The organism is Curtobacterium sp. PhB115 (assembly GCF_003752025.1).
In the GTDB taxonomy this organism is placed as follows: Bacteria; Actinomycetota; Actinomycetes; order Actinomycetales; family Microbacteriaceae; genus Curtobacterium.
On the sequence record NZ_RJKR01000005.1, the window covers coordinates 340,824 to 398,494 of the forward strand.

The window sequence follows — 57,671 nt, forward strand, 5'->3', positions numbered from 1 at the left end:
TGCTGCTCCACCATCCGGTCCACGTCGGTCACGAGGTCGGCGGGGTGCGCCTTCGCCCGGACCTCGCCGACCGGGTGCTCGCGGGTGAAGGCGATGACCTCGTGCGCGATCCGGTGTGCGAGGGCCTCTGCCCGCGATGTGGTCTCGGCCTCGGTCGGTTCGCGCTCGGGCCAGCCGTCGCGTTCGGCCGCGGCGATCGTGGCACGGATGGACGCGACGTCGTTCGTGGTGATGGAGTCGACGCCGAGCCGCGTGGCCCACCGGGCGGGTTCGGCGTCGTCGACGGTGCGGACGGCGACCAGGAGTCCGAGCCCGTGCGCGGCGGTCACGGTGCGCGGGGTGAGGAAGGCGACGTCGAGGTGCAGCGTCGAGGGGGTGAGTGCCTGGAGGTCAGCGACCACGGGTGCGCCGAGCGACTCCCACGTGAGCCAGACGTCGGCGTCGGGCAGCGCGGTCCGCACGACGGTCAGCGCGTCGGCCGGACCGCACCACGCGACCGCCGTCGAACCCCGGAACGCCGCGACGGTGCGCACGGCGACGTCCGCGTCCTCTGGGTCGACGACGTGGAGCACGAGTGCGGCCCGGCACCCGTCCAGGCGTTCGAGCACGGCGTCGAGGCGCGGGATCCGGTCGAGCCCGTTGCCGAGCCGCGCGACGTCGCACCACGGCACCTCCGCCACGCGCCGTGCGTCGCCCCACATCCGGCCGAGGGTCGGGTCGTGCAGCAGGACGGCGACCCCGTCGGCCGTCCGTCGCACGTCGACCTCGACGGCGTCGGCACCGAGCGCCTCGGCGACCGCGATGGCGGGCAGGGTGTTCTCGCGCCGGACTCGCGGCGCACCACGGTGGGCGACGAGGCGTGGCGGACGCACGCCGTGCCTCCCGGCCGTCTCCGGCACCGACGTCTGCGTGACCGGTGCGTGGGGGCTGAGCGTCATCGGCCCATCGTCGTCGACCCCGGCAAACCCCCGGTGTCGCTCTCGTGAACGGCGTGCGCGTGTGCGCGCCGTGCGCTTGTGCGCGCCGCGCTCTTGTGCGCGCCGCGCTCTCGCAGTGTGCGAGGTTCCGCGCGCCGTGCGACCCTCGCGCCCTCGCACCGTGCACGGAACCGCGCACGGTCGCCAGCGCACCCTCGCACGGTGCGACGTCAGTGGCGCATCGGGACGTGTGCTCGGCGGAGCTTGCCCCGGAACGCGCTCTCGTTCCACAGGTCGCTCCACCCGAACCGCACGACGGTCCGGACCTCGTCGAAGGAACGGAGGCGGTCCTCGCGGAGCTTCTCCGCGATCACGGCGTCCTCGGCGGACCCACCGTGGCGGAGCGCGGGATCGCGGTACTTCACCTCGCCGTCGAACTCGATCGCGACCCCGACCCCCGGCAGCCAGAGGTCGACGACGATGTCGGGGTGGCCGGCCTGCCGGAACCGGCGCTGCAGGACGGGCTCCGGCGCGCCGTACTCGTCGAGTCGCAGGCGCGCGAGTGACTCACCGACCGAGTCGGCAGCTGCGTCCGCGAACTCCAGCGAGCGCAGCGCTCGCCGTCGACCACGGACCGACCGGCGACCGATGCCGTCGCGCACCGTCTCGACGTCGAGCCCCGACCGGAGCAGGCGGTCGAGTGCGACCACGGCGTCGAGGAACGGCAGCGTCATCGCGAGGTCGACGGCGGTCCGCTCGAGGTCGGTCACACGGAGTCCGTCGCTGCGGAACCGCACCGTGCCGCGCATGGCGGGATCGAGGTCCGCGTGCACGACGAAGGTCGCGTTCGTGGTCCGGGCGTCCTCGCCGAGTCGGAGGAGGTGCACGCGACGAGGCCACGCGTGCACGAACGGGACACCGAGCACGGCCGCCGCGGACAGGTGCGAGACGACGAACCGCGGCCGGATCCGGTCGACGAGCGAGCGAACGAGGACGTGGTGGCGCTGTTCGGGCCGGAGGCGGTCCCAGGCCTCGGCGGGCACGTACCGTCCGTGTGCGATGCGGCGGAGTTCGCCGGTCCGGGCTCGTGCCCGGAGCGCGCGGGCCTCGTCGGTGCGCTGGTCGTTGACCACGGACCAGGGGCAGTCCGGGACGGCGGGGGACGGTGGGAGCTCTGTCATGGGTCGAGGGTCGCCGAGTCGTCGCACCGTGCGACGCGCCGCACACGAACTGTGGAGAACGGCGATCCGTCCACAGCTCAGCAACGGGCGTGCATGCCGTGGGACGAGTGCGAGGGAGAATGGAGCGTGACCGAACGCACCTGGGGCTGGCTCGCAGCCGTCATCGACGTCCTGCTCATCGTCCTGTTCGCCCTCATCGGGCGCTCCTCGCACGGTGAGTCGAACTCCGCCCTGGCGCTGTGGACGACCGCGTACCCGTTCCTCGCCGGCTGGGCCATCGCCTACGTCACCAGCGGTGCGTGGGCACGGCCCCTGCGGTTCTGGCCGACCGGGACCGTCGTGTGGATCCTGACCGTGTTCGTCGGACTCGCGATCCGGGTGGCGACGGGTCAGGGCGACGTCGACGGCAACCCGCTGCCGATCTCGTTCGTCATCGTCGCGACGATCGTGCTCGGGGTGTTCCTGCTCGGGTGGCGCGGGATCGCCCGGCTCGTGCTGCGCGCGGCGTCCCGGCGGAAGCAGCAGGAGACGACGCAGGCGCGCTGACACCGGTCGCCGCCCTGACACCGGTCGCACGTCCCCGGTCGCCGGACCGCCTCAGAAGAGGCCGGCGCGCGGCGCTTCCGGTCCGTCGAACCCGCGGAACATGTCCGACACCAGGGCATCGATCTGCGGTTCGACGAGCCGTTCGACGGCTTCCGCGATGCGGGGTCGGTGGTCGATGAGCGCGAGGCACACCGCCGTGCCGGTGGACTGCGCGCACTCGTCCGACAGCGCGATCTCGTGTCGGAGTGCCGACTTCGCCTCGTCCGACAGCGGTTCGCGCGGCGCTTGCTCCCGGGCGCCGGTGCCGGTCAGCTCGCCGAGGGTGAACAGGAAGGGCTCACCGGGCGAGGGCTCCGGATCGACGTCGAGGCCTTGGAACTCCGGCTGGAGTCCCTCGGCGGGCTGGTACCCCGCGTGCTGCTTCCGCGCCGCCGCCCGTTCGAGCTCCCGTTGCAGCAGCGGCAGGTTCTTCGCCGTGTAGTCGTCGACGGCGTCCTCGATGATGGTCGAGATCCGGCCGATCAGCGCGTGCTGGACGGCGTGCGGCACGTCCGGCCCGAAGCCCGCGGCGGACGCGACGGGCGACCCGGTGCACTTGCGGCAGATGCGCGTGCGGGGTCGAGCCGTGCCGATCTGCCACCGCGGCAACCAGCGGAGCCAGACGTCGACCGCGCTGCGCACGCGTCCGTCGATGCCGTCCATGGGTCCAGGGTATGCGCCACGCCCGGGATCGCCCCGGATTTCCGGGTCGGGGCGGACGTCGGGCGAACGCGGCGTCGCACGGTGCGAGGGCGCCGGCCTCGCGGCGTCGCACGGTGCGAGGGCACCGGCCTCGTGGCGTCGCACGGTGCGAGGGCACCGGCCGGACCGTGCGAGGTTCCGACCACGGTGCGAGGCTCCGAGGGTGGCACGGTGCGCGGAACCTCGCACACTGCGGTCGCGCTCCGCCCCACGCCCCGCGCGCGCCACACCCCGCGGCACCCGCGGGACCGTGCGAGGTCCGGACCACGGTGCGAGGCCCCGAGGGTGGCACGGTGCGCGGAACCTCGCACACTGCGGACCCGCGCGCCCGGCGCCCGCGCGCCGCCCCCGCGCTACCCGCGCGGCTCGGTCACGAAGTCGATGAGCTCCTCGACGCGACCGAGCAGCTGGGGCTCCAGGTCGGCGAAGGTCCGCACCTGCCCGAGGATCCGCTGCCACGCCCGGGCGATGTCGGCCTGCTCCTGGTGCGGCCACCCGAGCGCCTGGCAGATGCCCTTCTTCCACTCGATCGACCGCGGGATCGTGGGCCACGCCCGCAGTCCGACCCGAGCGGGCTTCACCGACTGCCAGACGTCGACGAACGGGTGCCCGACGACGAGCACGTGCGCGCCCCACTTCCCCCGCATCACGGCGTCGGCGAAGCGGGACTCCTTCGACCCGGGCACGAGGTGGTCGACGAGCACGCCGACGCGACGGTCGCGCGTCGGCTGGAACTCGTCGAGCACCGCGGCCAGGTTGTCGACGCCGGAGAGTTCCTCGACGACGACACCCTCGACGCGGAGGTCGGCTCCCCAGACCTTCTCGACGAGCTCGGCGTCGTGCTTGCCCTCGACCATGATCCGGCTCGGCAGGGCCACCCGGGCACGCTGCGACTCCACGGCGAACGATCCGGACGCGGTGCGGAGGCGACCGCCGTCGGACGCCTGCCGCACGGCGGGCGCGGCCCCGGGCCTCCAGTCAGCGTGGACGGAACCGACGGAACCGACGGAACCCGGCCGACCAGCAGCACCAGCAGCACCAGCAGCACCAGCACCAGCACCACCCCCACCCGACCGCCCGACCGGCGTCGACGGCCGTCCCAGCGTCACGAGCTCACCCTCGAGCAGGAACTGCCCCGTGAAGGGGAAGGAGCGCGTGCGGCCCTTCCAGTCCTCGAGCGCGATGTTGCCCGCCTCGAGTCCGACGACGGCACCCGCCCACCCGGAGTCCGGGTCCTCGAGCACCATGTCGCGTTCGAGCGGCACCTGCCGCACCTTCTTCACCCCGCGGGAGCGCCAGTCCCCCGAGAGCACGTCCCCGCCGTACCGGTCGTCGTCCACCCGCACGAGGGTACTGTCGTCGACGGCCCGGACGACGTCGACCGGCCGTGCACCCCACCATCCCGACGGAAGGCCACCTCCTTTGCGCGCTGCGATCATCCACGCCCCCAACGACATCCGAGTCGAGGACCGCGACCGGCCCGGCCTGATCACGCCGAAGGACGTCGTCGTCAAGGTCGTCGCCGCGTGCGTGTGCGGCTCGGACCTGTGGCCGTACCGCGGCGTCACGAAGACCCGGGAGCCGCACCCGATCGGGCACGAGCTCGTCGGCGAGGTCGTCGAGGTCGGCGACGCGGTCACCGACCTGCACGTCGGTGACTTCGTCATCTCCCCCTTCACGATGAACGAGGGCACGTGCCAGGCCTGCCGGCACGGCATGACGACCGGCTGCGACCACCTGTCCGGCTTCGGCGGCGACGACGCCTACGGCGACCCGGTCGGCGGCGCGCAGGCGGAGTACGTCCGGATCCCGGACGCGTCGGCGACCCTCGTCGCGGTTCCCGGCCCGGTCGACCCAGCGCTCGTCCCCTCACTGCTCACCCTGTCCGACGTGTTCTCCACAGGGCACCACGCGGCGGTGTCGGCTGCGGTCGGTCCGCGGAAGACGGTCGTCGTGGTCGGCGACGGTGCGGTCGGTCTGTCCGCGGTGCTCGCGTCGAAGCGGCTCGGCGCGGAGCGCATCATCGCGATGAGCCGGCACGCCGACCGGCAGGCACTGGCGCGGGAGTTCGGGGCGACGGACATCGTCGAGGCCCGTGGCGCAGCGGGTGTCGCGGCGATCAAGGAGCTGCTCGGCGGCGACCTGGCGGACTGCGCGGTCGAGGCCGTCGGCACCGAGGAGAGCATGGACCAGGCGCTGCACTCGGTGCGCCCTGGTGGCAACCTCGGCTTCGTCGGGGTCCCGCACGGGGTGCCGACGATCGGCACGCGCTACCTCTTCGACACCAACATCGCGGTCGCGGGCGGCATGGCACCGGCGCGCAAGTACATCCCGGAGCTGCTGCCGGACGTGCTCTCGGGTGCGATCGAGCCGGGTCGGGTGTTCGACCTCGAGCTGCCGCTCGACGAGACCGCCGAGGCGTACCGGGCGATGGACGAGCGCCGGGCCATCAAGGTGCTGCTGCGCCCGTAGCGGCGCGCGGGGTGCGTGACGCACCGACAGGCGGACGGGAGGCCCGTGGCGACGCCGCCACGGGCCTCCCGTCCGTCGTGGGGTCGCGTCTGCATGCCGGGCACGCGCCGCGCGCTTGCGTTTCGCGCAGCAGAACGCGTGTTTCGAATCGGTAAACAAACCTTTCAGTAAAGAAGGTTGTCCGTTACTGTCCTCGACATGAGCACACGCGGACGCACCCCCGGCCAGCCCGGCCTGCTGCGCGTCCTGAACGACCGGGCCGCCCTCGAGCTGCTGCTCGACGACGGTGCACTCACCCGCAACGAGCTCGCCCAGCGCACCGGGCTGAGCAAGCCGACCGCCGCCGAGATCATCCGACGGCTCGAGTCCGCCGACCTCATCCGACCGGCCGGCACGGACACGCAGTCCGGCCGTCGTGGCCCGAGCGCCGTCGTGTACGAAGCCATCACCGACCGCGACCTCGCCGTCGCGGTCGACGTCCAGCTCGTCGATGTCCGCTCCACCGTGGTCGACGCCGCCGGCCGCACCTTCCCGGTCGCCACGCACCGCATGTCCGACGCCGAGGTCCGCGCTCCCGGTGCCGACATCGTCGCCGCCGCGATCTCCCGGGCGGCAGCAGCGGCCGACGTCGACCCCGAACTCGTCACCGCCGTCGCGGTCGGCGTCCAGGCGAGTGTCGACCACGCGACCGACACCCTGATCTTCACCGACGGCCTGCCCGGCTGGCCCCGCGAGCAGGTCAGCGCGAGCCTCTCCGCCGAACTCGGCGTGCACGTCGTCATCGAGAACGACGCGAACCTCGCCGCCATCGCCGAACGGAACATGGGCGCCGGCCGTGCCCCCGGTTCCTTCGCGCTCCTCTGGATGGCGGAGGGCCTCGGCATGGCCCTCGACCTCGGCGGCCACCTGCACACCGGGGCCTCCGGCGCCGCGGGTGAGATCGGCTACCTCAGCGTGCCCGCCGACGCACGCTCCATCGACCCGACGGCCACGATCATCGCGGACCTCATCTCCGAGCCCGCGATCACCGCACTGGCCGCCGAGCACGGGATCACGGCACCGGACGGCACCGCAGCCGACTGGCGCCAGGTGCTCCCGCAACTGCCCGGCCTGCCCGAGCAGCACCCCTTCACCGTCGCCCTCGGCGAGCGCGTGGGGCACAACGTGCTCCCCGTCCTCGCGGTGGCCGATCCCGAGACGGTCGTGCTGCACGGCCCGACCGGGATCGCCGGCGGACCCGCCCTGGCCGCCGCCGTGACCGCCTGGCTCCGGACCCGCTCGCGCTGGTCCACCGCCGTGGTGGCACCCGGCGTCCCCGACACCCCCGTCCTGCACGGTGCGCGCCACGTCCTCATCGACGTCGTCCGCACCGCGCTCGCGGGCCGACTCGAGCGCATCAGTGACGATGCCCCCGCGCCGGACCCCGCCGAGCGCCCCTGAACCGTTCCACCCGCACCACTCGAGGCACCATCACCCAGCCCTGTCACAGGGCTCTTCGTCGCGCCCGGGAACGGGCGGCGCCCGGCAACGGGTTCCGCCCGCGATCGGGCAGTGGCGGAGCGAGATCAGAGAGCGAGTCCCGCATGTCACTCCCCAGTCCGAAGTTCCGGCGGATCATCACCGCCACCGCCGTCGCCGCGGCCGGCGCCCTGGTCGTCGCCGGCTGCAGTTCCGGCAGCAGCGCCGACGCGATCGACGACAGCGCCCCGAAGGAGCTCAAGGGCACCGTGTCCCTGTGGCACTTCTTCACCGGCCGTGAAGCCGGCGTCGTGAAGACCGCCGTCGCGGGCTTCGAGAAGGCCAACCCCGGCGTCACCGTCGACATCCACGCCGGGCAGGACGACGAGAAGCTGCAGAAGGCGATCTCCTCCGGGCAGAACATCGACGTCGGGCTGTCGTACTCGACGGCGATCGTCGGCAGCTTCTGTTCGTCGGGGGCCTTCCGCGACCTGTCGCCGTACATCAAGCGGGACAAGGTCGACCTGTCGGACATCCCGAAGGCCGTGCAGTCGTACACGCAGTACAAGGGCACGCGGTGCACCCTGCCGGCCCTCGCCGACGTGAGTGCGCTGATGTACAACAAGGCCGCGTTCGCGAAGGCCGGCATCACCTCGGCGCCGAAGACCCTGGACGAGCTCGAGGCCGACGCGCTGAAGCTCACGACCTACAACCCGGACGGCTCCATCAAGCAGCTCGGCTTCAACCCGCTCATCGACTTCTACGAGAACTCGCCCGAGCACTGGGCGCCGATGATCGACGGATCCTGGCTCGACAAGGACGGCAACAGCGTGATCGGCACGTCCGACGCGTGGAAGAAGCTCATCACCTGGCAGAAGGACTTCGTCGACGAGATCGGCTACGACAAGCTCAAGGCGTTCACGTCCGGCCTCGGCCAGGAGTTCGCCGCCGACAACGCGTTCCAGACCGGTCAGGTCGCGATGCAGATCGACGGTGAGTACCGCACCGCCTTCATCAGGGACCAGAAGCCGGACCTGGAGTACGGCACGGCGCCGACCCCGGTGATGGACGGCCTCGGCAACTACGGCTCGACGTACATCGCGGGCAACGTCGCGGGCATCGCGAAGGGCTCGAAGAACCCGGAGCTCTCGTGGGCGCTCCTGAAGTACCTGTCCACGAACACCGACGCGCAGGTCACGATGGGCAACGGGCTGAAGAACATCCCGACGCTCACCTCGGCGCTGGACTCCTCGAAGCTCGAGGTCGACGAGAACTACAAGACCTTCGTCGACGTCGCGGGCAACGAGGACACGATGACCTCGCCCGGCACCGCCGACGGCGCCGCCTACATCGGCACCTTCACGAAGTTCTGGCAGGCGTACCAGGAGAAGGGCGGCGACCTCGACGCCAAGCTGAAGAAGCTCGACTCGGACATCGACAACGCCAACCAGCTGGCTGGTCCGTGATGAGCGTCACCACCAAGACGACCGGCCGGGAGGCGCGGCTCGCCCGCGCCGCCCGGCCCGCGGGCCCGACGGGGTCCGGTCCGGTGCCCCCGTCGGCTCCCCGACGTCGGCCCCGGTCCGCCGAGTCCCGTCGCCGGCTCGTCGCGCTGACGATGCTCGCTCCGGCGCTCCTCGGGCTCGTGGTGTTCTTCGCCTACCCGCTCGTCGCGTCGATCTTCTACTCGTTCACCCGCTACAACCAGCTGCAGGAGCCCGAGTTCGTCGGCCTGCTGAACTACAAGTTCCTGTTCACGCAGGACCCGCAGATCGGCCCCGCGGTCGTCAACACCCTGTGGTTCGTCGTGATCCTGGTACCCGTGCGGATCGTCTGCGGGCTCCTCGTCGCCGGGCTGCTCAGCCGGGCGAAGACCGCGACGGGGTTCTGGCGGACGCTGTTCTACCTGCCCGCCCTGGTGCCGCCGGTCGCGAGCGTGGTGGCGTTCGTGTTCCTGTTCAACCCGGGGACCGGCCCCGTGAACCAGATCCTGCGGGTCTTCGGGATCGACGGGCCGCTGTGGTTCAACGACCCGGCGTGGTCCAAGCCGTCGCTCGTGATCATGGGCGTCTGGGTGATGGGCGACATCATGATCATCTTCCTCGCCTCGCTGCTCGACGTGCCCCGCGACCTGTACGAGGCCGCCTCCCTCGACGGCGCCAACGGCGTCCAGCAGGTTCGTCACATCACCCTGCCGACGATCGCCCCGGTGATCGGCTTCGCCGCGGTGACGGGGGTGATCGCCGCCCTGCAGTACTTCACCGAGGCGGCTGTCGCCTCCGGTGTCGCGAGCGGCAAGGCGACGATCGGTGGCGGGACCGCCGCCCAGCTCGGCTACCCGGGCACCTCACTGCTCACGTACACCGAGCTGCTCTACCAGCACGGGTTCGCGAACTTCCAGTTCGGCTACGCCTCCGCGATGGCCGTCGTCCTGTTCGTGATCACCGCGGTGGTGCTCGTCTTCACGATGCGCCGGATCAGTGTGTTCCGGCCGGAGGAGTCCTGATGACCGCTGTGTCCCAGTCCCCGCTCACCCGGGCACCCCGGGGTTCCGCTCCCCGCACCGGCAGGCCGCGTGGTCGCACCCTCGTGTGGATCGCCGAGCACGCCGCACTCGTCGCGCTCGGGGTCCTGACCCTCGCGCCGATCGTGTTCGTGATCCTGACCTCGCTGATGTCGAGCAACCAGGCCCTGACCGCCTCGATCGTCCCGCGGCCGTTCGACTTCGCGAACTACGGCCGGGTGTTCACCGAGCTGCCCCTGGCGCGGTGGTTCGGCAACTCCGCCTTGTACGCCGTGCTCGCGACCGCGTTCATGCTCCTCAGCTCGGTGCCGGCGGCGTACGCCCTCGCCCAGATCAAGTTCAAGGGCGCGAACCTGATCTTCACCGTGATCATCGTCGCGATGCTCCTGCCCCCGCAGGTCACCGCGGTGCCGGTCTACGTGATGTGGTCGCACCTGCACCTGACCGGCACGCTGTGGCCGCTGATCCTGCCGAACCTGCTCGGGGACGCCTTCAGCATCTTCCTGCTCCGGCAGTTCTTCATGACCATCCCGAAGGAGTACGGCGACGCCGCCCGCATGGACGGCTGCAGCGAGTGGGGCGTGCTCTGGCGGGTCGTCGTCCCGATGGCCCGACCGGGCATCGCGTCGGCGGCGATCTTCATGTTCTTCCACTCGTGGAACGACTACTACGGCCCGCTCCTGTACGCGTCCGAGAACCAGGCCGCCTGGCCGGTGGCGTACGGCCTCGCCACGTTCCGCGGGCAGCACGGCACCGACTGGTCGATGACGATGGCGATGACCGTCGTCGTCATGGTCCCCGTCGTCATCATCTTCTTCTTCGCACAGAAGGCATTCGTCGAGGGCATCGCGCTCACCGGCGTGAAGGGATAGCAGCACCAGTGAAACTCACAGTCGTCGGTGGCGGATCCACCTACACCCCCGAACTCGTGGACGGCTTCGCCCGGCTCCGCGACCAGCTCCCCATCGACGAGCTCTGGCTCGTCGACCCCGACCCGGTGCGCCGTGAACTCGTCGGCGGCGTCGCCAAGCGGATGTTCGCGCACGCCGGACACCCCGGCACCGTCCACGTCACCGACGACGTCGTCGCCGGGGTCACCGACGCCGACGCGGTCATGTTCCAGCTCCGCATCGGCGGGCAGGCCGCGCGGCAGCAGGACGAGACCTGGCCGCACGAGGCCTGCTGCATCGGACAGGAGACCACGGGGCCCGGCGGCTTCGCGAAGGCGCTCCGCACGGTGCCGGTGGTCCTGGAGTACGCCGAACTCGTCCGGAAGCACGCCAAGCCGGACGCCTGGATCGTGGACTTCACCAACCCGGTCGGCATCGTCACCCGCGCCCTGCTCGAAGCCGGCCACCGCGCCGTCGGGCTCTGCAACGTCGCGATCGGGTTCCAGCGCCGATTCGCGAAGGAGTTCGGCGTCGCCCCCGACCACGTCCGGCTCGACCACGTCGGCCTGAACCACCTGACGTGGGAGCGCGGCGTGCACGTCACCGGCGCGGACGGTGTGGAGCGGGACGTGCTGTCCGGGCTGCTGGCCGAGTCCGACGGGTCCCTCGACCGCGTCGCCGAGAGCGTGCACATGCACCCGGACCTGCTCCGGCTGCAGCACGCGATCCCGTCGTACTACCTGCGCTACTTCTACTCGCACGACATCGTGCTCCAGGAGCAGCTGCACGAGCCGACGCGGGCCGAGGCCGTGATGGAGACCGAACGCGCTCTGCTCGCGAAGTACGCCGACGAGTCCGTCGTGACGAAGCCCGTCGAGCTGGAGCAGCGCGGCGGTGCGTACTACTCCGAGGCCGCGATCGACGTGCTCTCGTCGATCCTCGGGGACCGGGGCGACGTGCAGGTCCTCAACGTCCGGAACGACGGCACGTTCCCGTTCCTGCCGGACGACCACGTCATCGAGGTCCCCGCACGCGTCACCCGTCAGGCGATCACGCCGCTGCCGGTGTCCCCGCTCGACCCGGACATGGTCGGCCTCGTGTCGCACGTCGCCGGGTACGAGCGGCTCGCGCTCGACGCCGCGGTGCACGGCGGACGCGACCGGGTGCTCCGGGCGATGTGGGCGCACCCGCTCGTGGGGCAGGTCGACAAGGCCGAGAAGCTCACCGACCTGCTCCTGGCCGCGAACGCGGAACACATCCCGTGGGCGCGATCGGAGCAGGCGACGTGGGCGCGCTGAGCCGGACCGGCGAGGCGGAGCCGGCGCGTGTCTCCCGTCCGCCCGCACCGGTCGCACCGGACGCGACCGACGTCGTGCTCGCCGTCGACGGCGGCGGCAGCAAGACCGACGTCGTCGCGATCGCGCTCGACGGCACCATCGTCGGGCACGCGCGCGGTCCCGGGTCGAACCCGCAGACGCGGGGATGGGACCTCGCCGGCCCGATCCTCGACGACGTCCGTGCCCGGGTGGTGGGCGAGCTGGGCGACCGGCGCATCCGGACGACGCACGTGTACCTCGCCGGACTCGACCTGCACGACGAGCTCGTGGCGGCGGAGTCGGCCCTCGCACACTGGGAGGCCGACGGCGGCGCGCCGCACGTCCTGGACAACGACCTGTTCGCGTTGCTGCGGGCGGGGACCCTGTCGCCGGACGCCGCCGCTGTGGTGTGCGGCACCGGGATCAACGCCCTCGCCGTCCGTGCCGACGGCACCACGGCCCGGTTCCCCGCCATCGGGGACATCTCCGGCGACTGGGGTGGCGGCGCGTGGCTCGGCAACCGCGCGCTCTGGCACGCTGCCCGAGCCGACGACGGTCGTGGGCCGGAGACCGCGTTGACGGCGGCCGTCCCCGCCGCGGTGGGGCTGCACAGCGTCCGCGAGGTCACCGAGGCCATCCACTTCGGCCGACTCGACCCGGGTGTCGTGAACCGGCTCTGCCCCGTGCTGTTCGAGGTCGCCGGAGCCGGTGACCGGGTGGCCAGGAGCGTGGTGGAGCGGCAGGCGGAGGAGATCGTGCTGCTCGCGGCCGTCGCGCTCGAACGGCTCGGGCTCGGTCGGTCGAGCGCCGAGGCGGTGCCCGTCGTGCTCGGCGGGGGTGTCCTCGCCGCCCGGCACCCGTTGCTCGTGGACGGTGTCGTCGCGGGGCTCGCTGCCCGGGTACCCGGGGCGGTCCCGACGTGGGTGACCGATCCCCCGGTGCTCGGTGCGGGTCTGGCGGCACTCGAGTCGGTCGGCGCCGACGACGACGCGCTCGACCGCTACCGCGAGGCCGTGCGCTCCCGCGCCTTCGCGAGCACGACGGCGCTGATCCGCTGAGGCGCGGGCGGCCCGGCGCGGCCCGGCCGCCCGCGCCGCGCACATTTCGCGCTGAGCGACACTTCACGCGGCGATGAGCCCGTGAAGTGTCGCTCAGCGCGAAACCCGGCGGCGCCCCGCGCCGGCCCGCGGCCTACGCCCGCGCCAGCATCCCGAGCATGTCGACCACGCGGTTCGAGAAGCCCCACTCGTTGTCGTACCAGGCGACGACCTTCACGTGCCGGCCCTCGTCCACGCGGGTCAGCAGCGAGTCGAACACGCTCGACTCCGGCCGCCCGGTGATGTCCGTCGAGACCAGCGGGTCCGCCGTGTACGCCAGCACCCCGGCGAGCGGCCCTGCGGCAGCCGCACGGTAGGCCTCGTTCACCTCGTCGACCGTCACCGAGCGCGACACGACGGTGTTCAGCTCGACGATCGACCCGACGGGCACGGGCACCCGGATGGCGTCGCCGGACAGCTTGCCGTCCAGTCGCGGCAGCACGAGCCCGATGGCCTTCGCCGCTCCGGTCGTCGTCGGCACGATGTTGACGCCGGCGGCCCGGGCGCGGCGGAGGTCCCGGTGCGGCCCGTCCTGCAGGTTCTGCTCCTGCGTGTACGCGTGCACGGTGGTCATGAACCCGTGCTCGATCCCGGCCAGGTCGTCCAGCACGGACGCCAGCGGTGCGAGCGCGTTGGTGGTGCAGGACGCGTTCGAGACGACGGTGTGCACGGCGGGGTCGAACGTGTCGGAGTTCACGCCGTAGGCGATGGTGGCGTCCGCGCCGGTCGCCGGTGCGCTGATCAGGACACGGCGTGCCCCGGCGGACAGGTGTCCGGCGGCTGCGTCGCGGGCGGTGAAGCGACCGGTGGACTCGAGCACGACCTCCACGCCGAGTTCGGCCCACGGCAGATCCGCCGGCGAGGTCGACGCGAGGACGCGGACCCGCTGTCCGTCGATGACGAGCGTGTCCCCGTCCACCTCGACGGTTCCGTCGAAGGGGCCGAGCGCGGAGTCGTACCGGAACAGGTGCGCGAGGGTGTCGGGTGCGGTGAGGTCGTTGACGGCGACGACCTCGAGGTCGTCTCCACCGCGTGCGAGGAGTGCGCGGAGCGTGTTCCGGCCGATGCGGCCGAAACCGTTGATGGCGATGCGGGTCATGTGGACTTCCTTTCGTTCCGGAGTCCATGCTCATCGGCCTGGAGGCGCGGCTCCAGTGGCAGGGAAGCCAGCGTCCGGAAGGATCTCGCCATCTCCGTCGCCGGGTCGCGTCAGTCCTGGAACGTCCGTCGGTACTCGGTCGGCGACGTCCCGAGGATCCGCCGGAAGTGCGACCTCAGGTTCGCGTCCGAACCGAGCCCCGCCCGTTCCGCCACCTGGTCGATCCCGAGGTCCGACCGCTCGAGCAGCTCCCGCGCCAGGTCCACGCGGGCGCGAAGCACCCACTGCATCGGCGTGTACCCGGTGTCCTCGACGAACCGCCGCGAGAAGGTGCGGGGCGAGACCGTGGCGTTCCGCGCCAGGGCCTCCAACGTGAGCGGCTCGGCCAGGTGCCGGAGCGCCCACTCCCGCGTGCCGGCGAACACGTCGCCGAGCGGCTCGGGGACACTCCTCGGCACGTACTGCGCCTGCCCACCGCTCCGGTACGGCGCGCTGACGAGCCGTCGGGCGACGTGGTTCGACAGCGCGACGCCGTGGTCCTGCCGGACGATGTGCAGGCAGAGGTCGATGCCGCTCGCAGCCCCGGCGCTCGTCAGGACGGACCCGGCGTCGACGAACAGCACGTCCTCGTCGACGTCCACCGCGGGGTACCGGTCCCGGAGCGCGCGCGTGTAGTGCCAGTGCGTCGTCGCCCGACGGCCGTCGAGCAGCCCCGCCGCCGCGAGCGCGAACGCTCCGGTGGAGATGGCCGCGATCCGGACGCCGCGCTCGTGCGCCCGGGCGAGGGCCGCGACGACGTCGGCCGGCGGCGCCGAGTCCGCCGGGCGCCGGTAGCCGGGGACGAACACGGTCTCCGCCCAGTCGAGCGCTTCGAGCCCGTGGTCGACCGCGTACGCCAACCCGTCCCCGCCGGTGATCCGACCGGCCCGGGGGCCGCACACCCGCACCTCGTACGGCATGCTCGGCCGGTTCGAGAACACCTGCGCCGGGATCCCGACGTCGAGCGGCTTCGCGCCGTCGAGCACCAGGACCGCGACGCGGTGCAGCGGTGGCGGAGGCATGCCACCGACGCTAGCCGAGCGTGCCGGACCGGTGCACGTTCCGCGCTGACCGACAGTCTTCGCGGCGATGAGCTCGTGAGGTGTCGCCCAGCGCGTGATCCGGCCGGCCGGCGCCTCGGGCACCCGCGGTCAGGCGTCGTGGATCGCGAGCACCCGGTGCGGCGCAGCGCGTTCCGCCCGCCACCCGTCCGGCAGCGTGTCCCGCAGTTCCGCCAGGGTGAAGGACCGGCGGATCGACCGCAGCCCGTCGACCCGGACGAAGGTGCCCGCGGCCACGAGGGGCGATGCCAGCGCGTACGCCCGGTAGGCCTCCGGCGACCGACGGATGTCCGAGTGCAGGCTGCGTCCGGACGCCAGCGCCTCGGAGTCGGCGAGGAACCCGCTCCGTTCCTGGTCCCCGAGGTGGTGCAGCACGTGGTTCGAGACGACGACGTCGAACCGCTCCCCCGCCGCGACCAGGTCCCCGCTCGACCGCTGCCGGAACGTGACGCCGTGCGGAGCCCTGCGGTTCGCCGCCTGGATGGCCCGCGCGTCCGGATCGACCCCGACGACCTCGACGTCGAAGCCGTCGCTCGCCGCCCACCGCGCGATGGCCCGGGCGAGGTCGCCGCCCCCGCACCCGAGGTCGAGCACCCGTCCGCGACCGTTCACCGGCAGGGCCGGCACGACGTGCGTCCGCCAGACGGCGCGCCACCCGCTGACGAGCGCGTTCACGAGGGCGAAGCGCCGGAACGTCCGCGCCAGCGCGCGCGGGTCGCAGTCGGGGTCGTCCATGAGTTCGGTCAGGTCGAGCGCGCGGGTGCGCAGGTCGACGGCCGGGAGGCCCGGTTCGGCTCCGTCCCGTCGGCTCACGCCTGCACCGCGGTCAGTCGCGCACTCTCGACGGTCAGCCCGGGGCCGAAGGCGAGCGCCACGACGGCGGCTCCGTCCGGGACACCGGCGTCGAGCGCCTCGCGGAGCACGAACAGCACCGTCGCGCTCGACATGTTGCCGTGCTCGCGCAGGACCGTGCGGCTCGCGGTCATCGCCTGGTCGGGCAGGTCGAGCGCCTGCTGGGTCCGGTCGAGGATCGCCCGGCCGCCGGGGTGCACGGCCCACACCGGCACGTCGGCCGCTGGTCCGTCGAGGAGCGGTGCGACGGCTTCGGCGACCGTGGCGCCGACGAGCTTCGGGACCGCGGTGCTGAGGACCATCTCGAACCCCTCGTCGCCGATGTTCCACGCCATCTCCGAGGCCCCTTCGGGCACGACGGTGGTCGCGAACGCGTCGATCCGCAGACCGGGACCGTCCGCGGTGACGACCACGCCGGCGGCACCGTCCCCGAACACGCTGTTGGCGACGATCTGGTCCGGGTCGTCGCTCGCCCGGACGTGCAATGTGCAGAGCTCCGCGCAGACGACGAGGACCACGGCGGCGGGGTCGGCCTCGGCGAAGGCGGCGGCGATGCGCAGCGCCGGGAACGCGGCGCAGCAGCCCATGAAGCCGACGTGCTGCCGGAACACGGTGCGGGCCAGTCCGAGTTCGCGGACGATGTCGAGGTCCGGCCCGGGTTGCGTGAACCCGGTGCACGACACCGTGACGACGTGGGTGACGTCCGCTGGACCGACCCGGGCACGGTCGAGCGCGTCCCGGGCGGCCTCGACGAAGAGCGCCGGGGCGAGCTCGCGGTAGCGGTCGTTGCGGGTGCCGGTTGACGGCGAGTGCAGTGCGCCGTCGTCGTCGCGGAACAGGCCACCCGGGCGCGAACGGTCGAGCTCGTCCAGCACCGTGTGGCGGTGCTCCACGGCCGAGGCGTCGAAGGCTGCGGGGACGAGCCTCCGGCCGAGGCGGCCGAGTTCCGCCTGTGCCGAGAAGAGGTCCCGCACCGCTCCCTGTTCGAGTGTCGTCGTGGGGACGGCGGTCCCGATGGCGCGGATCGTTGCGGTCACGGTTCATCCTGTCACCAGGTCGCTCACGCGTCCCCAGGATAGACGGGAGGAACGGGGCGGACCCGCCCCGTGCCTCCAGTCCGAGCCCTGGTCCGGTCTAGGACTGCTGCGCGCGCTCCAGGACCAGCTCGCGGACGCGAGCGGCGTCGGCCTGGCCCTTCATCGCCTTCATGACGGCGCCGATGATGGCGCCGGCGGCCTGGACCTTGCCGTCCTGGATCTTCGCGAGCACGTCGGGCTGCGCGGCCAGTGCCTCGTCGACCGCGGCTGTGAGCGCCGAGTCGTCCGAAACGACCTTGAGGCCACGGGTCTCGACGACCTGCGCGGGCGAACCCTCGCCGGCGATGACGCCCTCGAGCACCTGGCGGGCCAGGCGGTCGGTCAGGTCACCGGACTCGACGAGCGCGATGACCTCGGCCACGTGCTGCGGCGACACGAGGTCACCGGGGGCGGCGTCCTGCGCGTTGGCGACGCGGCTGATCTCGCCGGTCCACCACTTGCGCGCGGCCTGCGGTGCCGCACCGGCGGCGACGGTGCCCTCGACCTCGTCGAGCAGACCGCCGTTCACGACGTCCTGGAACTCGAGGTCCGCGAAGCCCCAGTCGCCCTTCAGCCGACGGCGACGCGCGACCGGGGCCTCCGGCAACGAGGCACGGAGCTCCTCGATCACGGCGGGGTCCGGCACGACGGGCAGCAGGTCGGGCTCGGGGAAGTAGCGGTAGTCGTCGGCGTCCGACTTCGGACGGCCGGCCGAGGTGCGACCGGTGTCCTCGTGCCAGTGGCGGGTCTCCTGCGTGATCGTCCCACCGGCGGCGAGGATCGCGGCCTGGCGCTGGATCTCGTACCGGATGGCACGCTCGACGGCGCGGAACGAGTTCACGTTCTTCGTCTCGGTGCGGGTGCCGAGCTTCTCCTGGCCACGGGGGCGCAGCGAGATGTTCGCGTCGCAGCGCAGGTTCCCGCGCTCCATGCGGGCCTCGGAGACGCCGAGCGCCCGGACGAGGTCACGGATGACCTGCACGTAGGCGGCCCCGAGCTCGGGGGCGCGGTGTTCGGCACCGATGATCGGCTTCGTGACGATCTCGACGAGCGGCACACCGGCACGGTTGTAGTCGACGAGCGAGTACTCCGCGCCCTGGATGCGGCCGGTGGCGCCGCCGACGTGCGTCAGCTTGCCGGCGTCCTCTTCCATGTGGGCGCGCTCGATGGGGATGTTGAAGATCGTGCCGTCGGCGAGCTCGACCTCGACCTCGCCCTCGTAGGCGATCGGCTCGTCGTACTGCGAGACCTGGTAGTTCTTCGGGTTGTCCGGGTAGAAGTAGTTCTTCCGGGCGAACCGCGAGGACTCGGCGATCGAGCAGCCGAGCGCGAGCCCGAGCTGGATCGAGTACCGCACGGCCTGTGCGTTCACGACCGGCAGGGACCCGGGCAGACCGAGGTCGACCGGCGTGACGTTCGTGTTCGGCTCGCCACCGAAGAAGTTCGGCGCGTCCGAGAACATCTTGGTCTTCGTCGCGAGTTCGACGTGGACCTCGAAGCCGAGCACCGGCTCGTAGCGCTCGAGCGCCTCGTCGAAGTCCATCAGCGCGTCCTTCTGCGCCATCAGATCACACCTTCCTGCGCAGCCGACTGCTGACTCTGGTCGAGGTCCGGGACGCCGTCGATGAGCGGCGCACCCCACTGCTCCACGAGGAGCCGTTCGAGTGCCGCACCGTAGCGGTACAGGCGGGCGTCCTCTCGCTGCGGGGCCATCAGCTGGACGCCGACCGGCAGGCCGTCCTCCGGCGCGAGGCCGTTCGGGATGCTCATGCCGGGGACGCCCGCGAGGTTCGCCGGGATCGTCGTGAGGTCGTTGAGGTACATCGCGAGCGGGTCGTCGATGCGCTCACCGATCGGGAAGGCCGTCGTCGGGGCAGAGGGGCTGACGAGCAGGTCGACCTGCTCGAACGCGGCCTGGAAGTCGCGCTGCACGAGCGTGCGGACCTTCTGCGCCGAGCCGTAGTACGCGTCGTAGTAGCCAGCGCTCAGGGCGTAGGTGCCGAGGATGATGCGGCGCTTGACCTCTGGCCCGAAGCCGGCCTCGCGCGTGGCGGCCATGACGTCCTCGACGGTGGCACCGTTCTCCGGCGTGACCCGCAGGCCGAAGCGGACCGAGTCGAACTTCGCGAGGTTCGACGAGGCCTCGGCCGGGAGGATCAGGTAGTACGCGCTGATCGCGTAGGCGAACGACGGGGCGTCGATCTCGACGACGACCGCACCGGCCGACTCGAGCAGGGCGACCGTCTCCTGGAAGCGCTGCGTGACACCGGCCTGGAAGCCGTCACCACCGGCGAGCTCCTTGACGACGCCGACGCGCAGACCGCGGAGGGTGTCCGCCTGCAGGCCCTCACGAGCGGCGGCGGCCATCGATGGCCATGCGTCCGGGATGGACGTGGAGTCCTTCGGGTCGTGCCCGCCGATGACGTCGTGCAGCAGCGCGGCGTCGAGGACGGTGCGCGACACCGGACCGATCTGGTCGAGGCTGGACGCCAGGGCGATCGCACCGTAGCGGCTGACGCCACCGTAGGTCGGCTTCACCCCGACCGTGCCGGTGACGGCGCCGGGCTGACGGATCGATCCGCCGGTGTCGGAGCCGAGGGCGAACGGGGCCTCGTGCGCGGCGACGGCAGCGGCCGAGCCACCACCGGAACCACCGGGGATCCGGTCGAGGTCCCAGGGGTTGCGGGTCGGGCCGTACGCCGAGAACTCGGTGGTCGAGCCCATCGCGAACTCGTCCATGTTGGTCTTGCCGAGCGGCACGAGACCAGCGGCACGGAGCTTCGCGACCGGGGTGGCGTCGTACGGCGGCACCCAGCCCTCGAGGATCTTCGAGCCTGCGGTGGTGGGCATGTCCTGCGTGCACAGGACGTCCTTGACGGCGATCGGCACACCGGCGAGGGGGCCGAGGTCGTCGCCGGCCGCTCGGCGCGAGTCGATGGACTTCGCGACGGCGATGGCGTTCTGGTTCACGTGCAGGAACGCGTGGACGTCGCCGTCCACCGCGGCGATGCGGTCGAGGTGGGCCTGCGTGGCCTCGACGCTCGAGACGTCGCGTGCCACGAGGGCGTCGGCGAGCGCTGCGGCGCTCAGACGGGTGATGTCGTCGGTCACTGTTCTTCGCCCTACTGTTCTTCGCCGAGGATGGCCGTCACGCGGAACCGTTCGCCGTCCGAGTCGGGCGCGCCGGAGAGCGCCTGCTCCTGCGTCAGCGTCTGGCCGACCACGTCGGGTCGGGTGACGTTGCCGAGCGGCACGGGGTGGCTCGTCGCGGGGACGTCGTCTGTGGCGACCTCGGCGACCTTGGCGACGCTCTCGACGATGTGCGACAGCTCCCCCGTCAGCTTCTCGATCTCGTCGGGCGTGAGTGCGATGCGTGCGAGGTTCGCCAGGTGGGCGACCTGCTCGCTCGTGATGTCAGGCATGGTGCTCCGTCGATCGGTTCGTGGAATGCCCACCAGTCTACGGGTGCGTCAGTGCCCGTCCTGCTGCGTCTGGCCCGTGGGGTCGTCACTCGGCGAGGCGCTCGGCGACGAACTCGGCGACGACGTCGGGGTGGAGCCCGCCGACGACCCCGACGACCCGGACGTCGATGCCGAGGAGGACGACGACTTGCTCGCCTGCCCGATCATCGCCTGGCTCGGTGTGGGGAGTGCCCCGCCGCCGACGGTCTGGTCGAGGTACGCCATCATCGACTTGCCGACACCGAACTTCGCGCTGTACCCGGTCGTGCCCTGCAGGAACGGCCAGTTCGCCAGGCTCACGCTGCCCTGCACGTTGCCGACCCAGGTGGCGTTCGTGTACTTCGTCGACGACGTCACCAGCCAGTTCTGCACGTCGCCGTCGGTGGTGCCGGTCTTCGCGAACTTCGGCACGCTGTCGCCGGGGTTCGCGCTGGCGGCGGTGCCGGAGCCCGACAGCACGCCCTGGAGCGCGTAGTCGACGGTGCCGGCGACGTCCGCCGAGACACCCTGCGTGCAGGACGACGGCGTCGGGGTGATCTTCGTGCCGTCCGACTCGGTGACCGAGTCGATCGCGGTCGGCGTGCAGACGACGCCGCCGTTCGCGAAGCCCGCGTACGCCTCGGCGAGGTCGATCGGCGACAGTTCGTTCACACCGAGGATCGACGACGGCGTCTGCGTCAGGTCGCCGCCGTCGGCGCGGTGGATGCCCATCGACTGGGCGAGCTGCGCGATCTTGCAGAGGTCGAGCTGCTTGCCCATCTGCGCGTACGCGGTGTTGATCGACTCGACCGTGGCGGCCTCGACGCTCATCGACGACGGCACGCTCTCGGCGTTGGCGACGTTCCAGTCCCCGCCGCTGACGTTCTGACAGGTGTTCGTGAACTCGGAGTTCTGGAACTGGTGCTCGGACGTCGTCACGGACTCGGACAGCGTGTGGCCGCTGGCGAGCCACTCGGCGAGCGTGAACACCTTGTACGTCGAACCGGTCTGGAACCCGCCGGAGTTGCCGAAGGCGGAGTCGGCGCTGTAGTTCACGGCGGTGGACCCGGCGGTGGCGTTGTCGCCCTGCGTGTACGAGGTGTTCTGGACCATCGACATGATGCGACCGGTGCCGGGTTCGACGGTGACGTTGGATCCGCCGACGTCGACGCCCGCCATGGTCGACGGCACGTAGGTCGACAGTGCGGTCTGCGCCTGGCCCTGCAGGTCGAGGTCGAGCGAGGTGTGGATCTGCAGACCCTTGGTGTCGAGCGTCGCGATGCGCGCCGCCGCGGTCTTGCCGAACGCGGGGTCCTGCAGCACCTGGTCGCGGACGTAGTCGCAGAAGTAGCCGGCGTCGTAGTTCGTCGCGGCGGTCGAGCAGCCGTTGGCGGTCTCGGTGATCTTCGGCGTCACCGGCGTCGCGATGGCAGCGGTCATCTGCGCCTTCGTGATCGACCCGTGCGCCTGCATGCGACGGAGCACGTAGTCCCGACGCTCCTTCGTCTGGGCGTACCCGTTCGCCTGGCCGTTGTCCTTGTCGGTCGGCACGTCGATGCGCAGGTTCGACGGGTTGTTCAGGATCGCGACGAGCGTGGCGGACTGCACGAGGGAGAGGTCCTTCGCGTGCACGCCGAAGTAGTACTCGGCACCGGCCTCGGCGCCGTAGACCCGACCGCCCAGCCCGACGATGTTGAGGTAGCCCGTGAGGATCTGGTCCTTCGAGTACTTCTTGTTGACCGCGATGGCGTACCGCATCTCCTGCAGCTTCCGCTGCGGGGTGACGCCGGCTGCGTCCTGGTAGCACGCCTCGATCTTCTTCGCGGTGGCGGCCTGGTCCTTGCCGGTGAGTTCCTCGCACTGCTGCACGAGGACGTTCTTCACGTACTGCTGCGTGATGCTCGAGCCGCCCTGCACGTCGCCGCCGACGACGGTGGCGGCGACTCCGCGGAACGTGCCGAGCACGTCGATGCCGCCCTCGTCGTAGTAGCGGGGGTCCTCGGTGTCGATGGCGGCGTCCTTCAGCGACTGCGCCATCTGGTCGGACGTCACGTTGGTCCGGTTCTCCGCGTAGAACGAGGCGATCTTGACCTGCTTGCCGCCCTTCGTCGCGTACACCGTCGACACCTGCTGGGGGGTCTGCACGTCGAGGTAGCTCGGCAGGTCCTCGAAGAACGCGGCGGCACCGGAGGCGCTCTCCCCCGCGACGGCGACGGCGGGGGTGACCGCGACGGCGACGAGCATGCCCGCGAGCACGGACATGACCACGAACATCAGGAGAGCACCAGGCCATCGCACCACACGCATGCACCGAACCGTAGGGACACGGGCTGTACTCGTTCTGCCGTGGACCCAGTGGAGGCTGCGTCACCGTTCAGGTTGCCGCTCAGGCGAGCCGTCAGTCGCGGGGCTGCAGGTCCTGTGGTCGGACGAGGTACATGTCCGGGGACGCCCCGACGACACCGTCGCCGTCGCCGTCGCCACGGCGCACCTGCTCCCGCACGAGGTCGCCGCGTCCGATGCCGATCAGCGCGACGTCGTGCAGCGAGGCCGTGCCCGGCTTGAGGTAGTCGTTGTGGCCCACCGGGCGGCGGAACACCTCACCGGCCGCCTGCGCGTCGACCCCGCCGGCCAGGTCGAGCACGGTGGACCCGAACGACGCCCCGGCCGGGTCGGTGCCGAAGTACCCGGACCCGGCGATCGGGTCGCTGTGCGCGCCGCCGACGAACACCTGTCCGGAGGCGACGGCGAGGTCGGACGCGGACGCGACGTCGCTCCCGGGCGACCCGAGCACGGTCAGGGTGTCGGCGCTCATCCGGCCCGAGGCGAGCGCCATCAGCGCCGTCGTCGAGCCGTAGGAGTGCGCCACGATGTTCAGCCGCGGCTGGTCCCCGTCGCGGATCTGCCGGATGCCGTCGACGGTGCGCTCGAGCCGGTCGGCTCCGGTCTCCGCGAGGCTGAGCGAGAGGATGTTCGACAGGTCCGGCGTGCGGTAGCCCATCCAGGCGACGACGGCGACACCGGAACCGGATCCCGGTGCCGCGAGTGGGGCGAGGGTCGCCTGCTCGCTCGACAGGTCGTTCGCGGTGTTCGTGAAGTCGGTCATCTGGCCCGTGACCGTGAAGAACATGCCCGGGACGACGACGGTGACGTCGGCCGCGGTGCTGATGTCGCCGATCGCGATGGCCGCGCGCCCCGAGCCCCGGGTGTCGAGCGCGACGAGGAAGCGCTGCGGGTCCCCGACCTCGTGGACGAGCGAGTCGCGGACCTGCCCGAGCATGGCGGTGCGGGCGGCGCTGGCATCCGGGTCGGCGAGCCCGTCGGCGAGGGTCGCCCGGTTCGCACGGTCACGGACGTCGTACGGGACCCCGTCGAGGTTGCCGACGACGGCGGGAGCGTGCGTGAGGAGTGTGGACTGCTCGTCGGCGTCGAGCGCGGCCCACCAGTGCGCCACGACGGCGGCGGTCGGCGGGTCGTCCTGGACGGTCGCGATGACGCGGCGGTCGTCAGCGGCACGGCGGAGGTCCGCTGCCCCGAGCGTCGCGAGGTCACGCAGGAACGTGCTCCCGTGGGCGCTGGCGACGGTCGTCACCACGGCAGCGTGCGATGCCGGAGGCGCGACAGGGGCCTCGATCACTCCGAGCGAGTGCATCGAGGCGGTGAGCAGAGCCGCGGCGATGAGCAGCAATCGGGTCTCCCCCGGGAAGGCCGTCCCGACGTCCCCCTGCAGACGACGGGTGATGCTCTGTCGAGTGTAAGGAGAATGCCCACCGAACGGTCGTGCGCGATGCAACTTGTCCCCTGAACTGGGTGCACGAGGCGGCGAGCCGCGGCGTGCGGACAGACGACCGGTCTGTCCTGAGTTCCGCTCAACCCTCGGGGGCGGGTTCCTCCGGTTCGGCGAGGGCGGTCGGGCCCTCGGTCACCAGCAGGTGGAACTGCTCGGCATCGATGATCCGGACCCCGAGCTGTTCGGCCTTCGTGAGCTTCGAACCCGCCCCGGGCCCGGCGGCCACGAAGTCGGTCTTCTTGCTCACGCTCGACGCCGCCTTGCCCCCGGCGGTGATGATGGCCTCGAGCGCGCCTTCTCGCGTGTACCCCTCGAGCGAACCGGTCGCCACGACCGTCACACCGCTGAGCACACCGCCCTCGGCCGAGGCAGCACCGGGCCCCGGGTGGTCCGGCGTGGTGAACTGCACGCCCGCCGCCGTCCAGCGGTCGACGATCTCCCGGTGCCAGTCGACGTCGAACCAGGCGAGCAGGGCGTCCGCGATGATGCCGCCGACACCGTCGACGGCCGCGAGGTCCTCGCGCGAGGCGTCCCGGATCCGGTCGAGGGAACCGAAGTGGTTCGCGAGCGCCCGGGCGGCCACCGGCCCGACGTGCCGGATGCTCAGGCCGACGAGGATGCGCCACAGCGGCTTCGTCTTCGCGGCGTCGATGTTCGCGAGCATCTCGAACGCGTTCTTCGACGGGTAACGGCTCGGCTCACCGGTGTAGTCGGCACCGCGCGCGTCCGGGTCGAACGGCGGGTCGGTCTTCTTCCGTGCACGACTGAACGGCGTGACGCGCTTCGGGACGCCGTCGTCGTCGACCTTCTGCATGCCGGTCTCGGCGTCGCGGACGATCACCTCGATCGGGACGATGTCCTGCATCGTGAGGTCGAACAGCCCGGCCTCGGTCACGAGCGGCGGGGTCTCCGGGGACAGCGGCTGGGTGAGTGCGGCGGCGGCGACCTCGCCGAGGCCCTCGATGTCGAGCGAGCCGCGCGACGCGATGTGCTCGACCCGCCCACGGACCTGCGCCGGGCAGCTCTTCGCGTTCGGGCAGCGGAGGTCGATGTCGCCCTCCTTCGCCGGAGCGAGCTCGGTGCCGCACTCGGGGCAGTGCGTCGGCATCACGAACTCACGCTCGGAGCCGTCGCGGAGTTCGACCACCGGCCCGAGCACCTCGGGGATGACGTCGCCCGCCTTCCGCAGCACCACGGTGTCGCCGATCAGGACGCCCTTCGCCTTCACCACCTGCTGGTTGTGCAGGGTGGCCTGGCGGACGACCGACCCGGCGACCTCGGCCGGGGCCATCACGGCGAAGGGTGTCGCGCGACCGGTGCGCCCGACGCTGACGACCACGTCGAGGAGCTTCGTGTGCACTTCTTCCGGCGGGTACTTGTACGCGATCGCCCAGCGGGGTGCGCGGGACGTCGAGCCGAGTTCCTCGTGCAGGGCGAGGTCGTCGACCTTCACCACGACGCCGTCGATCTGGTGCTCGACCGAGGCCCGGCGGTCGCCGGTCGACCGGACGAAGCCGTTGACCTCGTCGATGGTGTCGAACACCCGGTAGTGGCTGCTCGTCGGCAGTCCCCAGGTCTGCAGGAGCTCGTAGACCTCGGACTGCGACCGGACGTCGGTCTCCTGCTCGAGTTCGCGCACGGGCCAGGCGCCGATGCCGTGCACGAGCATCCGGAGGCGGCGCAACCGGTCGACCATGAGGGCACGCTTCGCCTCGGACTTGCCCTCTTCCTTCTGGCGGAGGGAGCCGGCGGCGGCGTTGCGGGGGTTCGCGAAGACACGCTCCCCCGCCTCGCGCTGGTTCGCGTTCAGCTCGTCGAACTCGGCGACCGGGAAGAAGATCTCGCCCCGGACCTCGACCAGGGGCGGGTGGCCCGTCCCCGACAGCCGGTCCGGGATCGTGCCCATCGTGCGGACGTTGCCGGTGACGTCCTCGCCCACCACGCCGTCGCCACGGGTCGCGGCGGACACCAGCCGGCCGTGCTCGTAGCGGAGGTTGATCGCGAGCCCGTCGATCTTCAGCTCGGTGAGGAACCGCACCCGCTCGGCGCCGGCATCGCGCTGGACCTTGACCGCCCAGTCGGTGAGTTCCTCGGGGCTGAACACGTTGTCCAGGGAGAGCATGCGCTCGGCGTGCTCGACCGGGGCGAACTGCGTGGTCTGCGCCTGCCCGCCGACGGTCTGGGTCGGACTGTCCGGGGTCAGGAGCTCCGGGAAGCGCTGCTCGATCGCGTCGAGCCGGCGGACCAGCACGTCGTAGTCGGCGTCGGCCTCGGGTGACCCGTTGTCACCCTGGTAGTACGCGTACCGGAGTTCGTTGATGCGGGCCCGCAGCCGGTCGACCTCGCGCCCGGCCTGGGCGGCGTCGAGCCCGTCGGGGTCGATGGTCTCGAACGTCGCGTCGGTCTCGCTCATGCCATCAGTTCTACCGTGCACCACCGACCTGGCGTGCAGCGGGGCGCACGCCGGGAGCGGCGGGGTCAGGCGTCGACCGGGACGGCGCTGACCGTGGTGTCGATCGTGCACTGCCCGAGGACCCGCGTGCCGACGTAGACCACGGCCGTCTGCCCGGGTGCGACCCCGTGCAGCGGCTCGTCGACGTCGATCACGAGCACGTCGTCCTGCACCCGCGCGGTGGCGGGGACCGGGTCGGCGTGCGCTCGGATCTGCACGTCGCACGCGAACGGCGTCGCGGGGTCGGCCGGGGCCGTGCCCGCCCAGGTGAACCGCGAGCCCGACATCGAGGAGACGGCGAGCGCCTCTTTCGGGCCGACGACGACGGTGTTGTCCTTCGGGCGGATCTCGAGCACGAACCGCGGCTTGCCGTCCGGGGCCGGGCGACCGAGCGCCAGGCCCCGGCGCTGTCCGACCGTGTAGCCGGTCGCGCCCTCGTGGGAGCCCACGACCGTGCCGTCACGCTCGACGACCTCGCCGGGAGCAGTTCCGACGCGGTCCGCCAGCCACCCACGGGTGTCGCCGTCCGGGATGAAGCAGATGTCGTACGAGTCCGGCTTCTGCGCCACGGTGAGCCCGCGCTCCGCGGCCTCGGCCCGGACCTCGTCCTTCGAGGGGGTGGCGCCGAGGGGGAACATCGCGTGCTGCAGCTGCTCGGCCGTCAGGACCCCGAGCACGTACGACTGGTCCTTCGCCCACGCGGCCGACCGGTGCAGCTCGCGCGAGCCGTCCTGGCCGGTGAGGATCGAGGCGTAGTGCCCGGTGCAGACGGCGTCGAAGCCCAGGGCCAGTGCCTTCTCGAGCAGCGCGGCGAACTTGATCCGCTCGTTGCAGCGCATGCAGGGGTTCGGGGTGCGGCCGGCCTGGTACTCCGCGACGAAGTCGTCGACGACGTCCTCCTTGAACCGGGCGGAGAAGTCCCACACGTAGTACGGGATCCCGAGGGCCGATGCGGCACGCTGGGCGTCCATCGAGTCCTCGATCGTGCAGCACCCGCGGCTGCCGGTCCGGAGGGTGCCGGGCATCCGGCTGAGCGCCAGGTGGACCCCGACCACGTCGTGCCCCGCGTCGACCGCGCGGGCAGCCGCCACCGCCGAGTCGACCCCACCGCTCATCGCCGCCAGAACACGCATGCCTCCAGGGTAACCCGCCGTCGAACCGGTACCGCTGGCGTACCGTTGGTCGGGCGATGTCCACGACGGAGAACGACTCATTCGACTTCCGGGCCGTCCTGCTGTCCGGGTTCCTGCCCGCCGCCCTCTTCGCGATCGGCGAGGGCGCGATCATCCCGATCATCCCGATCGCCGCCGACTCGCTCGGCGCGAGCCTGGCGTTCGCCGGGTTCGTCGCGTCGCTGATCCTGGTCGGGGAACTCATCGGCGACGTGCCGTCCGGCATCGTCGTCGCGCGGATCGGGGAGCGCAACGCCATGATCGGCGCCGCCCTCGTGTCGGTCGTCGGACTCGTGGTGAGCACGACCGCGGCGAACGCATGGGTCCTCGCTCTCGGGGTGTTCCTGGTCGGTGTCTCGACCGCGGTGTTCGCCCTGGCCCGGCACGCCTACATGACCACCGCGATCCCCTTGCGGATCCGGGCCCGGGCGCTGTCGAGCCTCGGCGGGGTGTTCCGCTTCGGGTACTTCGTCGGCCCGTTCATCGCCGCTGGCGTGATCCACCTGACCGGCACCACCAGCAGTGCGTTCTGGATCCACATCGCGTGCTGCCTGGCGGCGGCGACCGTGCTCCTGGTGCTGCGCGACCCCGCGACGGGCACACGCGGCCTGCGGATGCCGCAACGGGCCTCCCGGTCGGGGTCCGCTGTGGACGGGACCGAACCGCCCACCGACACCGGCGCGGTCTTCGTCGAGAAGGAGGCCCACGGCCTCTTCCGCACCATCCGCGCGAACCGGGCGGTCCTGCTGCGGCTCGGCAGCGGTGCCGGACTGATCGGCGCGATGCGCGCCGGGCGTCAGGTGATCCTGCCGCTCTGGGCGGTGAGCGTCGGCCTCGACGACTCGACGGCCGCCCTGGTCATCGGCATCGCGGGCGCGGTCGACTTCGCGCTGTTCTACACGAGCGGGCAGATCATGGACCGCTGGGGACGGCTCGCGAGCGCCCTGCCGTGCATGCTCGGTCTCGCCATCAGCTACTTCCTGCTCGCGTGGAGCGGGCACCTGGACGCACGGGTCGGCTGGTTCGTCGGGATCGCGATGGGCATGTCGCTCGCGAACGGCGTCGGCTCCGGGATCCTGATGACGCTCGGCGCGGACCTGGCTCCGCGCGACGACCCGGCGCCGTTCCTCGGCGCGTGGCGGTTCACCGGCGACTTCGGATCGGCCGCGGCACCGCTCGTGATCTCGGGTGTGACGGCCGTCGCGTCGATCGCCGTGGCCAGCGGGGTGATGGGTGTGCTCGGCCTGATCGGGGCCGGCGTCCTGCTCCGCTACGTCCCCCGCTACCTGCCCCGACGGTTGCGCTGACGGTTGCGCTGACGGGCGCCGGCTGCGCACTGTGCGAGGTTCCTGGCTCGGTGGGACCCCTTGCGCCTCGCACACTGTCCGGCACCTCGCACCGTGGTCACCCACCACGGCCTGGAGGCGCGGATCACGCCCGACGCGCGGCCCGCGATCGGTAGACTGCCGCTGCTCGCGGGAGTGGTGGAATCGGTAGACACGCAGGATTTAGGTTCCTGTGCCCCAGGCGTGAGGGTTCGAGTCCCTCCTTCCGCACCGGTTCCCCCCGTCGACGGCACGGTTCCCACAATCGATGGCACGGTTCCACCCATCGATGGCACGGCGAGGAAGTCATACCGACGGGGGACGGCCCCGACACCGCCGCACGGTACCCTCGTCCTGCGGGTGACCCTCCCGTCACCGCTGCTGCACGACCGGAAGAAGCATGCACTCCGTCGCACTCGCCCTGATCCCATGGCTGGATCCGCAGTACATCCTCGACCACTTCGGCGCCTTCGCCGTCCTCGTCGTCTGCGCGATCGTCTTCGCCGAGACCGGGCTGCTGATCGGCTTCATCTTCCCCGGCGACAGCCTGCTGGTCATCACCGGCCTGTTCGCGTTCGACGGCGGCGGCTTCATCGGCGGCATCCCGGTCTGGGTCGCGGCGCTGATGATCGGCGCGGCCGCGTTCCTGGGCGGCGAGCTCGGGTACTACATCGGCAAGAAGGCCGGTCCACCGATCTTCGAGCGCAAGGAGAGCGGACTGTTCTCCAAGGCGAACGTCGACCGCACCAACGCGTTCTTCCACCGCTTCGGCCCGCTCGCCGTCATCCTCGCGCGCTTCGTGCCGGTCGTGCGCACCTTCGCACCGATCGCCGCCGGTGTGGCGAAGATGGACTACAAGAAGTACTCGCTGTACAACGCCATCGGCGCCGTCATCTGGGGCGTCGGCGTGACGTTCCTCGGGTACTTCATCGGCCACATCCCGTTCGTGGCGCACATCGTCCGCGAGTACATCGACATCATCCTGCTCGCGGCCGTCGTCGTGACCGTGGTGCCGATGGCGCTCACCTACTTCCGGAACGCCCGCAAGGCGAAGAAGCACGAGCACGAGCTCCCCGCCGAGTAGCGCGCACGGTCGGCCGGTGCCGGCTGGTCTCGCACAACCGAAGTCGCCCCGAACCACGGAATCCCGCGGTTCGGGGCGACTTCGGTTGTGCGGAGCGGAAGCGCGCCACGCGGGAGCGCCCCGCACCACGCGGCCTAGAGCCCGAAGTGCTCCCGCACGATCGGGGCGATGCCGCGGAACGCCTTCGCGCGGTGCGACAACGCGTTCTTCTCGGCACGGGTGAGCTCGGCCGACGAGCGGTCGGCGTCGTCCGGACGGAACACCGGGTCGTAGCCGTGCCCGCCGTCACCGACGGGAGCGGTCAGGACCTCGCCGTTCCACACCGCCTCGACCACGTGCTCGAACCCGTCCGGCGTCACGAACGCGGCCGCGCACACGAAGGCGGCGGTGCGCTCCACGACGCCCTCGAGGTTGTGGAGCAGCAGCGCGATGTTGTCGGCGTCCGAGCGGGTGCCCGCGTACCGGGCGGAGTGGATGCCGGGGGCGCCGTCGAGCACGTCGACCGCGATGCCGGAGTCGTCGGCCAGTGCGGGCAGCCCGGTGTGGGCGACCGCGGCACGCGCCTTGATCAGCGCGTTCGCGGCGTAGGTGTCGCCGTCCTCGACGGGCTCGGGGCCGTCGTACCCGACGAGCTCCACGCCCTGGATCGCCGATCCGAGGATCTCCCGCAGCTCGACGACCTTGCCCTGGTTGTGGGTGGCCAGGACGACGGTGGCGGTCACGCCAGCTCCAGCACGGTCTTCTGGATCGCCGCGAGCGACTGGTTGCCGGCCAGGCCCAGGTCGAGCAGGACGTTCAACTCGTCGCGGTCGAACGGCGCGTGCTCGGCGGTGCCCTGCACCTCGATGAACTTGCCGGACCCGGTGGTCACGATGTTCATGTCGGTGTCGGCCGCGGAGTCCTCGGTGTAGGCCAGGTCGAGCATCGGCACACCGCCGACGATCCCGACCGAGATCGCCTGCACGCTGTCGGTGAGCGGGGTGGCCTTCTTGCCGATGAAGCCCTTGCTCCGGCCCCACTCGATCGCGTCGACCATCGCCACGTACGCGCCGGTGATCGATGCGGTGCGGGTGCCGCCGTCGGCCTGCAGCACGTCACAGTCGATGACGAGGGTGTTCTCGCCGAGGCCCTTCGTGTCGACGACGGCACGGAGCGATCGCCCGATCAGCCGGGATATCTCGTGCGTGCGGCCGCCGACCTTGCCCTTGATGGACTCGCGCTGCATGCGCTCGTTCGTCGAACGCGGCAGCATCGAGTACTCGGCGGTGACCCAGCCGGTGCCCTTGCCGGCGAGCCAACGCGGCACACCGTTGGTGAACGACGCGGTGCAGAGCACCTTCGTGTTGCCGAACGAGATGAGCGCGCTGCCCTCGGCCTGCGTGCTCCACCCCCGCTCGATCGTGACGGGACGGTGGTCGGTGGCGGTGCGGCCGTCGACGCGGAGTGTGTCGGTCATGGGGTCCTTTCGATGCGGGGCAGCGTGATGGCCCCGGTCTGGAGGTGGCCGACGCTGGAGACCTCGGGTCCGAGGAAGCGCCGGGCGAGTCGGATGAAGCCGTTCTTGTCGTCGCCGGTCGCCTCGAACGAGTACGTCGGGGCGGTGGTCACGGTGCGCTCGAGCCCGTGCTCGACGAGTCGGCGGTACACGTCGTTCGCGGTCTCCTCGGCGCTGGACACGAGGGTGACGTCGGGACCCATCACGAACTGGATCGCGGCCGACATCAGCGGGTAGTGGGTGCAGCCGAGCACGAGCGTGTCGACGTCGGCGCGGCGGATCGGGTCGAGGTACCCCGCAGCCACTTCGCGCAGCTCCGGCGACGAGGTGTCCCCCGCCTCGACGAACTCGACGAACCGCGGGCAGGCGGCGAGGCTCAGCGTGACGTCCGACGCGACGGCGAAGGCGTCCTCGTAGGCACGGGAGGCGATCGTCCCGACGGTGCCGATGACCCCGATCCGTCCGGTGCGGGTCTGCTTCACGGCGGCTCTGGCGGCGGGCTGGATGACCTCGACCACGGGGATCCCGTAGGCCTGCTCGTACCGTTCACGGGCGTCGCGGAGCACGGCCGACGAGGCGGTGTTGCACGCGATCACGAGGGCCTTCACGCCCTGCTCGACCAGGTCGTCCATGACCTCGAGCGCGTAGCGGCGGACGTCGGCGATGGGCTTCGGCCCGTACGGCGAGTGCAGGGTGTCGCCGACGTAGTGGATGCTCTCGCGTGGGAGCTGGTCGATGATCGCGCGGGCCACCGTCAGGCCGCCGACGCCACTGTCGAAGACTCCGATCGGTGCATCCGTCACGGTGACCAGCGTACCGACGCTCGCAGTAGTGTCGGGGAGGTGACCAGCGCGCTCCTCACGGACCAGTACGAACTCACCATGGTCGACGCCGCCCTGAAGGACGGCACCGCGGATCGGCGGTGCGTCTTCGAGGTGTTCGCCCGACGGCTGCCGGACGGCCGTCGGTACGGTGTCGCCGCCGGGCTCGGCCGCTTCCTCACCGCACTCGGCGACTTCCGCTTCGGAGACGAGGAGATCGGGTTCCTCCGTGACCGCGGGGTCATCGACTCCGGCACCGCGTCGTTCCTGGCCGACTACCGCTTCACCGGCAACGTCCGGGCGTACCGCGAGGGCGAGGTGTACTTCCCGAACTCCCCGGTCCTGCAGATCGAGGGCACGTTCGCCGAGGCCGTCGTGCTCGAGACCCTGGCCCTGTCGGTCTTCAACGCCGACTCGGCGATCGCCTCGGCCGCCGCCCGCATGGTCTCCGCCGCCGACGGCCGGCCGCTCGCCGAGATGGGCTCGCGGCGCACGGGCGAGTGGAACGCCGTGGCCGCGGCTCGTGCCGCGTACATCGCCGGGTTCGGCGCTTCGAGCAACCTCGAGGCCGGACGCACCTGGGGCATCCCGACGATGGGCACCGCGGCGCACGCGTTCACCCTGCTGCACGACTCCGAGGAAGAGGCGTTCCGCTCGCAGCTGGACGCCCTCGGCACCGGCACGACGCTGCTCGTCGACACCTACGACATCGAGCAGGCCGTCGAGACCGCTGTCCGGCTGACCGACGGCACCCTCGGCGGCGTCCGCATCGACAGTGGCGACCTGCCGTCCGTCGTGGCAGCGGTCCGGGCGCAGCTCGACCGGCTCGGTGCGACGGGCACGAAGATCACGGTCACGAACGACCTCGACGAGTACACGATCGCCGCGCTCCGAGCCGCCCCGGTGGACTCGTACGGCGTCGGCACGTCGGTCGTCTCCGGCTCCGGGCACCCGGCCGCGGGCATGGTGTTCAAGCTCGTCGCGCACCAGTCGTCCGACGGCGAATGGGTCTCGGTCGCCAAGAAGTCGGCGGACAAGGCGTCCATCGGCGGGCGGAAAGAGGCGGGTCGTCGCCTGCGCAACGGCGTCGCCACCGCCGAGGTCGTGCTCACCAGCGGCCAGGTCGGGCCGGACGAGCGGCCGCTGCTCGTGCCCGTCGTGACGGATGGTGAGGTCGACCCGGCGTTCCTCGGAGCCGCCGGGGTCGAGGCCGCGCGGGCGCACCACAAGCGGGCGAAGGCGGAGCTGCCGGCGGATGCGGCACGGATCGGGCGCGGTGACCCCGCGATCCCGACGCTGGTCATCTAGCGCGTCGCAGCGCGCAGCGCGCAGCGCAGCGCGCAGCGCAGCGCGCAGCGCGCTTCGCGCCGCTTGGTGAGCAGAAATGGTCGGGTCTCCGAAGGTGACCCGACCATTTCTGCTCACGATGGGCGGTGTGCGGACGCACACAGCGGACGGGAGGCGCGGGGCGGCGCCGCCACGGGCCTCCAGTCCGTCACCGGGTCGCGTCCGGCGCTACTCGGCCTTCATCTTCTCGTAGATGGCCTTGCAGTCCGGGCAGACGGGGAACTTCTCCGGGTCGCGACCCGGGATCCACTTCTTGCCGCACAGGGCCTTCACCGGCTTGCCGGACAGGGCCGACTGCAGGATCTTGTCCTTCTTCACGTAGTGCGAGAACCGCTCGTGGTCACCGGGCTCGATCGCTTCGTCTTCGAGGAGCTTCTCGAGCTCCCGGTCCATCACGTCGAGGCCGCCGCCTGGTTCCGTCATGCTCATGGCTCCAGGGTACGACGAGGACGGCCGAGCCGCGCCCGCTCAGTTGCGCTGCGCCGCCGCGAGCAGGTCAGGTCCGTGCCGGTCGAAGAGCTTCCCGCCCGCGAAGACCCCGACGACGAGGACGACCACGCCCACCGCGATGCCCACGACCAGCGTCAGCACCGACCACGGCTCGGCGCCACGGACGAAGGCCAGCACCGCCAGCCACGCCGCGGGGACGGTGCACACCACGATGCCGATGACCATCGTCGACTGCGCGACCGTCGCCGTGACGCCGGCCGCCTGGGGCTGCTGGAACGGGTGGTCGCCGGGCCGCACCGTCGGGTACGGCATCAGGACGGACACCACGCTGGAGAGACCGAGCCCGGACAGGAGCGAACTCGCGCTCACGCCGATGAGCAGCGGGAACACCGTCCAGTCGTCGAACAGCCAGGCCGACACCGCCGAGCCCGCGACGATGGCGGGCGCACCGACCACGAGCACGGGGACGACCCGACCGAGCCGGTCGCTCCACCCGGCGGCCCCGGAGGCGACGTGCAGCCACACGGCGGTGTTGTCGTAGGAGACGTCGTTGTGCGGCAGGAAACCGGCGATGAGCGCCATCAGCGGCAGCGGCACGAGGGCCGTCCAGTGCCACGGCACCCCGGCGACGCCGAGCGGGAGCACGACGAGCGGGACGAACACGATGATCAGGTACGACGTGCGGTACCGGGGGTCGCGCACCCAGTAGGTCAGTGCGCGAGCGGCGACGGCGGCCACGGGCGAGGAACCGAGCCGGTCGAACCAGCCGAGCCCCTGGTAGCGGCGGGCGCTGGTGCGTCCGTCGACGGTGTCGAGCGCGCGGCCGACGAGCCCCCACCAGGCCCACACGAGCGCTGCCACGACGACGACCGCGACGAGGAGCTTGAGCACCCCGGAAGCGACGTGTCCGGCGGCGACGTCGGCCGGCACCGCCCAGGCAGCACCCCACGGGGTCCAGCCGGCGACGTCCGCGACGCGCTGCAGCTCGGCACCCTGCGGGTCGAGCCAGTCGACGCGCAGGAGCAGCGAGACCGCCGGGATCGCGAGGACGACGATGACGAGCGCCACCAGCCACCCCGCGTCACGGGACCGGTCCGGGCCGATCAGTCGCGACCCGACCGTGGAGCACACCCGGATGAGGAGCGCGCACGTCGCGATCGCGAGGACGCCGCCGACGACGCCGAGCACGCCGACTCCCCCGCCGCGCATCCACGCCACCGACGTCCCGACGGCCACGATCGCGACGCCGACGACCGGGACGCCGATGAGTCCGGCGACCCCGAGTCCGACGGCCAGCTGACGGCGACCGATGCCGAACACCGCGAAGCGGCGCGGGTCGAACTGGTCGCTCCGGCCCACGACGAGCGGCACGACGGTGAAGGCGAACGCGATGAGCGCACCGACCGGCACGATCACCGCACGGGCGACGTCCGGATCAGCCGAGCGCAGGGCCACCGTCTGCACGGCGACGAACACCGCGGCGAGGAGTCCGACGAGGCTGCCGAGCACGACGAGCACGGACCGGCGGGCGCTGCCGCGGACCTCGCCCGCGAGCAGGTCGGCCCTCAGCCGGAGAAGCTGTGCAACCATTCCATGCTCTCTGCCACGACGCGGCCGCCCGCGAGTTCGACGAACTTGTCCTCGAGGCTCTTGCGCCCGCGGACCTGCGCCATGGTCCCCGATGCGAGGACCTTGCCGCCGACGATGATCGCGACCGAGTCGCAGGTGCGCTGCACGAGTTCCATCGAGTGGCTGGAGAGCACCACCGTGCCGCCGCCGCGCGTGTACCGGCGGAGGATGTCGGTGATGGTCGCGGCACTCACGGGGTCGACCGACTCGAACGGCTCGTCGAGCACGAGGACCCGCGGCGAGTGGATGAGCGTGGCGGCGAGGGCGATCTTCTTCGCCATGCCGACGGAGTAGTCCGCGACCTGACGACCGAGCGCGTCGCCGAGACCGAACGCCTCGGCGAGGTCCGCGCTGCGGGCACGGGCGGTCGCCCGGTCGAGCCCGCGGAGCGTCGCCGAGTAGTAGAGGAGCTGCGCACCGGTGAGCCGGTCGAACAGGCGCAGGCGGTCCGGCAGGACGCCGAGGCTGCGCTTCGCCGCTGCCGGGTCGGTCCACACGTCGTGGTCGAGCACCGTGACGCTGCCGGCGTCGGGACGCAGCAGGCCGGTGATCATCGAGAGCGTCGTCGTCTTGCCGGCGCCGTTCGGCCCGACGACGCCGAAGATCGAGCCCTGGCGGATCTCGAGGTCGACCTCGTCGACGGCGAGCGTCTGCCCGTACCGCTTCACGAGGCCGGTGGCGTCGAGCACGACGGGCTGCTGCTTCGCCGGCACCTTGGGGGTGCTCGGACGAGCGGCGCGCTTCTTGGCGGGAGCGGCAGCGGTGTCGTTTTCGGCAGGGGGCGCTGCGGCGGCGTTCTTGGCCCGCGCCGCTGCGGTGCTGCCGCTGTTCGTGCGCTGCTTGGGGGTCCGCGCCTTCGTGGGACGCGGTCCGGTGGTGGTCGTCGGGGCGGCAGCCGCCGCACGGGTGCCCGATTCCGCATCGGTGGCCGTCGTGTCGGTGGCCGTCGTGTCGGTGGCCGTCGTGTCGTCGTCGGTCATCTCGTGATCAGCGGAGGCGCCACGCGCATCCCGTTCCCCCATGTCATCGTCGGTGTCGTCCGCGTCGGTGTCGGTGTCGACCGCGCCGTCGTCGCCGGTGTCGTCCGCGCCGGTGTCGTCCGCGTCGGTGTCGTCCGCGTCGGTGTCGTCCGCGTCGGTGTCGTCCGCTTCGGTGTCGTCCGCTTCGGTCATCCAGGAAGCGTCGGACGTCGTGTACACGTCCTCGTTGTCTGCTCTCCGGGCGGCCATCGACCAACCGTACCAACGCCGCGCGGACAGCGGCAGACCGCCGCTGCCAGTGTCACGAAATGAGTACGAAGCGCCGGGAAACGCCCCCGGTCGAGGGCGTTTCCGTATGATTCACCGAGACACGACGGAGTGTTCACCACTTGGAAACCTGCCACGGCCGGCGTACCGAGGGCCTCCTCGGGCCGGCGAAGACCGCTGGTCCGCGCTGACTCTCGGGATATTCGGACCTTCCGCGAGCAGACTCGACGAGGCCCGCCCGTGCCCCAGGGCGCGCGGGCGGACACCAGAAGGGACCAGCATGACCACGCAGATCGTGATCCTCGCGGCGGGGATGGGCAGCCGTCTCGGCCGCAGCCTGCCGAAGCCGCTCACGGAGCTCAGTGACGGCCGCACCATCATGCAGCAGCAGTTCGACAACATCCGCGCAGCGTTCGGTTCGAGCGCCCGTGTGACGATCGTCGTCGGCTACAAGTCGGAGCACATCGTCGAGGCGTTCCCCGAGGCGAACTTCGTCTACAACGAGTCCTACGACTCCACGAACACCTCGAAGAGCCTCCTCCGTGCGCTCAAGGCGACCGGCAAGAGCGGTGTGCTCTGGATGAACGGCGACGTGGTCTTCGACCCGATGGCCCTCGTCCGTGCCGCCGACATGATCGACGAGGACCGCTCGTTCGTCAGCGTCAACACCGAGAAGGTCTCCGACGAAGAGGTCAAGTACACCGTCGACGCCGAGGGCTTCATCCACAAGCTCTCGAAGCAGGTCGTCGGTGGCCTCGGTGAAGCCGTCGGCATCAACTACGTCTCGGCAGGCGACAAGCAGGCCCTGATCCGTCAGCTCGGTCGCGTCGACGACCAGGAGTACTTCGAGGGCGGCATCGAGGCTGCCATCGCCGAGGACGGGCTACGCTGGACGCCGATCGACATCTCCGACCTGTACGCGGTCGAGATCGACTTCGCCGAGGACCTCGAGCGCGCGAACGACCTGTTCGCCTGAACCTCCGTCAGGACCCCCTCGGCGGTTCCGCCCGAAGGGAAACCGTGACCACAGCGAGTGCGCCGACCGCGCCCGTGGCTGCCGCACCAGCGACGACCCGGAGCGCCGGTCGGCGCTATCGTCATGCCCTCTGGCTCCTGACGGTCCGCGACCTCCGTGTCCGGTACTCGACGTCGGCCCTCGGGTACGTCTGGTCGATCCTCGACCCGCTGGTGATGTCGGGGATCTACTGGTTCGTCTTCACGCAGGTGTTCCACCGCGGCTCCGTCGGTGAAGACCCGTACATCGTCTTCCTGCTGTCCGCCCTCCTGCCGTGGATGTGGTTCACCGGCGCGGTCTCGGACTCCACGCGGGCGTTCATCAAGGAGTCGAAGCTCATCCGCTCGACGACGATCCCGCGCACCATCTGGGTGGCACGGATCGACGCGTCGAAGGGCATCGAGTTCCTGCTGAGCCTGCCCGTGCTCGCCGCCTTCGCCATCGCCACCGGCGCTCACCTGCAGTGGCAGGTCGTCTTCTTCCCGCTCGCGATCGTGCTGCAGTGTGCACTGGTCTACGGCCTCGGGCTGATCGTCGCTCCGCTCGTGGTCTTCTTCCGCGACCTCGAGCGCGCCACGAAGCTCGTGCTCCGGTTCCTGTTCTACGCGTCGCCCATCGTCTACGGCACGCACGCCCTGCCCGACGGGCTGCGTGACATCGCGGCGATCAACCCGCTCACCGGCATCTTCGGCATGTACCGGGCCGCGTTCTTCCCCGGTCAGCTCGACTGGCTCGAGGTCAGCGCCTCGGTGGTCGTCACCGGCATCGTCCTCGTGATCGGCGTCGCGGTGTTCCGGCGCAGCGAGCACCGCGTCCTCAAGGAGCTGTGATGACCGCCACCGACCAGACCCGGCGCACGGAGACCGTCGCCCCCGTCATCTCCGTGCGCGACGCGGGCATCTGCTTCAAGCGCAACCGTCGTTCGAGCCGGAACTTCAAGGACCTCTTCGCCGGCCGCGGTCGCCGGAAGCGCGCTGACGAGTTCTGGGCCCTGCGGAACGTGTCGTTCGACGTGCGTCCGGGCGAGGCGATCGGGGTCGTCGGACGGAACGGCCAGGGCAAGTCGACCCTGCTGAAGCTCGTCGCGCAGGTGATGCTCCCCGACGAGGGTCGGGTCGACGTCGGTGCGGGTGTGGCCCCGCTCATCGAGATCACCGGCGGGTTCGTCGGTGACCTCTCGGTCCGCGACAACGTCTACCTGACCGCCGGCCTGCACGGCATGTCGCGCGCCGAGATCCGCGACGCCTTCGACGAGATCATCGAGTTCGCCGAGATCGCGGACTTCGTCGACACCCCGTACAAGCACCTGTCGAGCGGCATGAAGGTCCGGATCGCCTTCGCGGTGATCTCCCGCCTGGACGAGCCCGTGATCCTGGTCGACGAGGTCCTGGCGGTCGGCGACAAGGCGTTCCGCGAGAAGTGCTACAAGCGCATCGAGGAGCTCCTGGCGGGCGGTCGGACGCTCTTCTTCGTCTCGCACAGCGACAAGGACCTGCGGCGCTTCTGCGACCGCGGCCTGTACCTCGACAAGGGCCGGCTACAGCTCGACGACACGATCGAGGCGGCGCTGGCCCGCTACTCGGCGGACTACGGGGTCTGACGGACCGGGGTACTCCCCCTCCACCGTCGGGTCCTCCGTCGTCCCCCTCCACAGCCGAGGACTCCCGGGCGCTTCCCCGGTCCCCACCGTCGGACCCTCCCCCTAACGTGCTCCCCATGCACCACCCCGCACCCGCGTACGCAGTCCCGTTCGCCATCGACCGCACCGACGCCCCACGCTGCTACGGCCTCGTCAACACCGGCACCGAGCCGGTCGACGGGCTCACCCTGACCCACCTCGGCAACGGCTACTGTCCGCCGCTCGCGGTCCACCGACTCGAGCCGGGCCGCGGCCTCTCCATCGCCGTCTTCGGCGCTGACCGCGAGGACACCGGCGTCGTCATCGTCCGGTGGCGACGCCCCGACCGGTCCGAGTACCTGTGGCGCATGTCCCTCGTCGGCACCGGGCCCGGCGCCTGATGCCCGAGCGGACGGACGGCCGGGGCAGCGGTCCTCGGTCAGGCCTCGCCGCGAGCGGCCGCGACCGAACGCCAGCGCTCCAGCAGCCACTCGATCCCGTCGTGGAACCGTCTCGTGGCCTCGCCGGGCGTGGTGTCGCCGAAGTACCGCACCACCCAGTGCCGGAGCTTCGCGAGTTCCGCGTCGTCACTCGCGGCCGCGTCGATGCGCGCGAGCACGCCCGCGGTGTCGGCGACGGTCAGCCAGTTGGCGTCGCTCAGGTACCCGCGCTCGTCGACGTCGGCCTCGGGCGACGCCGGCCGCGTCACGAGCAGCGGCTTGCCGACGGCCAACCGGTCGTAGATCATCGCGCTGATGTCCGTGATCGCGACGTCGGCGTCCGCGAGCTGCCAGCCCAGGTCCCCGCCGTCGTCGTGCAGGTGGTGCGCCGACGGGTCCGCGGCGTTGGCCGTGGCGATGGCAGCGACGATCCGCTCGTGCGCCGCTCGGTACCCGGCGTCGAGCACACCGCTGCGCGGGTGCGGCCGGTAGACCAACCGGTGTCGCGGCGACGCGAGCACCTGCTCGGCGATCGCGGTGCCGTGCGACGCGATCGACCCGTAGGCGGCTGCCGGACGGTCACCTTCCCACGTCGGTGCGTAGAGCACGACGGTGCGGTCGTCGTCCGGGTACGGCGCCGCCCCGGCGAAGTGGTCGGCCTGGGGGCGTCCGATGGCGATGGTCCTGGCGTCCAGGTCGTAGTCCCACAGCGCCTCGGCCAAGCGGTCACGGGCGGCGTCCCCCGCGATCATCGCGTAGTCGTAGGCCTTGAACTGGTTCGTCGTCATGTACATCTTGTCGCTCTCGCCGTGGTTGACGAAGACGTGCCACATGCGCCCGTACCGCATCATCTGGAAGTTGCGGGCGTTCTGGTTGACGTACAGGACGATCTTCGGCGCCTGGGTGTCGACGAAGTGCTCGAGGTCGACGACCTGGCGGGCGTACACCGAGGGCACCGGCGACTCTTCGAGCAGTTTCAGCATCGTGCCGGGGCTGCGCGACACGATCGCCACCTGGTGCGTCTTCGCCAGCTCCGCGAGCGGCGCGTACCACTGCCGCACCTGGTACATGTTGACCGGTCCGTCGGCGAAGTACACCGCGACCTCGATGGACCCGGGGGCCGGGGTCGGGACGGCGGGCAGCGCACGCGCCAGCTCCCGGCGGCTGCGACGCGACTTGATGAGTCGGTCGGCGAGCCGGACGGCGGTCCGCAGGTCGCTGGTGATCGGCATGGTCCTTCTTCCGGTCGGCGTTGGCGGGTCGGGCGGTGGGAACGGGGTCGAGCGGCGGGGTCGGGTCACTCGGTGGGATCGGGATGGTCGGCGGCGTCGGGATGGTCGGCGGCGTCGGGTCGGTCGGCAGCGTCGGTCGGGTCAGACGACCGGAGGCCGCCCTGCGATCGTCATCCGTCCGACTGTGAGCCAGCCCATCGGACGCACCGGACCGCAGTCGGTGGTCCAGCCCTCGCGGATCCCGCCGAACCACGTCGCGAGCCGCTTCGGGTGCCGCCACCACCGGGCGACCTGGATCGCGGCCCACGAGCCGACGTACAGCGGTCGCAGCGGTGCCGGCAGGTTCCGGCGCGCCAGCCACACGCGGTTCCGGGCGTTGAGCCGGTAGTACTCGGTGTGCCGCGCCGGGTCGATCGCCGGGTGGTGGGCGACGAGGTCACCGGCGTACCAGGCACGACGCCCGGCGTCCCACACGCGCCACGCGAGCTCGATGCCCTCGTGGGCGTAGAAGTACTCAGCACCCCATCCACCGACGGCCCGCCAGACGTCCATCGGCAGCACGACGGCGCCCTCCCAGACCGAGAAGACCGGCGACGAGTGGTCCGGCTCACCCTTGCGGATGCGCGGGATCCAGCGCGTCGGGTTCGCGGCACCGGTCGGGTCGACCACCCGCGGCTGCACGAGCCCGAGCGACGGGTCGCGCTCGAACAGGGCGACGGCGTCGCGCAGGAACGTGTCGGAGGGCACGGACGCGTCGTCGTCGAGGAAGAACAGGTAGTCGCCGTCGACGACCTCGGCGCCGGCGTTCCGCCCCGCCGGGATCCCGACGTTCTCGGGCAGCGCCAACGCACGGACGCCGTCGGGCAGCCCCGTTGGTTCCCAGCCGTTGCCGACGCACACGACGTCGAGTTCGACGCCCTGCTGCGCGAGCACGCTCGCCAGTCCCCGTCGCAGGTCGTCCGGTCTGGTGCCCTGGGACAGGCTCACCACGGCGACCCGGGGCCGCTCGCGGTGCACGACCGCGTGCCGACGGAGGGCCCCGCGGGACCCGTCGCCGGCTGTCATGCGCGGACCCGCTTCGAGCCCATGATCGCCAGGAAGTGCCCGAACGTCGCGAGGACGGCCAGGGGCAGCAGCGCACCGACCAGGATCCGGCTGGCGAGGGGGTCGCCGATCACGAGTGCGAGGAGCGCGAAGACGAACGCGAGCATGCTCAGCTCGACCGAGTGGTACAGGCGGTGGAACGGCAGGAACCGGGCCAGACGCCGCAGCGACGCGAGCCTGCGGCCGGAGGGAGCGGTCGAGGCGTCACGGCGGTCGACGAGCTTGTCGAGCCCGGAGTTCGCGCGGGCCACGTGCACCATGTCGTTGAGCGCCTTGTTCAGCACGATCACGAGGCCGAGGGCGCAGCCGATGGTCGTCCACATCCAGTCGGCACCGTGGATCGGCCACGTGGCCGCACGGATGCCGAGCGCCACCGGGATCAGTCCCTCGGTCGTGTAGTGCCCGACCTTGTCCAGGAACACCCCGGCGGGCGACCGCGTGCCGCGCCACCGGGCGACCTCGCCGTCCGAGCAGTCGACGAGCATCTGCAGTTGGCCGAGCACGAGGGCGAGCGCGGCGCCCCAGATCCCCGGGATCAGCAGGGCGGCCGCGACGCTCCACCCCACCAGGATCATCAGCCCGGTGACCTGGTTGGCGCTCACGCGCGTCTTCAGGAGCACCCAGGTCAGGTACGGCGACACGTCGCGCAGGTACAGCGACGCGGTCCAGTGCTCGGCGTTGGCGCGGGCACGGACCTCGTCCGGCTGGGCGACGGCGCGGAGCTCCGCGATCGAGGTCGGGCGTGCGGATCCGCGGCCGGGTGTGGCGTGGTCGGTCATGGGGTCACCGTCCGGTGTGGGTGGTCAGCTCGGAGGTGCGGGTCAGGAAGCCGATGATGAAACCGAGTCCCCATCCCACGTGGATGCAGGGCAGCACCACGAGCAGCCAGAGGAGTGTAGGCAGCCCGGACCGCCGCGCGACGGCGACCGATCCGGCGACGACGAAGAGCAGGTAGACGGCCGGCACGACGAAGCCGAGCACCGCCCACGCCACCGGGCTGCCGAGGACGGCGCCGACGACCCCGACGAGCCCGGCGACGATGCCGAGCGCCATCGCGGCGACCATCGCGGGCGGGACGAAGTAGCGCAGGCCGTTGTTCGCGGGGAACCGGCGGGCGAGCTCACCACGCCAGAGGCCCGTTGCGACGAACTGCCGCACCAGGCGCTTCAGGCTCGGCCGCGGGCGGTACGTGACCACCAGCTCGGGCGTGAACCACACGGTGCCGCCGGTCTGCCGCAGCCGCCGGTTGAGCTCCCAGTCCTGCCCGCGCTTGATGCCCTCGTCGAACAGGCCCACCTCGAACAGACGGTCGCGACGGAAGACCCCGAGGTACGCTGTCTCGGCCGGTCCCGCGGTGCCGCCGACGTGGTGCGGGGTACCGCCGAGGCCGACGCGACTGCCGTACGCCAGCGCGACGGCCTTCTCGAACGGGGTGCGGCCCTCGGCGCGCATGATGCCGCCGACGTTGTCGGCACCCGACTCGAGCAGCACCCGGACGGCGATGCTCGTGTAGTCCCGCGGCAGCACCGAGTGCGCGTCGACACGGACCACGACTGGGTGCTCGGACGCGCGGATCGCGACGTTCAGCCCGGCCGGCGTCGAGCCCACCGGGTTCTCGATCGCCCGGATCCGCGGGTCGGACGCGCTCATCTCGGCGACGAGCTCGTTCGTGCCGTCGATCGACGGGCCGAGCGCGAGGATGACCTCGAACGGCCCGGCGTAGTCCTGGTCGAGGAGGCTCGCGACGGCGGCTCGGACCTCGGTGACCTCGTTGAGCACGGGCATCACGTACGAGACGCCCGGCAGGGGCTGTCCGTCTGTCTGCATGCGTACTCCGGGGGGCTGGCTGGGTGCACGGGACGCACCGGGAGCGGTGCCGCCCCGCAGAGCGACCATGAGCCTATCAAGAGGCAGAACCCCGAACCTGTCGGGCGCGCGACGCACGCAGCAGACGGACGGGAGGCCCGGCGCACGTCGTGCACCGGGCCTCCTGTCTCGTCGTGGGTCGCGTCAGCCCTTGCTGTCGTACGTCCCGAGGGTCACGTCCGCCTCGCGCGTCTGACCGCCACGGATGTAGCTGATCGTCGTGGATGCGCCGCCCGCGAAGTAGCGGACCTGCGCGGTGAGGTCGGTGGCGTCCGAGACGGTCGCCGAACCGATCTTCGTGACGACGTCGCCCTTCTGCAGGCCGGCCTTCGCCGCGGCACCACCGGAGGACACCGACTTGATGAGCGCGCCCATCTGGGTGGCGCTGGTGTCCTCGGAGGCGTCACCGACGGTCGCGCCGAGCAGACCGTGGGTCGCCGAGCCCTTGTCCTTGATCTCGTTCGCGACCCGCTTGACCAGGTTCGACGGGATCGAGAAGCCGACGCCGATGCTGCCGGACGCCGACTCGGTCGACGACGAGCTGCCGGCCGACGCGATCGCCACGTTGATGCCGATGAGCTTGCCCTTCGAGTCGAGCAGCGCACCACCCGAGTTGCCCGGGTTGATCGACGCGTCGGTCTGGATCACCGGGAGCGAGACCGTCGTGTTCGAGGAAGAGCTGCTGCCGTTGTCGCCGTTGCCCCAGAAGTCGAACGGACCGCTGCCGCCGTTGCCGCCCTCGTTCGAGTCGCCGCCCTCGCTGGGGGCACTCGACGTGACCTGGATGCTGCGGTTCAGGGTCGAGACGATGCCGTCCGTGACCGTGTTCGACAGACCGAGCGGCGCGCCGATGGCCACCGCGGTGTCACCGACGTTGAGCTTCGACGAGTCCGCGAACTCCATCGGCTTGAGGTCGGTCGCGTCGATCTTGATGACCGCGAGGTCGACCGTCGGGTCGGTGCCGATGAGCTTGCCACCGTAGATCTTGCCGTCCGAGGTGGTGACCGTGATCGACCCGTTCGAGCTGTCACCGTCGAGCGTCACCACGTGGGTGTTCGTGACGATGTAGCCGTCCTTGCTCATCACGACGCCCGAGCCGGTGCCGGCCTCGCTGCTCGAGGACACGTTGATCGTCACGACCGACGGGGTGGCCTGCGCCGCCACCGCGGTGACGACGGTCGCCGAGTCGTAGTCGTTCACGGTGAGGTTGCCACCCTGCGACGAACCCGAGGACGACGTGACCGTGCCGCCCTGCGAGGAACCCGCGAGCCACCCGGCACCGCCGCCGACGAGACCGGCGACGACGAGGCCGGCGATGATCGGCAGGACGAGCTTGTTGCGGCCCGAGCGGGTGGTGGTCGTGGTGGCTGCGGCACCGGACGCACCGGCGGTACCGGCGGCTCCGTCCGAGAAGTAGTGGCCGTTGCGCTGGTTCGAGCCGTCGACGTCGCCGAAGGCACTCGCGGACTGCGGGGCCTGGGCGGAAGCGGCGTACTCGGAGCCGGCGGCAGAGGCGGGAGCCTGCGTCGAGGTCGGCTGGGCGTACTCGCCGTAGCGGGGCTGCTGGCCGTACTTCGGCTGCTGCTGCCCGTACTGGGGCTGCTGGCCGTTCTGGGGCTGCTGGCCGTACTGGGACTGCTGGCCGTACTGACTCGTCTGGCCCTGGCCGTACTGCTGCTGCTGGCCGTACTGGGACTGCTGGACGTACTGGGACTGCTGGCCGTACTGGCTCGTCTGGCCCTGGCCGTACTGGCTCTGGGTGTTCTCGCCCTGCCCGTACTGGCTCGTCTGGCCCTGCCCGTACGGTGAGGCCTGCTGCCCGTACCCGCCCTGCTGCTGCGGCGTCTGCTGCGACGCGGGCTGCTGCGGTGCACCGGCGTCGCCGGACAGCGTCGGGTACGGCGCCGTGTACCGGTCGGTCGGGTGGTCCGTCGACGACGGGATCACGTCGGTGTGGTCGGCGTTCGGCTGCTCGCTGCCGTCGGGCTTCGTGGAGTCGTTGACCTGATCGGAGTCGTTCGGCATCGACGTGTTCCCCTTCGTGGCCGCGTGCGCGGCGTCGTCACTGGCGGCAGGCGATGCCGCATCGTCCGGACGGAGGTCGTCGCCCTGCCCGTTGGGCGTGGTGTCGGTCATGCTGGACGTGCTCCTTTCAAGCTCGTGCAGTCTGTCGCAACCACCTGAGCGGTCCTTCTGGCGAGCCTGCAAGCAACCTCTGCCGATCTTATGCGTGCGCTGTGGACACGGCGCCGGATCGCCGTCGGAGGCCCGGCTAGGTTGGGGTCCGTTCAGCGCGACACGTCGTCGCCTCACCGGAGGGAACCACATGCGGCAGGCAGGACCCTGGTTGCGAGCCGCCGAGGGAGCCATGCTCCTCGGAGCGGACGGCGTCCCGGCGCCCACCGTCTTCGCCGAGATGAGCGCCCTCGCCGCGAGCACCGGCGCGATCAACCTCGGACAGGGGTTCCCGGACGAGGACGGCCCGTCCGAGGTCCTCGAGTCGGCGGTCCGTGCGATCCGCGACGGCGTGAACCAGTACCCGCCGGGGCGCGGCACCCCGGAGCTGCGGACGGCCGTCGCCGAGCACCAGCAGCGGTGGTACAGCCTCGAGGTCGACCCGGACCGCGAGGTCCTCGTCACCGCCGGAGCGACGGAGGCCCTGGCGGCGACGCTCCTCGCGTTCGTCGAACCCGGCGACGAGGTCATCACGTTCGAGCCGTTCTACGACGCCTACGGTGCGCTGATCCGTCTCGCCGGCGGCACCCACGTCACCGTGCCGCTCACCGCACCGGACTTCCTGCCTGACGAGTCCACCCTCCGTGCCGCCTTCACGGACCGGACCCGGGCCGTGCTCGTCAACACCCCGCACAACCCGACCGGGCGGGTGCTGCCCGACGAAGTCCTCCGGACGATCGTCGAACTGGCGGACCGGTACGACGCCCTGATCATCACCGACGAGGTCTACGAGCACCTGACCTTCGACGTCCCGCACACGCCGATCGCGACGCTGCCCGGTGCCGCTGAGCGGACCGTCACGATCTCGAGCGCCGGCAAGACCTTCAGCACCACGGGCTGGAAGATCGGCTGGCTCACCGCTCCCCCGACGCTGGTGGACGCGATCACGACGGTGAAGCAGTACCTGACCTTCGTCAACGGTGCGCCGTTCCAACCCGCGGTCGCGGCAGGGTTGCGGCTGCCGGACGCCGTCTTCACCGGGATCGCCGCGGAGCTGCGGGCGAAGCACGACCTGCTCGCCGCGGGACTCGGCGCCGCGGGCTTCGACGTGATGCGTCCGGACGGGGGCTACTTCGTCATCGCGGACGCCGCACCGCTCGGCCACACCGACGCCCGCGAGTTCTGCCTGCAGCTGCCGGCACTCGCCGGTGTCGTCGGTGTGCCCGTGTCCGCGTTCGTCAGGCCGGATCGTGCGGCGGGCTACCGGTCACTGGTGCGCTTCGCGTTCTGCAAGCGGCGGTCCGTCCTCGAGGACGCCGCCGCTCGGCTCGCTGGCCTGTCGCGCATCGCCTGACGGGGCGCGCCGCCTGACGGACGTGCGTTGCATGACGGACGCGCGTTGCATGACGGACGCGCATTGCACGACGGACGCGCATTGCACGACGGACGCGCATTGCACGACGGACGCGCGTTGCGTCACGGACGCGTTCGGGGCACTTGAGACGACCCCCGACGCACGCGGCGTGCGTGTCAGCGGTGGGCCGTGCCTCCAGGCCGGTGTCGCAGCGCGACGTCGTACCGCCGGAGCGACAGCGACGGGTTGACCTGCCGGACAGCGTCCGTCACCGCGGTGTCGATCGTGGCGGTGAGGAGGCCAGGCGTCGCACCAGCCGACACGACGGCGACGCCGGAGGGGTCGATGACGACGGAGCCGCCGATGCCGATCGGGGGCGTCTGGCCGACGCCGACCACCCAGACGGTGTTCTCGATGGCGCGAGCGGTCAGGAGGGTCCGCCAGTGGTGCTCCTTGCCCGGGCCGCGCACCCACTCGGCCGGCAGGACGACGACGTCGGACGCACCGTGCTCGGGCGCCGCCAGGCGGCGGGTGACCTCCGGGAAGCGCAGGTCGTAACAGGTCTCGAGGCCGATGCGGACGCCCGCGAGTTCGAAGACCGGCAGCTGCTCGGGGTCGCCGGACTCGATGTGGTCGGACTCCCGAGAGCCGAAGGCGTCGTAGAGGTGGACCTTGCGGTACGTGGCGGCGAGCTCCCCGGAGGGCAGGACGGCGACGAGGGTGTTGCGGAACCGGTCTGCTGCGTCGGTGGCTTCGGTCGCTTCTGCGGCTTCGGTCGTTTCGGCGATCCCCACGACCAGCGCGACGCCGGTCTCGCGTGCGATCGCCTGGAGGCCAGTGACGAAGGGGCCGTCGAGCGGCTGGGCTGCTGCGACGAACCGGTCGTCGATGTCCGCCGTGAAGTACGAGGTGTACTCGGGCGTGACGAGGAGGTCCGCTCCGCGTGCTGCTGCCTCAGCGGCGGCCGTCCGCACGGTCTCGAGGTTGGCGGCGGGGTCGTCCACCGGCGCGAACTGCGCGGCCGCGATCGTCAGGGTGCCCATCCGCCGAGCGTACCGGGGGGTTCGCGGCCGGGGGCGGGCGCGGGCGGCCGGGGCCGGCGCGGCGGGGCCGGGGCCGGGGCCGGCGCCGGCACCGGGGCCGGCCCCAAGTCTCGTGCTGGCCGACAGTTTTCGCGGTCCGGGCCCCGAAATGTGTCGCTGAGGCCGAAACTCGGCCGAGCGGACCGGACCCGCGGCGGGCACTGCGGGGCGAGACGGGGCCGGGCACCGACGCCGACACCGACACCCACGCCGAACCTCGTGCTGGCCGACAGTTTCCGCGGTCCGGCCCCGAAATGTGTCGCTGACGCCGAGATTCGACCCCGCGGCCCAGACCCACGGCGGCACGCCCCGGGAACGACGAAGGCCCCGGTCCGAGCGGACCGGGGCCTTTTGTTGTGACGCTTGGTTGCGGGGGCAGGATTTGAACCTACGACCTCTGGGTTATGAGCCCAGCGAGCTACCGAACTGCTCCACCCCGCGGCACATTGAATAGCCTACACAGCACCGTGGCGGGGCACAAATCGAGTGCCCCGCCACGGCGTGTCAGTTCCCGTTCTCGGCGGCGGTGGCCGCTTCGATCGCGTCCTGGAGGCGCTGGTCGGCCTCTGCTGCGGCGACCAGGTCATTGTCCGCGTAGGCCTGCTGACGGTCCTGCAGGGCGTCGTTCGCATCGGACAGTGCCTGCTGCAGCGCGTCGTTGTCGACGGTGCCGGAGCCGGTCGAGCCCGTCGAGCCCGAGCCACTGTCGGACGAGCCGCTGTCGGAACCGCTATCCGACGAACCACTGTCGGAACCGCTGCCCGAGCCACTGGCACCGGAGTCACCGGCCGCCGCACCCGAGTCGCCGCCGAACAGCTCGTTCAGCGCCTCGTCGAGGGTGTCCTCGAACGCGATCTTGTCGCCGAAGGCCACGAGGACCTTCTGCAGCAGCGGGTACGAACCGCTCGACGTCGACTGCACGTAGACGGGCTGCACGTACAGGAAGCCCCCGCCGACCGGCAGTGTGAGCAGGTTGCCCTGCTTCACGGTCGAGTTGCCGCGCTTCAGGATGTTCAGCTCCTGCGACACCGTGGTGTCGGAGTTGAACAGGTTCTGCACCTGCGCCGGACCTGGGATGTTGTCGGTCTTCGGCATCGTCAACAGCGTGAGTTTGCCGTAGCCGGAGGCCTTCTTCCCCTTGCCGGCACCACCGGCGTCGGAGTCGACGGCGAGGTACCCGGTCAGCACGTTGCGGTTGTTCGCACCGGCCGACTGCTGGGGTATGTAGGTCGTGTACAGCGTGTACGCGGTCCCCTGACCCGGCACCTTCATCGTCAGGTAGTACGGATCCTGCAGGTTCGCCCGACTCGTCGTCGTCTGCGTCCCGAGGGCGTTCGTGGTCGTCGACGTGGTGGTGGAATCGGTGTCCGTGTCGCCGGACCCGGTCGTCGTCGGCTCTTGTGGCGTGTTCCACGCGTCGTCGCCCGAGTAGAACGAGTTCGCGTTCGTCACGTGGTAGGTGCCGAGGATCGAGCGCTGCACCTTGAAGAGGTCGGTCGGGTAGCGCACGTGGTCGAGGAGTTCCGCGCTCATGCTCGACACCGACTTGATCGAGGTCGGGAAGATCTTCTGCCACGTCTTCAGCACCGGGTCCTTGGTGTCCCAGGCGTACAGGGTCACCTTGCCCGTGTAGGCGTCGACCGTGGCCTTCACCGAGTTCCGGATGTAGTTCACCTGGTCCGTGCGGTACGCGGAGGTCTCGGCGCCGGCGATGCTGTCCGACAGGCTCTGGCTCTGCGAGTACGGGTAGGCGTCGCTCGTCGTGTAGCCGTCGACGACCCACTGGATGCGGTGGTCGACGATCGCCGGGTACGCGTCGCTGTCGAGCGTCAGGTACGGAGCGACCTTCTGCACACGGGTGATCGGGTCGCGGTCGTAGAGGATCTGCGAGTCCTTGTTCACCGCGTTCGACAGCAGGATCTGCTCCGACTGGAACTTCGCCGCGTAGACGAGTCGGTTGAAGAAGTTGCCGAGGCTCGGTCCGCCGTTGCCCGCGTACGTCGTCGTGGCGTTGCCGCCGTTGTCGTCGTCGGAACCGGACGGGTAGTCGAGCTCGACGTCCTTCGAGCCCTTGGGGGCGCCGACGATCGAGTACGACGGCGAGGTCTCGCCGAAGTACACGCGCTGCTGGAAGTCGCCCAGGGCACCGTTCGACGGGATCCCCGACTCGAGGAAGACGGGCTTGCCGTCGCTCGCGCGCTGGTTGCCGTACGCCGCGGTGACGCCGTAGCCGTGCGTGTAGACGAACGCCCGGTTGTACTGCGTGTTCGCGGCGGCGCTCAGGCCGTCGAGGTCGATGTCGCGGACCGCGATCACGGTGTCCTCGGTCTCGCCCTTGACGTCGTAGCGGTCGACGTCGAGCTCGTCCGGGAACTGGTAGTACTGCCGGTACTGCTGGAGCTGGCTGAAGGTGTCGGAGACGATCTTCGGGTCGATCAGGCGGATGTTCGCCGTCGTCTGGGCGTCCTGCGCGAGGGCACCGGTGCTCGCCTCGGTCGTCGCGTCGTAGTTCTGCTCCTCGACCCCGGAGACGCCGTACGCGTCGCGCGTGGCCTTGATGTTCCGCTCGATGTACGCGGACTCGTAGGTACGCTCCGACGGCTTGACCTGCAGACGCTGCACGATCCAGGGGTAGATGCCACCGATGACGATCGCGGCGACGAGCAGCAGCCCGGTGCCGACGATCGAGATGCGCCAGCGGCCGATGACCGCGGTGACGATGAAGAGGATCGCGACGATCGCCGCGATGCCCGCCATGATCTCGCGACCGGGGATCACCGCGTTCACCTCGGTGTACTGGGCACCGGTGATCAGCGAGTTGCTCTTCGTCAGGGCCGCGTACTGGTCGAGCCAGAGGCTGACGGCCTGCAGCGCGATGTAGACCGCAGCTGTGATCGCGAGCTGGATGCGTGCCGCGCGGGAGATCCGGACCTCACGCCCGCCGAACCGCAGCGCCCCGTAGAGGTAGCACGCTGCGAGTGCGGCGAGACCGGCGATCAGGACGACGGCGGACGAGTACGCCACGATCGAACGCCAGAACGGCAGCTCGAAGACGTAGAAGCCGATGTCGAGGCCGAACTGCGGATCGGTCTTGCCGAAGGGCGTGCGGTTGAAGTACTCGAGCACCATGCTCCAGCGACCCGCGGTCGACAGCCCGGCGAAGATGCCGAGCACGACCGGGATGCCGATCATCACGGCGCGTCGCAGCGGCTCGATGACCTGCTGGTAGCGGTCGAGCTGTGAGTTCAGCTTCGCGTAGACCGGCCGGAACCGGAACGCGAGGCCGATGCTCACGTACACCGGGACCGCCATGCCGAGGAACCCGGCGAGGAACATGAGCGTCCCCGCGATCCACCGCGTGGTCAGGACCTGCTGGAAGCCGAGCTGCGCGAACCATGCGTAGTCGGTGTACAGGCTGGCGAAGATGAAGAAGCCGATCACCAGTGCGGCCAGCACGATGATCGTGACCACGATCGGGACCCGCGGCGAACGCCGCCCCGAGGTGGACGAGGTTGTCGTCACTTGATGTGCTCCAGACGTGTCGGACCGGCGGGCCCGGCTCGCGGCGGGCCGTCAGTGTCACTCATCCTATTGGACCGGACTGCGCATGAAGCTGTGCGGGGACTCAGGAACCCGGTCAGGATCCGCAGCGGGCGAGCTTCGCGGTGCTCCCGCCGTCGGCGATGGTCTGCAGGTCGGTGACGGCCTGGTCGAGCGTCGACACCTTGTAGACGTCGAGACCGTCCGGGACGTGCCCGACGACCTCGTCGCAGTTGTCGGCCGGGGCGAGGAAGACCGTGGCGCCAGCGTCCTTCGCACCGTAGAGCTTCTGCCGGATACCGCCGATCGCGCCGACCTCACCGTCGGCGGTGATCGTCCCGGTCCCGGCGACGTGCTTGCCGCCGTTCAGCTTGCCCGGCGTGATCTCGTCGATGATCCCGAGCGCGAACATCATGCCGGCCGACGGACCGCCGACGTCCTGGAGCTTGATGGACACGTCGAACGGGAAGTCGTACCGCTCGGTGACGCCCACGCCGATCAGCGCCGTGCCCTGCTCGTCGCGCGGGGTGACCTGGACGTCCTTCGTCGCGCCGTCGCGCTCGATGGTGACGGTCGCCGGGGTGGAGGTGCCGTGCTTCGCGACGAGTTCGCGCAGCGACGTCGCGTCGGCGTTCGTGGTGAGCGCCGTGCCGTCGAACGCGGTGATCACGTCACCCTTCTCGATCGTGCCGTCGGCCGCCGACCCCTTCTGCACGGTGCCGACGACGAGGTCGGTCGGCAGGTCGTTCCCCTGCTGGATGAGGGCCGCGGCGACGGCCGACTGCTGGGAAGCCTGCATGTCGGCGGAGTCCTGCTCGTTGACCTGCTCGGTCGTGGTGCCGCTCGGGTAGATCGCCTCGACGGGGATGACGGCCTGCGACTTGGTGAACAGCGCACGGATGACGCTCGTCCACGTGGGGCGGTTCGTGGCGTCGCCCTGGATGCCGACGGTCAGCATGTCGAGCGCACCAGCCGTCGGGTACGTCTCGTGGCCGGAGACCTGGATGAGCTTGACCTGCTTCGCGTCCTTGCCGGTGCCCTGCTCCTGCGTGCCGATCGTGTTGTACACGGGCCCGGGGACCTCGATGAGGTACGGGCTCGGCAGCAGGCTCGCCAGGAGCCCGAGGACCACGGCGCCGATCACGAACGCCCAGCCGACCGTCCTGGCTCGCGAACGACGACGGGGCGCGGGGGCGAAGAGGGTCACGCGGGGTCCTTCCAGGGGGTGGTCGCCCACACCTGACGGCGGGCTGTTCGCCCTCGGCGCAGCGGTTCGGGCGTTCCCACGGGGGCGTCCCAGGTCCGGCCCCGTGAGCAGCGATTAGCGTAGTCGGCATGCCTGATGAACCACAGCCGGGGCCGGACGACGACTTCCAGGAGATGCTGCGCAAGCTGCTCTCCGGCGAGGGCCAGATCGACCCGTCGCAGCTCGCCGGTGCCGCCGGCCTGCCGAACGACCCGGCCTTCGTGGCGAACCTGATGAGCCAGTTGCAGCGCGCCGCACAGTCCGGCGGGGACGGCATCGACTTCTCGGCGACCCTCGAGCGGGCCACCGCGATCGCCCGTGACGGCGGCCACCCGGTCGACCCCGTGACCTCGCAGGCGGCCGACCAGGCGTTCCAGGTCGCCGCCCTCTGGCTCGACGAGGTCACGACCGTCGCCGAGCTCACCGCGACCCCGAGCCTGTACACCCGCGAGCAGTGGGCGAAGGCGACCACCCCGGTCTGGACCCAGATCGCGGAGCCGGTGGCGTTCAGCATCGCGGACGCACTGACCGAGGCGATCGACCAGCGGGCACCAGAACAGCTCAAGGCCATGCTCGGCGACGTCTCGAAGGCGATGCGCGGCGTCGGCGGCGCGCTCTTCGCGATCCAGCTCGGCCAGGTCGTCGGGCAGCTCTCGAAGGAGGTCGTCTCCGGCGGTGACGTCGGCGTCCCGCTCCTGGACGAGCAGGTCGCCGCCCTCGTGCCGCAGAACGTGGCCGAGTTCGCCGAGGGGCTCGACGTCTCCGAGGACGAGGTGCGCATCTACCTCGCGGTCCGTGAGCTCGCACACGCCCGACTGTTCCGCTCCGCGCGCTGGCTGCGACTGCACATCATCTCCTCGATCACCGACTACGCCCGGGGCATCCACATCCCCTTCGACCGCGTCGAGGAACTCGCAGCAGACATCGACCCCACCAACCAGGAGCAGCTGCGCGACGCGCTCGCCTCGGGTGCGCTCATCCCGCCGCGGACTCCGGAGCAGGACGCCGCGCTCGCCCGCCTCGAGACCATGCTCGCCCTGGTCGAGGGCTGGGTCGACACCGTGACCGCCGCAGCGACCGCACGCCTGCCGAAGGCCGGAGCGATCGCCGAGATGGTCCGTCGCCGCCGCGCTGCCGGTGGGCCGGCCGAGTCCGCGTTCGCGACGCTCGTCGGCCTCGAGCTGCGTCCACGCCGTCTGCGTGAAGCCGCGGCGATGTGGCAGCGCGTGACGGACGTGCTCGGCGCCGAACAGCGGGATGCCCTCTGGTCGCACTTCGACCTCGTCCCGACCTCTGACGACATCGACGCGCCGGACGCCCTCGTCGCCCGACTCCAGAACCCGTCCCAGAGCGACGAGGACGACGCGTTCGACAAGGCGCTCGAGGACCTGCTCAACGACGCGACCGGCGCCCGTCCGCACGAGGACGAGTCCGGCGGCGTGGACGAAGCGGTCGAGAACAACACGAACAACACGAACAACACGAACGACAAGAACGACACGAACGACACGAACGACGAGCGCGACACGAACGACGAGCGCGACGAGACCGACAAGGACGGCGACGGCGACCAGCCCCGCTGAGTTCTCCACAGATCCGCTCCGTGACCCCACGCGTGCCCGCGCATCCGGCACCGTGGGGTCATGGGCATCCGCATCGATCCGACACTCGAGTTCGTCTGGCGTGACCCCGGCACGGTGCAGCTCGGCGTCGATCCACCACGTGCAGTGGTCGCCGTCCCCACCACCGCCGAGGAACGCTTCCTCTGCGCCCTCCGTCGCGAGACCGGCCGCGAAGCCCTGAACGGGTTGGCCGCTGCGTCCGGCTGCCGTCCCGAGGTCGCTGCCCGGGTGCTCGGTGCGGCGTCGCCCGCGGTGATCGACGTCCTGCCCGAGCCGCTGGAGCGTGTGGAGGTGCACGGCTCCGTGCCGCTCGCCGACACGGTGGCCGCGTTCCTGTCGGGCGAGGGGGTGACCGTCGTCCGGACGTCCTCGCCTCGCGGCGGTCCGGTCGAGCTGCCCGAGCTCGATCCGAGGCTCGCGGTGGTGGTGGCCGACCACGTCGTCGATCCGGCGCTCCGCGCCGCGTGGACCAGGCGAGGCGTGCCGCACCTGGCGGTGGTGGTGGGCGATGGACGCGTCCGTCTCGGGCCGTTCGTCGTGCCGGGCGCCGGCCCGTGCCTCCAGTGCGCGGAGTTCTGCCGGGCCGACGCCGATCCCGTCTGGCCGGCCGTCGCTTCGCAGATCTGGGGCCGTCCGGCCGCCCCGCTGTCACCGTGGCGCACCGCCGCCGTGGCCGCGGCGGCGGCCAGGATGCTCGTCGAGCGGCTGCCCCTCCGCACACAGCGCGCCGACCCGGACCAGGTGGTGTTCGAGCGCGGAGACCTGTCGGTCAGCCGTTCGCCGGTGCCGCCCCATCCACGGTGCGCGTGCCGAGCGCTGCCAGGAACCGACTCGGAGCCCGAGCTCCCCCACGCGTGGAGCCCTGTTGCGACCACGTGATCGTGACGCTGCGCCGGGCACGGGTCAACCCCACGTAGAACAGTCGGCGTTCCTCGTCGATCTCGGTGTCGGTGGTGGCGTGCGAGATCGGCAGCAGGCCCTCGGCAGCACCGGCGATCACCACGTTCGGCCACTCGAGACCCTTCGACGAGTGCAGGGTCGCGAGGGTGACCGCGTCGACCTCCGGCTCGTGGTGGGTCGCGGCCCGATCGACGAGGTCCTGCGTGAACTGCTGCATGGTGGTGCCGGCGGGAGCGTCCTCGGCGAGCCCCATGATCGCTTGCAGCGCCTCCCACTGCTCGCGGACGGCTCCGGTCCCCTCGGGCGCCGTGGGTGTCCAGCCGCTGACCTGCAGCACGAGCCGCACCCGGCGGGTGAGTTCGTCGTCGGTCTGGCGGATCGCTTCGCCGCGCATGTGGTGCACGGCGAGCTTGACCTCGGGTCGGTTGAAGAACCGGGTGCCGCCCTGCACCCGGTACGGGATCCCGTTGCGGCCGAGCGCGGACTCCAGCGCGGCGGACTGCGCGCCGACGCGGAACAGCACGGCGCAGTCGCCGTAGGTCGCACCGGCGGCGACGAGTTCGGCGATCCGGCGGGCGATCGTCTGAGCCTCGTCCCCGTCGTGCACACAGGGCACGACGACCGGGTCCGGCCCGGGCTCCTGGGTCTGCGCGACGAGGTCGAGTGCCCCGGGTTGGCCGCGCATCAGGGCGTTCGCGGCGTACACGACCTCCTTGGTGGAGCGGTAGTTCCGTTCGAGCCGCAGGACCGATCCGCGGGGGAACTCCGAGCCGAACCCGAGCAGGTAGTCGCTCGAGGCCCCGGCGAACGAGTAGATCGTCTGGCTCGCATCGCCGACGACGCACAGGTCGTCGCGCCCGCCGAGCCAGGCCCGGAGCAGGTCGTGCTGCACGGGCGAGACGTCCTGGTACTCGTCGACCACGAAGAACCGGTACTGCTGCCGGACGTACGAGGCC

Annotated in this window: 48 protein-coding genes and 2 tRNA genes (2 of these 50 cut by a window edge); 19 read left to right on the forward strand and 31 right to left on the reverse strand. The window is 71.2% G+C overall.

Annotated features, from left to right (window positions below; all coding sequences use genetic code 11):
- A protein-coding gene (locus EDF19_RS01840) for an inositol monophosphatase family protein (protein WP_123679240.1) crosses the window boundary here: on the reverse strand, positions 1-938 show its 5' portion. Its footprint begins 643 nt before the window's first position; 938 of the gene's 1,581 nt are visible here — the first part of the coding sequence; the start codon lies at positions 936-938; the stop codon falls past the left edge of the window.
- A 209-nt stretch (positions 939-1,147) separates the two neighbouring features.
- Entirely contained in the window at positions 1,148-2,098 is a 951-nt protein-coding gene (locus EDF19_RS01845) for a hypothetical protein (protein WP_148071006.1), read from the reverse strand.
- 126 nt (positions 2,099-2,224) lie between these two features.
- Here EDF19_RS01845 and EDF19_RS01850 point away from each other — a divergent pair, with 126 nt between their 5' ends.
- The gene (locus EDF19_RS01850; RefSeq protein ID WP_260216841.1) at positions 2,225-2,644 is read left to right on the forward strand and encodes a DUF3054 domain-containing protein; all 420 of its coding nucleotides are present in this window, start codon (positions 2,225-2,227) and stop codon (positions 2,642-2,644) included.
- Positions 2,645-2,695: 51 nt separating this feature from the next.
- Here EDF19_RS01850 and EDF19_RS01855 read toward each other — a convergent pair whose 3' ends face one another.
- Complete coding sequence (locus tag EDF19_RS01855; protein ID WP_123679243.1) at positions 2,696-3,346, reverse strand: spermidine/putrescine ABC transporter substrate-binding protein; 651 nt, start codon at positions 3,344-3,346, stop codon at positions 2,696-2,698.
- Positions 3,347-3,738: 392 nt separating this feature from the next.
- Entirely contained in the window at positions 3,739-4,725 is a 987-nt protein-coding gene (locus EDF19_RS01860) for a DUF3097 domain-containing protein (protein WP_123679244.1), read from the reverse strand.
- Positions 4,726-4,807: 82 nt separating this feature from the next.
- Between EDF19_RS01860 and EDF19_RS01865 the strand changes: the two genes are divergently transcribed.
- From EDF19_RS01865 to EDF19_RS01895, 7 genes are all read left to right on the forward strand, one after another.
- On the forward strand, positions 4,808-5,857 hold the full coding sequence (locus EDF19_RS01865) for an alcohol dehydrogenase catalytic domain-containing protein (protein ID WP_123679245.1): 1,050 nt from the start codon (positions 4,808-4,810) through the stop codon (positions 5,855-5,857).
- 198 nt (positions 5,858-6,055) lie between these two features.
- Positions 6,056-7,297 (forward strand): ROK family transcriptional regulator, encoded by a 1,242-nt coding sequence (locus EDF19_RS01870; protein ID WP_123679246.1) that lies wholly within the window; start codon positions 6,056-6,058, stop codon positions 7,295-7,297.
- A 143-nt stretch (positions 7,298-7,440) separates the two neighbouring features.
- Positions 7,441-8,781 (forward strand): extracellular solute-binding protein, encoded by a 1,341-nt coding sequence (locus tag EDF19_RS01875; protein WP_123679247.1) that lies wholly within the window; start codon positions 7,441-7,443, stop codon positions 8,779-8,781.
- Entirely contained in the window at positions 8,781-9,821 is a 1,041-nt protein-coding gene (locus EDF19_RS01880) for a carbohydrate ABC transporter permease (protein WP_221180601.1), read from the forward strand. The genes EDF19_RS01875 and EDF19_RS01880 overlap by 1 nt, the downstream gene beginning before the upstream one ends.
- On the forward strand, positions 9,821-10,711 hold the full coding sequence (locus tag EDF19_RS01885; protein ID WP_123679248.1) for a carbohydrate ABC transporter permease: 891 nt from the start codon (positions 9,821-9,823) through the stop codon (positions 10,709-10,711). Before EDF19_RS01880 ends, EDF19_RS01885 begins: the two co-directional genes overlap by 1 nt.
- An 8-nt stretch (positions 10,712-10,719) precedes the next feature.
- The gene (locus tag EDF19_RS01890) at positions 10,720-12,027 is read left to right on the forward strand and encodes a 6-phospho-beta-glucosidase (protein WP_123679249.1); all 1,308 of its coding nucleotides are present in this window, start codon (positions 10,720-10,722) and stop codon (positions 12,025-12,027) included.
- The gene (locus EDF19_RS01895) at positions 12,015-13,103 is read left to right on the forward strand and encodes an N-acetylglucosamine kinase (RefSeq protein ID WP_260216844.1); all 1,089 of its coding nucleotides are present in this window, start codon (positions 12,015-12,017) and stop codon (positions 13,101-13,103) included. Before EDF19_RS01890 ends, EDF19_RS01895 begins: the two co-directional genes overlap by 13 nt.
- A gap of 133 nt (positions 13,104-13,236) precedes the next feature.
- Here EDF19_RS01895 and gap read toward each other — a convergent pair whose 3' ends face one another.
- From gap to mnmA, 11 genes are all read right to left on the reverse strand, one after another.
- A complete protein-coding gene (gene gap / locus EDF19_RS01900; protein ID WP_123679250.1) occupies positions 13,237-14,241 on the reverse strand; it encodes a type I glyceraldehyde-3-phosphate dehydrogenase in 1,005 nt (334 codons plus the stop codon).
- Positions 14,242-14,351: 110 nt separating this feature from the next.
- A complete protein-coding gene (locus tag EDF19_RS01905; RefSeq protein WP_123679251.1) occupies positions 14,352-15,302 on the reverse strand; it encodes a GlxA family transcriptional regulator in 951 nt (316 codons plus the stop codon).
- A gap of 129 nt (positions 15,303-15,431) precedes the next feature.
- Entirely contained in the window at positions 15,432-16,154 is a 723-nt protein-coding gene (locus EDF19_RS01910; protein ID WP_123679252.1) for a methyltransferase domain-containing protein, read from the reverse strand.
- On the reverse strand, positions 16,151-17,230 hold the full coding sequence (locus EDF19_RS01915; protein ID WP_123679253.1) for a type III polyketide synthase: 1,080 nt from the start codon (positions 17,228-17,230) through the stop codon (positions 16,151-16,153). The genes EDF19_RS01910 and EDF19_RS01915 overlap by 4 nt, the downstream gene beginning before the upstream one ends.
- Before the next feature lie 97 nt (positions 17,231-17,327).
- Entirely contained in the window at positions 17,328-18,833 is a 1,506-nt protein-coding gene (gene gatB / locus EDF19_RS01920; protein ID WP_123679254.1) for an Asp-tRNA(Asn)/Glu-tRNA(Gln) amidotransferase subunit GatB, read from the reverse strand.
- Complete coding sequence (gatA, locus tag EDF19_RS01925) at positions 18,833-20,380, reverse strand: Asp-tRNA(Asn)/Glu-tRNA(Gln) amidotransferase subunit GatA (RefSeq protein WP_123679255.1); 1,548 nt, start codon at positions 20,378-20,380, stop codon at positions 18,833-18,835. Before gatA ends, gatB begins: the two co-directional genes overlap by 1 nt.
- An 11-nt stretch (positions 20,381-20,391) precedes the next feature.
- A complete protein-coding gene (gene gatC / locus EDF19_RS01930) occupies positions 20,392-20,691 on the reverse strand; it encodes an Asp-tRNA(Asn)/Glu-tRNA(Gln) amidotransferase subunit GatC (RefSeq protein WP_058728900.1) in 300 nt (99 codons plus the stop codon).
- 48 nt (positions 20,692-20,739) lie between these two features.
- On the reverse strand, positions 20,740-23,016 hold the full coding sequence (locus EDF19_RS01935) for a transglycosylase domain-containing protein (protein WP_123679256.1): 2,277 nt from the start codon (positions 23,014-23,016) through the stop codon (positions 20,740-20,742).
- A 91-nt stretch (positions 23,017-23,107) separates the two neighbouring features.
- Positions 23,108-24,301, reverse strand: a complete 1,194-nt coding sequence (locus EDF19_RS01940) for an alpha/beta hydrolase (RefSeq protein ID WP_185022627.1) — start codon at positions 24,299-24,301, stop codon at positions 23,108-23,110.
- A gap of 277 nt (positions 24,302-24,578) precedes the next feature.
- Positions 24,579-26,912 carry an NAD-dependent DNA ligase LigA gene (ligA, locus tag EDF19_RS01945; RefSeq protein ID WP_123679258.1) on the reverse strand — a complete coding sequence of 778 codons (2,334 nt, stop codon included), beginning with the start codon at positions 26,910-26,912 and terminating at the stop codon, positions 24,579-24,581.
- A 65-nt stretch (positions 26,913-26,977) separates the two neighbouring features.
- Entirely contained in the window at positions 26,978-28,084 is a 1,107-nt protein-coding gene (mnmA, locus tag EDF19_RS01950) for a tRNA 2-thiouridine(34) synthase MnmA (protein ID WP_123679259.1), read from the reverse strand.
- Positions 28,085-28,140: 56 nt separating this feature from the next.
- On the opposite strand from mnmA, the gene EDF19_RS01955 reads away from it, so the two are divergent.
- The 3 genes from EDF19_RS01955 to EDF19_RS01965 all read left to right on the forward strand — a co-directional run bounded on the left by EDF19_RS01955 (position 28,141) and on the right by EDF19_RS01965 (position 30,532).
- On the forward strand, positions 28,141-29,430 hold the full coding sequence (locus EDF19_RS01955; RefSeq protein WP_123679260.1) for an MFS transporter: 1,290 nt from the start codon (positions 28,141-28,143) through the stop codon (positions 29,428-29,430).
- Positions 29,431-29,598: 168 nt separating this feature from the next.
- A tRNA-Leu gene (locus EDF19_RS01960) sits at positions 29,599-29,679 on the forward strand.
- Positions 29,680-29,848: 169 nt separating this feature from the next.
- Positions 29,849-30,532 (forward strand): DedA family protein, encoded by a 684-nt coding sequence (locus EDF19_RS01965; protein ID WP_123679261.1) that lies wholly within the window; start codon positions 29,849-29,851, stop codon positions 30,530-30,532.
- A 134-nt stretch (positions 30,533-30,666) separates the two neighbouring features.
- On the opposite strand, the gene rdgB is transcribed toward EDF19_RS01965, so the two are convergent.
- From rdgB to murI, 3 genes are read right to left on the reverse strand one after another with little or no spacing between them, the layout of a single operon-like run.
- On the reverse strand, positions 30,667-31,254 hold the full coding sequence (rdgB, locus tag EDF19_RS01970) for an RdgB/HAM1 family non-canonical purine NTP pyrophosphatase (protein WP_123679262.1): 588 nt from the start codon (positions 31,252-31,254) through the stop codon (positions 30,667-30,669).
- Complete coding sequence (gene rph / locus EDF19_RS01975) at positions 31,251-31,988, reverse strand: ribonuclease PH (protein ID WP_123679263.1); 738 nt, start codon at positions 31,986-31,988, stop codon at positions 31,251-31,253. Before rph ends, rdgB begins: the two co-directional genes overlap by 4 nt.
- On the reverse strand, positions 31,985-32,830 hold the full coding sequence (gene murI, locus EDF19_RS01980; RefSeq protein ID WP_123679264.1) for a glutamate racemase: 846 nt from the start codon (positions 32,828-32,830) through the stop codon (positions 31,985-31,987). Before murI ends, rph begins: the two co-directional genes overlap by 4 nt.
- Positions 32,831-32,908: 78 nt before the next feature.
- Here murI and EDF19_RS01985 point away from each other — a divergent pair, with 78 nt between their 5' ends.
- On the forward strand, positions 32,909-34,156 hold the full coding sequence (locus EDF19_RS01985; RefSeq protein WP_395859552.1) for a nicotinate phosphoribosyltransferase: 1,248 nt from the start codon (positions 32,909-32,911) through the stop codon (positions 34,154-34,156).
- Between the two features lie 207 nt (positions 34,157-34,363).
- Here EDF19_RS01985 and EDF19_RS01990 read toward each other — a convergent pair whose 3' ends face one another.
- The 3 genes from EDF19_RS01990 to EDF19_RS02000 are packed head-to-tail and all read right to left on the reverse strand — an operon-like array spanning position 34,364 to position 37,503.
- Entirely contained in the window at positions 34,364-34,624 is a 261-nt protein-coding gene (locus EDF19_RS01990) for a DUF3039 domain-containing protein (protein WP_099051947.1), read from the reverse strand.
- A 39-nt stretch (positions 34,625-34,663) separates the two neighbouring features.
- The gene (locus EDF19_RS01995) at positions 34,664-36,235 is read right to left on the reverse strand and encodes an ABC transporter permease (RefSeq protein ID WP_123679265.1); all 1,572 of its coding nucleotides are present in this window, start codon (positions 36,233-36,235) and stop codon (positions 34,664-34,666) included.
- Positions 36,211-37,503, reverse strand: a complete 1,293-nt coding sequence (locus EDF19_RS02000; protein WP_311317087.1) for an ABC transporter ATP-binding protein — start codon at positions 37,501-37,503, stop codon at positions 36,211-36,213. Before EDF19_RS02000 ends, EDF19_RS01995 begins: the two co-directional genes overlap by 25 nt.
- 298 nt (positions 37,504-37,801) lie before the next feature.
- Here EDF19_RS02000 and EDF19_RS02005 point away from each other — a divergent pair, with 298 nt between their 5' ends.
- The 4 genes from EDF19_RS02005 to EDF19_RS02020 all read left to right on the forward strand — a co-directional run bounded on the left by EDF19_RS02005 (position 37,802) and on the right by EDF19_RS02020 (position 40,555).
- Positions 37,802-38,497 carry an NTP transferase domain-containing protein gene (locus tag EDF19_RS02005; protein ID WP_071263305.1) on the forward strand — a complete coding sequence of 232 codons (696 nt, stop codon included), beginning with the start codon at positions 37,802-37,804 and terminating at the stop codon, positions 38,495-38,497.
- A 44-nt stretch (positions 38,498-38,541) separates the two neighbouring features.
- Positions 38,542-39,366 (forward strand): ABC transporter permease, encoded by an 825-nt coding sequence (locus tag EDF19_RS02010; RefSeq protein ID WP_260216849.1) that lies wholly within the window; start codon positions 38,542-38,544, stop codon positions 39,364-39,366.
- Positions 39,366-40,136 carry an ABC transporter ATP-binding protein gene (locus EDF19_RS02015; RefSeq protein ID WP_123679267.1) on the forward strand — a complete coding sequence of 257 codons (771 nt, stop codon included), beginning with the start codon at positions 39,366-39,368 and terminating at the stop codon, positions 40,134-40,136. The genes EDF19_RS02010 and EDF19_RS02015 overlap by 1 nt, the downstream gene beginning before the upstream one ends.
- Positions 40,137-40,252: 116 nt before the next feature.
- Positions 40,253-40,555 (forward strand): hypothetical protein, encoded by a 303-nt coding sequence (locus EDF19_RS02020; protein WP_123679268.1) that lies wholly within the window; start codon positions 40,253-40,255, stop codon positions 40,553-40,555.
- A 38-nt stretch (positions 40,556-40,593) separates the two neighbouring features.
- On the opposite strand, the gene EDF19_RS02025 is transcribed toward EDF19_RS02020, so the two are convergent.
- From EDF19_RS02025 to EDF19_RS02045, 5 genes are all read right to left on the reverse strand, one after another.
- Positions 40,594-41,826 (reverse strand): CDP-glycerol glycerophosphotransferase family protein, encoded by a 1,233-nt coding sequence (locus tag EDF19_RS02025; RefSeq protein WP_123679269.1) that lies wholly within the window; start codon positions 41,824-41,826, stop codon positions 40,594-40,596.
- 141 nt (positions 41,827-41,967) lie between these two features.
- Positions 41,968-42,891 (reverse strand): glycosyltransferase family 2 protein, encoded by a 924-nt coding sequence (locus tag EDF19_RS02030; RefSeq protein ID WP_260216850.1) that lies wholly within the window; start codon positions 42,889-42,891, stop codon positions 41,968-41,970.
- Complete coding sequence (locus tag EDF19_RS02035; protein ID WP_123679270.1) at positions 42,888-43,709, reverse strand: CDP-alcohol phosphatidyltransferase family protein; 822 nt, start codon at positions 43,707-43,709, stop codon at positions 42,888-42,890. Before EDF19_RS02035 ends, EDF19_RS02030 begins: the two co-directional genes overlap by 4 nt.
- Positions 43,710-43,713: 4 nt before the next feature.
- Positions 43,714-44,757: a glycosyltransferase family 2 protein gene (locus EDF19_RS02040; protein ID WP_123679271.1), complete on the reverse strand. Its 1,044-nt coding sequence runs from the start codon at positions 44,755-44,757 to the stop codon at positions 43,714-43,716.
- A 183-nt stretch (positions 44,758-44,940) separates the two neighbouring features.
- Positions 44,941-46,932: a S1C family serine protease gene (locus EDF19_RS02045; RefSeq protein ID WP_260216851.1), complete on the reverse strand. Its 1,992-nt coding sequence runs from the start codon at positions 46,930-46,932 to the stop codon at positions 44,941-44,943.
- 190 nt (positions 46,933-47,122) lie between these two features.
- Between EDF19_RS02045 and EDF19_RS02050 the strand changes: the two genes are divergently transcribed.
- Positions 47,123-48,325 (forward strand): aminotransferase class I/II-fold pyridoxal phosphate-dependent enzyme, encoded by a 1,203-nt coding sequence (locus tag EDF19_RS02050; RefSeq protein WP_123679272.1) that lies wholly within the window; start codon positions 47,123-47,125, stop codon positions 48,323-48,325.
- A gap of 176 nt (positions 48,326-48,501) precedes the next feature.
- Here the strand turns inward: EDF19_RS02050 and EDF19_RS02055 are convergent, their stop codons facing one another.
- The 4 genes from EDF19_RS02055 to EDF19_RS02070 form a co-directional block, all read right to left on the reverse strand.
- Positions 48,502-49,368, reverse strand: a complete 867-nt coding sequence (locus EDF19_RS02055; RefSeq protein WP_123679273.1) for a carbon-nitrogen hydrolase family protein — start codon at positions 49,366-49,368, stop codon at positions 48,502-48,504.
- Positions 49,369-49,771: 403 nt separating this feature from the next.
- A tRNA-Met gene (locus EDF19_RS02060) sits at positions 49,772-49,848 on the reverse strand.
- A gap of 63 nt (positions 49,849-49,911) precedes the next feature.
- On the reverse strand, positions 49,912-52,878 hold the full coding sequence (locus EDF19_RS02065) for a UPF0182 family protein (RefSeq protein ID WP_185022628.1): 2,967 nt from the start codon (positions 52,876-52,878) through the stop codon (positions 49,912-49,914).
- A 166-nt stretch (positions 52,879-53,044) separates the two neighbouring features.
- The gene (locus tag EDF19_RS02070; RefSeq protein ID WP_260216852.1) at positions 53,045-54,154 is read right to left on the reverse strand and encodes a PDZ domain-containing protein; all 1,110 of its coding nucleotides are present in this window, start codon (positions 54,152-54,154) and stop codon (positions 53,045-53,047) included.
- A gap of 128 nt (positions 54,155-54,282) precedes the next feature.
- On the opposite strand from EDF19_RS02070, the gene EDF19_RS02075 reads away from it, so the two are divergent.
- Positions 54,283-55,776, forward strand: coding sequence for a zinc-dependent metalloprotease (locus EDF19_RS02075; RefSeq protein WP_260216853.1), 1,494 nt, complete (start codon positions 54,283-54,285; stop codon positions 55,774-55,776).
- Between the two features lie 60 nt (positions 55,777-55,836).
- Entirely contained in the window at positions 55,837-56,694 is an 858-nt protein-coding gene (locus EDF19_RS02080; RefSeq protein WP_123679274.1) for a TOMM precursor leader peptide-binding protein, read from the forward strand.
- Here the strand turns inward: EDF19_RS02080 and EDF19_RS02085 are convergent.
- Positions 56,585-57,671 carry the 3' portion of an ATP-dependent helicase gene (locus EDF19_RS02085; RefSeq protein ID WP_123679882.1) on the reverse strand. Its footprint extends 644 nt past the window's final position, so only the last 1,087 of its 1,731 coding nucleotides appear in the window; its start codon lies off the right edge, out of view; its stop codon occupies positions 56,585-56,587. The two genes, EDF19_RS02080 and EDF19_RS02085, sit on opposite strands and share 110 nt — an antisense overlap.

Bases quoted from the DNA above. Each gene is read 5' to 3' on its own strand.
- gatC (WP_058728900.1), bottom strand. From the start codon at position 20,691: ATGCCTGACATCACGAGCGAGCAGGTCGCCCACCTGGCGAACCTCGCA.
- gatB (WP_123679254.1), bottom strand. From the start codon at position 18,833: ATGGCGCAGAAGGACGCGCTGATGGACTTCGACGAGGCGCTCGAGCGC.
- mnmA (WP_123679259.1), bottom strand. From the start codon at position 28,084: ATGCGTGTTCTGGCGGCGATGAGCGGTGGGGTCGACTCGGCGGTGGCG.
- EDF19_RS01845 (WP_148071006.1), bottom strand. From the start codon at position 2,098: ATGACAGAGCTCCCACCGTCCCCCGCCGTCCCGGACTGCCCCTGGTCC.
- EDF19_RS01905 (WP_123679251.1), bottom strand. From the start codon at position 15,302: ATGCCTCCGCCACCGCTGCACCGCGTCGCGGTCCTGGTGCTCGACGGC.
- EDF19_RS01935 (WP_123679256.1), bottom strand. From the start codon at position 23,016: ATGCGTGTGGTGCGATGGCCTGGTGCTCTCCTGATGTTCGTGGTCATG.
- EDF19_RS01870 (WP_123679246.1), top strand. From the start codon at position 6,056: ATGAGCACACGCGGACGCACCCCCGGCCAGCCCGGCCTGCTGCGCGTC.
- EDF19_RS02035 (WP_123679270.1), bottom strand. From the start codon at position 43,709: ATGACCGACCACGCCACACCCGGCCGCGGATCCGCACGCCCGACCTCG.
- EDF19_RS02055 (WP_123679273.1), bottom strand. From the start codon at position 49,368: ATGGGCACCCTGACGATCGCGGCCGCGCAGTTCGCGCCGGTGGACGAC.
- EDF19_RS01985 (WP_395859552.1), top strand. From the start codon at position 32,909: ATGGTCGACGCCGCCCTGAAGGACGGCACCGCGGATCGGCGGTGCGTC.
- EDF19_RS01880 (WP_221180601.1), top strand. From the start codon at position 8,781: ATGAGCGTCACCACCAAGACGACCGGCCGGGAGGCGCGGCTCGCCCGC.
- EDF19_RS01995 (WP_123679265.1), bottom strand. From the start codon at position 36,235: ATGGTTGCACAGCTTCTCCGGCTGAGGGCCGACCTGCTCGCGGGCGAG.
- EDF19_RS02030 (WP_260216850.1), bottom strand. From the start codon at position 42,891: ATGACAGCCGGCGACGGGTCCCGCGGGGCCCTCCGTCGGCACGCGGTC.
- EDF19_RS01955 (WP_123679260.1), top strand. From the start codon at position 28,141: ATGTCCACGACGGAGAACGACTCATTCGACTTCCGGGCCGTCCTGCTG.
- EDF19_RS02005 (WP_071263305.1), top strand. From the start codon at position 37,802: ATGACCACGCAGATCGTGATCCTCGCGGCGGGGATGGGCAGCCGTCTC.
- EDF19_RS02020 (WP_123679268.1), top strand. From the start codon at position 40,253: ATGCACCACCCCGCACCCGCGTACGCAGTCCCGTTCGCCATCGACCGC.
- EDF19_RS01855 (WP_123679243.1), bottom strand. From the start codon at position 3,346: ATGGACGGCATCGACGGACGCGTGCGCAGCGCGGTCGACGTCTGGCTC.
- gap (WP_123679250.1), bottom strand. From the start codon at position 14,241: ATGACCCGCATCGCCATCAACGGTTTCGGCCGCATCGGCCGGAACACG.
- EDF19_RS01875 (WP_123679247.1), top strand. From the start codon at position 7,441: ATGTCACTCCCCAGTCCGAAGTTCCGGCGGATCATCACCGCCACCGCC.
- EDF19_RS02080 (WP_123679274.1), top strand. From the start codon at position 55,837: ATGGGCATCCGCATCGATCCGACACTCGAGTTCGTCTGGCGTGACCCC.
- EDF19_RS02025 (WP_123679269.1), bottom strand. From the start codon at position 41,826: ATGCCGATCACCAGCGACCTGCGGACCGCCGTCCGGCTCGCCGACCGA.
- EDF19_RS02015 (WP_123679267.1), top strand. From the start codon at position 39,366: ATGACCGCCACCGACCAGACCCGGCGCACGGAGACCGTCGCCCCCGTC.
- EDF19_RS02040 (WP_123679271.1), bottom strand. From the start codon at position 44,757: ATGCAGACAGACGGACAGCCCCTGCCGGGCGTCTCGTACGTGATGCCC.
- rph (WP_123679263.1), bottom strand. From the start codon at position 31,988: ATGACCGACACACTCCGCGTCGACGGCCGCACCGCCACCGACCACCGT.
- ligA (WP_123679258.1), bottom strand. From the start codon at position 26,912: ATGAGCGAGACCGACGCGACGTTCGAGACCATCGACCCCGACGGGCTC.
- EDF19_RS02045 (WP_260216851.1), bottom strand. From the start codon at position 46,932: ATGACCGACACCACGCCCAACGGGCAGGGCGACGACCTCCGTCCGGAC.
- EDF19_RS01990 (WP_099051947.1), bottom strand. From the start codon at position 34,624: ATGAGCATGACGGAACCAGGCGGCGGCCTCGACGTGATGGACCGGGAG.
- EDF19_RS01965 (WP_123679261.1), top strand. From the start codon at position 29,849: ATGCACTCCGTCGCACTCGCCCTGATCCCATGGCTGGATCCGCAGTAC.
- EDF19_RS02000 (WP_311317087.1), bottom strand. From the start codon at position 37,503: ATGGCCGCCCGGAGAGCAGACAACGAGGACGTGTACACGACGTCCGAC.
- EDF19_RS02075 (WP_260216853.1), top strand. From the start codon at position 54,283: ATGCCTGATGAACCACAGCCGGGGCCGGACGACGACTTCCAGGAGATG.
- EDF19_RS01885 (WP_123679248.1), top strand. From the start codon at position 9,821: ATGACCGCTGTGTCCCAGTCCCCGCTCACCCGGGCACCCCGGGGTTCC.
- EDF19_RS02050 (WP_123679272.1), top strand. From the start codon at position 47,123: ATGCGGCAGGCAGGACCCTGGTTGCGAGCCGCCGAGGGAGCCATGCTC.